The sequence below is a fragment of the Trichococcus ilyis genome (genome assembly GCF_900109135.1).
GTDB lineage: Bacteria > Bacillota > Bacilli > Lactobacillales > Aerococcaceae > Trichococcus > Trichococcus ilyis.
The window spans coordinates 1-57,671 of record NZ_FNYT01000006.1 but is presented as its reverse complement, the minus strand read 5'-3'; the positions used below and the strand labels follow the sequence as shown (position 1 = coordinate 57,671).

Genomic DNA, 57,671 nt, shown 5'->3' with positions numbered 1-57,671 from the left:
TAGGCGTCTGTTGCGTCAAATCAACCCCAGCCTCCCTGACTGCTTGGGTTTCTACCGGAGTATAGATAGCATCAGTTGTTTTGTTCAAATTCCGATAAACGGAATAGACATAGCCACCTGCTGTCAAAATCAATGCGGCAAGCACACCGAAGAATATTCTCAAACCCCATCTTTTTTTGCGTTTACGTTTTCTTTTTTCAGGCATTTCCATTCCCCTTCTCTATCCTAACAAGAAAACACAGCCTCAACTGAAACTGTGTTCTCTGGTTTTAGTGATCAATAACTTGAATCATATGTCTCTGTATAAGGATCCTCTGCGTAATTCGAAGCCGGTTCCTCATAATAGTAATCTTCTGTATAGGTTTCTTCAGTATAGTTTTCTTCGTAATACGGATCGGAATAGTTCGGCGTATAGACATCACTCTGGCCGTATGTCGAAGAGTCATAAGAAGAATCTGTAGCAGAAGAATCCGTTTCATACGGCTGCGTTCCCAAAACAGGTTCGTTGAGGGAAGTTGAGATATCCGCCAACGACACTTCCGGCAACTCCAGTTCCTTCCGCAGGATGTTGGACAGACGCAACCGCTCTTCCGGATTTACGTAATAATAATAAATTTCATCGATGTAGGTTTCTTGTCCTTCAACATAAAACTGTTGGAAGGTCTCCATGGATTTGCGGTATCCGCTGGCGATCGAAATGATTTCGTCCAGGGATATGTTCAACTGGACGTTGTCTTCCAAGGTGGCCAGGATATTTTTGTAATTCACGACTGTCCCCATCGTCAGGACCTTATCCAGGATTGCTTTGATGACCATCTGTTGTCTCTTCTGTCTTCCGAGGTCTCCATCCGGATCCTGTTTGCGCATGCGGGCAAACTGGAGAGCTTCGAATCCTGTCAGATTACGCGTTTCGCCTTCGATGAACTGTGGACCGTAGAAGTCAAAAGTCAAAGGACTTGTGATTTCGATTCCGCCGACTGCATCGACGATGTCAACCAAGCCATCAAAATTCACTTCCACGTAATAATCGATTGGGATATTCAGGAACTCTTGCACCGTATTGATCGACATTTCCGTGCCGCCGAAAGCGTAGGCATGGTTCATTTTGTCGTAATAATCCCCGTAATAATCATATAGATTGCTGTAGCCCATAATTTCCGAATAAGTATCACGCGGGATACTCAACAAAGTCGTCGTCTTGGTATTCGGATTCACCGTACAAACGATGATTGTGTCGCTCCGTCCCGTTTCCGTCCGCTCCTCTTCAGCGGTACCGGTGTCGACCCCCAATAACAAGAAGGAAATCGGCTGAGTGGCTGTTTCGACTTCAATCGACTCTTCCCGCATCTCGACAACGCTCACCTCGTTGTAGATCGATTCCGCGGTGCTGCCGATATCGGAATAGGCCTTGAACATATAGGCGATAACGCCGATCATCGCGACCATCAGGATGGATAAGACGGTTCTCAAAATCCGCTTTTTCCCCTGTCTGCTTTTTCTGGTTTCATTCATTTATGCCGTTCCTCTTTCTCCTGAAAGAAAATTAGTGCCCACAGCAAGCATCCAGCAGGAAAATCCCTGATCCATTCTGTACTTGCCGGCAATAGTCTTTCATTACGTGTTTTATTGAACATACATCCAAAATAATGTCTCTTCCTATATAAAAAGCAACCCAAGGCGCTTGTCATAGAATCTTAATAATATTATCAATAAACTGCAGAACATTCAAGACGCTTTCGACATTAGTAACACAACCGAAATAAACATGCCAAAAACCCGACCCCCTACTCCGCAACAAAAAAATCAGTCAAAGAACACGAAAAGCTGTTCCTCTGACTGATTTCATTCTGGTTGGGCAGAAACAACAAGAACATTAGTTTATGCGCCAAACAAACTTTCGGAAAATGAGAGCCAGATCATGCAGCTGCGCAGATGGATTTTCTGATGGCAGCCTGTTATCTGACTCTAAAAAAACCGAATTTCCCCCGCGAAAAAGAGCGCGATTTCGATTTCCGATCTACCTCAACGGGAGCTTCGGTGTGCATCGCATCACCATTCAGCAGATTTTTTGCGTTTTCCCGGAAATAGCGGACCTTGTCCGTGCCGAAGTCCTTTTCCAGTTGGGCAAAGGCTTTCTTATAATAAAAGCCTCTTCCCCGCGTATTATGCGCATCTGATGCGATAATATGCACGAGATTGGCTTCGATCAAACGATAGCTTAAACGCGCAATATCCTTGCCGAATACCCCCATGTAGCTGGCCGCTGTCACTTGCGCCAATGCTCCTCGCTCAATGAACGGCAATAATATATTTGGATCATCAATGATCGCCTGGTTCCGTTCCGGATGAACGATTACCGGCGTGATGCCTTTTTGTCTAAGTTGAAAAAACAATACTTCAGTATACTCTGGGATCGATAAAGTCGGAAATTCAATCAACAGATAGCGTCTTTCTTCATCGATGAATAATATGTCCTCATTCTCAATGTCTTTAATCAAATCGCCATTGATACGGACTTCTTGACTCGGGTATAAGGTAAGCTTGATTCCTTTGTGGTCCAATTCATTTTGAAGTGACTCCGTAGCCGCCACGACGGCAGCTTTCGGATTCAGATATTTCCCATTGTGATGATGAGGTGTCACTAGGATATGAGAGATCCCTTCTGCAACAGCATTTTCAGCCATTGCAAGGGAATCTTCCAGCGTGCGGGCACCATCATCGACACCGGGCAGGATATGGCAATGAAGATCGATCACTTCGCGCCCTCCTCGCTCGTGTAACCATATCCGTAATAGGCTTGGTCACTCCTTTTCTCAACACCGTTGAACACAACACCCAAGATGTTCGCATTCACCATTTCCAGCAGTTCTTTTGCGTTCGATACGGAGGCTTTTTGAGATACCCCATAACGGACCACAAACACTACGCCGTCCGCCTTTGAAGCCATGATTTGCGCATCGGTCACCGATGTCACCGGAGGCATATCATAGATGATGATGTCGTACATTTCCTCAAGTTGTTTCATCAAAGCGTTCATGCGGTTAGAGTTCAGCAGTTCCGACGGGTTGGGCGGAATCGGACCGCTCGTCAACGCATGCAGATCGGTTCCGACAATTTGCTGAATGATTTCAGTTGCAGCCTTATCGGGGCTGCTCAACAAAGTAGTCAACCCTTCCACATTGCTCAAGCCGAATGTCCGTTGCACAGTTGGCTTGCGCAAATCAGCATCCACCAGCAGAACACGTTTTCCTTGATCGGAAAAGACTGAAGCCAGATTCGCGGATGTTGTCGACTTCCCTTCCCAAGGGCCTGAAGAAGTCACTACGATCGATTTGACATCGCGGTCAACCATTGAAAATTGGATATTCGTGCGGATGGTTCGATATTGCTCAGCGATTACGGATTTAGGGCGCAACCTTGAAATAAGACTCAGGCCTTTTCGTTGTTGGCTATCCAATTTCTTTATCTTTTTTTTACTAGCTCCAAACATATATTATCGTCTCCTATACGCGGCGTTTCGCATTACGCGATTTTACTTCGGATGTAACTTGAACAAATCGTGTTGAGGACAATTCCTCTTCCGTCATTTGCAATATTGGCCCTAAGTTAGACCAGCCCAGTTGCTCAATGAATTTTTCGTCCTTGACTGTCTTATCCATGAATTCGGCTAAGAATGCCAGCCCGACACCGATCATCATTCCGACCAACAGTCCCAAAACAAGGTTCATTGGCGTATTCGGAGATACCGGATTCGGATCTGCGATGGCTTGTGATAGGATGGTCACACTGTTGACATCCAAAATCTCACCGATTTTTTGTTCAAAAGAGGATGCTGTCGCATTGGCCAGTTCCGCAGCAGTGTATGGGTTCTCATCGGAAACCGTGATTCCGAACACCAAGGAGCTGTCCTCGGTCTGGACTGTCAATTTGTTGCGCAGCTCCCCAAGCGTAAGGTCGGAGCCCGTGCTGGTGATGACATCCTCCAATATGATCGGTTCTTTGATGATTCCCTGATACGTATTGATCAAACTCAGGTTCGTTTGGATATCCGTGTTTGTGATCGCCTGTTCAGCATTCTGGGTCTGATTCACGACGATTTTGGATGTAGATTGGTAAGACGGTGTCACAAAAAAGAATGTATACAACGCAGCCAATAATAGACCCGCCAAGCTCCAAGTGATGATGGACCCGATCCGTTGTTTCAATATTGCGAAAATTTCACCTAACGATATTTCTTCTTCCATGATTTCCCTCCTGAAAAAAACTCTGAGTGGCTATAAATAGCACCGTAATTAAGAAAAATTGCCTGCTGAGGGCATATTTCTCTCACTTTAAAATAGTTTACTATACTATGATTGAAATAACTATAATTATTCTTATTGGAATTTTTTATAAAATTTCAGACAAAATCAATCTCGGACATACTCAATAATTAAGTAAGCTGATTTTCGAAAAAAACATTTTGTTGTAATCGTCAATATATTAGCATTCCGTTATTTTTGTTGCGTCAACACTTTCGGGCCATCTTTGGTGATGGCGATCGTGTGCTCGTACTGGCAGCTCAACCCGCCGTCTTTCGTCCTGGCGATCCAGCCGTTGTCGTCCATTTTCGACTTCCACGTTCCGGTGTTGACCATCGGTTCGATCGTGATCGTCATGCCTTCCTTCAGGCGCAGGCCTTTGCCGGCTTCACCGTAATGCGGAATCGCCGGGCTTTCGTGCATCGTCGGCCCGATACCGTGGCCGATGAATTCGCGGACGACCGAGAAGCCTTCGCCCTCAACGTAAGTCTGGATCGCATGCCCGATATCGCCGACGCGGTTGCCCACTTTTGCCTGCTCGATCCCCAAGTACAGAGCCTTTTCCGTCACTGCCATCAACCGTTTCACTTCCGGCGAACCTTCCCCGACCAGATAGCTCCAGCAAGAATCGGACATCGCACCCTTGTAGTTCACGACCGAATCGACTTTGATCAGATCGCCGTCCTTCAGCACATATTTGCCGGGGAAACCATGGCAAATTTCGTCATTGACGCTTGTGCAAGTCGCAAATTCGTAACCCTCGAAACCGATCTGTTCGCAGATGGCGCCTGCCGCTTCGATGCGCTCCTGCACAAAATTATTGATTTCCATCGTCGTCAAGCCCGGTTTGATGAAACCGCGCAACTCTTCATGGATGCCTGCCAAAATTGCACCGGATTCTTCCATAGCTTGAATTTCACGTTCAGATTTTAAAGTTATCATATATATTCTATCCTCTTCCTATAAAGTATTCTTTAGTATTATACAGGAAAAAGAGGATATGTTTAAATAAATTTCATCAGGTGATGAAATTCCTGCCGTTTGGCTGCTTGGCCGGAGCTGAGGTATGCTGAGGGGCCGGCAACTCCGGTCAGCGACGCCTTCCCCGGAGTTGCGGCACTGTTTCGGTGCTCTCCTCCGGGGAAGGTGGGCTCGCCGGAGCTGCGGCGCATATATGGCGGCGAACTCCGGCGAGCGACACTTCTCCCGGAGCTGACGCAGCCGGACGGAAAGTGCTGTCCGCGTACGCAAAAAAAGACGACCCCATCCGGGACCGCCCTGTTCAGTCTTTTCCGCATACATTTACAATATATACGAAAGTCATTCTTCATCATGATAGCCGTAATAGTAGCTGTGTTCCTTCTGACCGCTTGACGCGCGGTTGTAGACGACCCCCAACACATTTGCGTTGACGATTTTCAAGGAATCCGCCGCCTTCAGAACGTCCTCTTTCGTGCTCGCCCCGTAATGCACGACAAAGACGGTCCCGTCCGCCCGTCCGGCCAGTATCTGTGCATCAGTGAATCCAAGCAAGGGCGGAGTATCGTATATCACGAGATCGAACCGCTCAGACACATCCTTTTCAAGCTTCTTCATCCTGTTACTGGAAAGCAGTTCAGCTGGATTCGGTGGCACGGGTCCGCTGGTCAGGATTGACAGACCTTCGACCTCGCACGAGTTCAGATAGGCATCGAGCACATTTCCGTTCTGATTGGCCAACAGATTCGTCAGTCCTGATGTGTTCTGTAGTCCGAATTCGCGGTGCACGGATGGACGGCGCAAATCGCAGTCCATCAACAGGACTTGGTTCCCCTGCAGGGCGAAGGTCACAGCCAAGTTGGCGGCCACAGTCGATTTCCCGGCAGCTGGTGTTGCCGACAGGACAATCAGTGATTTCAATTTTTTATCGATCATCGAGAACTGGATGTTGGTCCGCAATGTCCTGAATTGCTCCGACACAGGGGATTGCGGAATGGCCAAGGTGATCAGCCCATATAAGCGGTTGGATTGTTTGTTTTTTTTGGCTTTTTTTTTCACTGCCTCCACCATCATCTTTTCCCCCTTTTGTTGCCCGAATCCTCTTCTTGAATGACATCGTTGTTCTGCAGGATTACGCCGATTTTTTCCCTCGACATGTCCGCAACGGTCACCAGCCGTTCCCGACTCATACCTGAATATGAGGACGAATGCTGTTTAGGGCGCTTCTTGGATTCCTTTTTTACTTCCTGATCGGAGTCACTTTCAATACTAGCCCTAGGACTAGGCCTTTTAGGCTGCTCTTTCGCAGCGGAAAGCATTTCTCCATCAAGAATCCGTTTTGGGATAGCCTCTTTTGCCGATTCCGCCACTTTTGCAGTTTTCGTGGCCGCAAGTTTTTGTTTCTGTAATGCGACGATGGCCAGCTGCTCTTCCTTATTCAATTCGGAAATGGTACCCAAATTTGGCCAGCCGATGGTTTGTGTAATGAACTGATAATCGTCGATCGTCTTCGCCATCGCATAACGTAACAAAGCTACTCCGAATCCGAACAGCAAGCCGATCCCCAGCCCTATCAGCAAGTTATTCACTACGACAGGAGAAACGGGTTTTGAATTGACAACCGCCGCAGAAATGATACTTACATTTTCGACATTCATGATGTCGAAAATGGCACTTTGAAATGTCGCTGCGATTCCATTGGCAATCTCGGCTGCCTCTTCTGGATTCGGTCCCAAAACAGTCAACGAGAAAACCTGTGAATCCTGATTAACGTCTATCACTACCATATCCGCCAATTCCGTGACGGTGTAGTCAAGGTCCAAATCCTCTTTGACTCCATCCAATATGACGGGGCCTTTTATGATGTCTTTGTAGGTGTTGATCATCTGTACATTTGAATTGATGTCATTGAGCTGAATGCTATTGGTCCCATCACCTGTACGGTTCACCAGTAATTGGGTGGTGGAATCGTACATCGGGGTCACAATCAGAAACGTGTAGACTGCTGATAGTATAAGTCCCATGGCGCCAAAGCTTAGGATGATGATCATTCTTTGCCTTATTATTGCCATCAGGTCCCTTAAAGAAACTTCTTCCTTCATCGCATTCCCTCCTAGTATTCGGCTTTTGACAATCAGAATGACAAGATCAAATAGGCATCCGGCGAAAGGGTTTTCAGCGGATCGCAATACCTCTTATGATTGTCTTAATTATACCATATTATCCTAGGTACTAGAAAGGAATCCCCTTATGAGTCAACGTAAGAACCCAGGCTGATTTCCGCGCGGCCTCAGCTCCAAAAAACCAACTGACCCGCGTCACGACCCTTTCCAGATCCTCATCCGTCATCTTGGTATCCGACGGCAGGCACAAGCCTCTGGCAAAGATATCCTCCGACACACTTGTGCCTTCCGGATTGTGGCTGAAGAAATCCACGCCTTTGAAAACAGGCTGCAGATGCATCGGTTTCCAGATTTGTCTTCCTTCAATGTTTTTCGATGCCAGATAGTCCAGCAGAGCTTTCGGGCGCACCTCAGCTTCCGGCCTGATTGTGATGCAACTTAGCCAATAATTCGGTTCACCGTACGCAGCAATCGGCATCATCTCCAACTCCTCGATATCCTGGAAGGCATCCGCATAATAATCGAAGATGTATTTTTTTTTGGCGATCCGTTCATCCAACACGCGCAGTTGGCCCCGGCCGATTCCGGCGACGACATTGCTCATCCGGTAATTATAGCCGATCTCCTTGTGCTGGTAGTAGGGGGCATTTTCCTTTGCCTGCGTTGCCCAAAATTCCACCTTCTCGATTATTTTCTTCTCACGGGCCACCAGCATGCCGCCGCCTGAGGTTGTGATGATTTTGTTTCCGTTGAAGGAGTATATTCCGATCTCCCCGATTGTGCCCGTCATCACACCCTTGTAGGTGGCGCCCAAGCTTTCGGCGGCATCCTCCACTATCGGCACCTGATGTTCATCCGCAATCGCCTTCAGTTCATCAAAATCGGCGGATTGTCCATAAAGATTCACGACGACAACCGCTTTGGGATGTGGATATTTCTCGAAGGCTTTCGCCAACGCTGCCGGCGACATATTCCATGATTCCCTTTCCGAATCAATAAATACCGGGGTAGCTCCCAAATAGATGATTGGATTGGCTGATGCGGAAAAAGTCAGGGAGGGGCAAAAAACGATATCTCCTTTACCCACCCCCAGATACATAAGCGCCATATGGATAGCTGCCGTACCTGAAGAAAGAGCTTCAGCATAGTTAGCTCCCGTATAAGCGCATACCTCCTGCTCGAATCCAGTGACATTTGGTCCTAGCGGAGCAATCCAGTTCGTATCGAACGCCTCTTGGATGTAGTCCATTTCGTATCCCGACATATGAGGCGAAGCAAGCAATATTTTCTTTTCTTTCTTTTCCGTCATTAAAACCGTCTCCCTTCATTTATTGATGCTCACACGCATAATCAATCAGGTTCTGACGGATTTCTCCGACAGGCAACTGCACGAGTTCGTCCGCAAAAGCGAGGGTGTCTTCCAATTTGTAGGTGGATGCTTTTCCGACGAATATCTTTTCATGCGCTTTGCTGTCAAGCATACTTTCATCGGCCAACAGCTCTTCGTAGAGTTTTTCTCCGGGGCGTATCCCTGTTTCGACGATCGGGATATCCCCTTCTGTGTATCCGGACAGCTTGATCATTTTCTTGGCCAGGTCGACGATTTTGACGGGTTCCCCCATATCAAGGATGAAAATCTCTCCACCGTTGGCCAGCACACCTGCTTGGATGACCAAACGGCTTGCTTCCGGTATGGTCATGAAATATCGGATCATCCGGAAATCGGTCACCGTCACCGGACCGCCTTTTTCTATTTGTTCCTTGAATACGGGAATGACGCTGCCGCGGCTGCCCAAGACATTTCCGAAACGCACAGCCGCGAATTTTGTTTTGCCGGGTTCGTTCAGCGCCGTCACGATCATTTCCGCAATCCGTTTCGTCGACCCCATCACATTGGTAGGGCGGACCGCCTTGTCGCTCGATATCATCACGAAGCTCTTCACTCCGGCGGCTTTGGCTGCTTCCGCCATGTTCTTGGTGCCGTAGATGTTGTTCTTGATCGCTTCCCGCGGATTCCACTCCATCATCGGAATGTGCTTGTGGGCTGCCGCATGGAAAACATATTCGGGTCGATAGTGCGCCATCACTTCAAAAATCAGCTTACGGTCCTGCACATCCGCAATCACGGGAACAATATCGATCGTTTTCCCATAAAGAAGACTCAATTCCCTATGGATCAGGTAAATCGAATTTTCCCCATGTCCCAATAAAATGATGCTCCTTGGTTCAAACTTAGCCACTTGCCGGCAAATTTCGGAGCCGATCGATCCTCCCGCACCGCTTATCAGAATATCTTTTCCCTTCAGATTTTCGGAAATCAATTCTTTGTTCAGTTCGACCTCTTCCCTGCTCAACAGATCGACTACGTCAATATCGCGCAGGCGACTGACGGACAACTTCCCGGTCATGACGTCCTCAATTTTTGGCATTTGGTTGACAGTTACACCCACTTGGTTGCAGTAATCCAAAATGCGTTCCATTTCCTTGGGTTTCAATGAAGGGATGGCAATCGTCACCTGATCGATCTCCAGCTCCGCCACCAGCCGAGGGATGTCTTCCTCCCTACCCAGCACCGGAATGCCCATCAACCGGTAGTTGCGCTTCTTATCATCCCTGTCGACGATGCCCACGATTTCGATTTCGTTCGGCCGGTGCATCAGGCTCGAGATGAAGAGGCGTCCGCCTTCCCCGGCACCGACCAACAGCGTCCTTACTTTCCCTCTGCCATCGGAAATGTTCTGGCGGGTAAGGTCCTCATTGCGTTCGCGAAACATGCGCCAAGCCACCCGAAGGCCCGGTATGAAGAACAGGCTGAACAAGTAGGTCAAGAGGATATAGCGGCGACTCACCAGGTCAAAAATACCGGTTGATACGACTGCCGACAGCAAAAAGGCAACCGACAAAATCTGTACATTAATGACGATATCATGGATGTCCGTATAATGCGGCATATTCGAAAACATATGCCGGAATGTGCCCAAAAAGAGGTAGATGACACAAGTGATGCCAACCATCACGTAATAGTAACCATCAGGCAGAGCAATGTAATTTTCCAGAAGCCAGTACGCGAGCAATGCTGCCAAAGTGATACAGAGGATGTCGGCAAAGATCAAAACAATCATTTTCCCCCATAGGGATAACGTCTTCATTTCCAGCACCACCTTACATTCTATTTAATAGCTGGTTTAACCAACTTTTTTTATTGCCTTTTTAAACACGATATTTTTTGCCAGTAGGAGGAAATACCGAAATTCTTGCGTACGGTAAAACATAACCAAGAAAATGAGATTAGGAACTGACAGACAGACGATGGATTTTCCGATAAACGCTGCTAAAGTGGCCCCCGGAATTAATCCGACGCTTGCACCTGTCGCCAATCCGGTAACTACCGTGATTGCGGTATACACGGCATATTTGTAATAATAAGATTTCAGGGGCGCGACAAAGCCCTTCTTGTATAAAAAATACGGTTCTATCCAAAAACAAGTGGTCAACACGCTTATCACAGTACCAATGATGACACCGGAAATTCCTAGCTTCGGTGCAAGTGCAACCGAAATCGCCAAATTGATCACTCCTTGAAACAGAGGTTTATAGCGATCATACCAGTACAGCCCCAATGCCTCCCGAAAGGTAAGTACTGCTCTTCTCATGCCCTGAATATAAAATAGGATAACCAACAGCAAAACTGTACCCATACTCAGCCAGTATTCATTGCCTACCCAGAGTGCGATAAAAGGGTTAATAAGGCAGAATAAGCAGATCGAACTGAAACCAAAAATCCAGAAAGTTGCAAACTGGATTTTTTGGAAAACGGCAAGCAGTTTCTCTTTGCTCTCCGTTGCGCCCAAATTCCCGACACTCGCGGTGATTGCAGTAAAGAACTGGCCCATTATCCCATTCAGGGCAGTGGTGATCAATATATAATTTGAATAAAGACCAACCCAAATCGTCCCTACCATTGCAGCAATCACGATATTATCGGTGGAATTCGTCACTATTTCCCCGATTTTCTGCGATACCATCGCACCGGTATTCTTCTTGATTTCCTGAATCGTGGCACTATCCAGTCGCTCCGTGGCTTTTTGCCGCAAAAATGGATAAAGCTTATCCGCACTCCTTGCCAGCAAAAGATTCTCCAACAACGTACAGACGATTCGCAAAACCAAAAATATGACGTAGTCTTTGGTGAGGTACAGGAATACAATCTGAAGAACATTAACGATCGAGAAAAATGCATAACGGTAGATAGTGACTACATAACGACGCTGATCGGCGATGATCAGATTTTGCTTATAGGCATAAAAATAGGAAATAGCCGAGTTGATGACGAACAGCAGGAAAATAAATCTAATATTCTTAACGTCTGGCACGTCCTTGATCAGGAACGATAAAAAAGGGGTCATGGCTATGCCCAAAACGGCTATCACTGTGCCGATTATGGTATAGGCCTTTTTGTACAGCTGCATGATAGCCTGTACTTTTTTTGTGTCATTTTCCGCTAACGGCTTGTATAGGCTGAATACGATCGCCAGACCAATCCCCAGTTCCACCAACGAAAGCATTGTCAGTATGCTTGTGAACAGCCCATTTACGCCCAGATACTCAGCCCCGAGCGTCCTGATGAAAACCATGCGTGCCACGAAACCGATTGGTACCGCCACCACTTCCCCAACCACCGCTACCGACAAATTAATCAAAGAATTTTTGGTCCGTGACATACTCTCCCCCCCAGCGCTCTTTTGCTTATTTTTTTCTCACTTGCTCCCAATTTGAAAATAGTGGGCATACACCTCGTTTGCCGCTCACGTCCGGACCCTGAATTTACGTTCATGATAGGTCCGCAACAGTTTGGCTGGAATCAAACCGACAATTAACGGCTTGTAGGCATGAAGCTGGTATTTCAGCGGCAGATCAAGCCTTTCCCGCCATTTTTTTTTCAACCTGTATTCACAAATCCTATACTTATATTTTCGTTTAGTGTATGAATCCCTTGCTTCGTAATAATCGACCAACCGATCGCCCAGATTGTAACCCCGGTATCCTTTTTCGTACAATTTGCACCATAAATCGAAATCTTCTGTCCTTTCGGTTTCCGGTCCAGTGGTATACCCGCCCACATCGAGCAGAGCTTCCCTTCTCATCAGGATGGATGGGTGAAGAAAGGTTATCCCATGATAAATATTGAGAGTTGTCCTTTCGCCTTCATGAATGAGACTTCCCCAAATACCATTGTTGTCATACATATTTCGGCTCGTGCCTACCAGGGCATACTCTGGATGTGAATCCAAAAAAGCAACTTGCTTCTCGAAGCGATCCGGATGCGAGATGTCGTCAGCATCCATTCTGGCTATATAGTCTCCGACAGCTACCTTAAGGCAGTTGTTAAGTGTAGGCGCTAAACTGAGGTTCCGGGGATTCCTAAGGAGTTTGATCCTGTCGTCCTTGGCCATCAATCCCTCCAGTATCGTAAAGCTATTATCGGCTGATCCATCATCGCAGATGATGAATTCAAAATCCGTAAATGTCTGATTTAGTATTGAATCGACCGCAGTCGTCAGTTTTTTTGAGTCATTATAGACACCCATTATGACCGATATTTTTGTCATGGTGTTTTCCTCCTGTTCATCGGATCATTTTTTATCGAGACGAAAGGTGTCGTTTTGCCGGGGCTGTCGAGCATTTCAGCAAGCTTACACAAGCAATTCTTTGTATATTCCATCCATATCCTTCAATACATTTTCGGTGGAATATTTTTGTATATCAGCTAAATTTGCATTTTTCATTTCCGCTCTCAATTCCCGATCCGAATAAATTCGGAGAATTTTTTCGGCATAGTGCTCCGGTATATCATCGCTTATGACAAATCCGTTAATTCCATCCTTGACCAGATCGCTGTTCCCCCTGCAGGCGCTGACCACTAAAGGCAGACCGGTTGCCATCGCCTCCATCACATTCACCGGCAACCCTTCTTGTCGAGAGGAAGAGACGGCTATATCGGCTATCATCATCAGTTTGTCGACATCCCCTCTGAATCCCATCAACTCGATATGATCGTTTAGCTGGAGTTTATTTATCAGACTTTGGTACTGTTCCTGATTGGGGCCTTTGCCGATTAAGAGCAGCTTGCTGTTGGGGATATCCCTTACTAGTTTATCCATCGCGGCTATCAACAAATCTTGATGCTTCCTGTTGGTCAGTTCAGCTGCGTATACTAGGATGAACGCTTCTGGATCGATCCCGTACTCCTGGCGCAGCCTATTTTTTTCGATTTCCGTCGGAACGGCAAATTTGCTCAGATCAACCCCTACGCCGTTCACTAAACGTATCTTTTTGGATCTGAACTTTTTTTGAGCGCGTTCGTAATCTTCCTTATTCATGGTGACAAGTACATCTGTATACCTGCTTAACCAATTCTCGATCGGGTAGTAGGTCAGCCAATTTTTCAATGGTGCCCCTTCAAAAAAATGGAAGCCATGTGCTGTGTAAATGACCTTGACACCCTCCCTTCCCCTACCGTTGGCAAGTCTTGCCAAGGTGGATGCAATCGGCGTGTGCGTATGCACCAAGTCATACCCCCCGCCCTCAATCAATTTTTTTAGATTGCGATAAGCCACGAAATTATTTTTCTTTAAAGGGGACCGTTGAAAGCTCATGGGGAATGCCCTGCACCCCCGTTCCAGTAATGTCGGATTGATCGGCTTACTTACATTACAAGCCATATCTACCTGGTGACCCGAATCCAACAGCATTTCTATGTGCGGGACCAAAAATGAATTGATTGTTGCTGATGTAGTTGAAACATACAGAATTTTCATTTATTTGTCCTCCTTGCGTTACGTTTTTTGGAAATAATCCGCTGGACTGATCGTTGTACGTGTCAACTCCTTATCCCATGATGATTCACTTTCAGCCATCTTCTTATTAGCGAGAATATTCAGAATGACGAATATCATCCAAAAAAGCGGTTGCCGCTGATTCAATAAGGTAAGACTTTCGATGAACAGCGACACGATCACCGCCACATTGCTCACAGTTAAGCTGCGTATATTTTTGAAACACCATATCAAAAACAACAGTGTCGGCACGATGCCGTAATAAAATAAAATACTTAATGCCGTCGAATGTACTTCGAGATCCGTATAAGCTTTATCAAATCTGGCATAATACCCTTCTCCAGCACCAAAAATGGTTTTCTCAGGATAGAGTATCAGCTTGTCTATTCCCCTTTCCTGGATATTAGTCGAACCCAGATTGTTATCGCTCAGTTTGTCCACCTTTTGTTCCACTCGCACTATGATAGATGATTCCGAAAAGGTTGCGAGGTAATCATCTATCTTTGCGCTGAAAAGCAAGCCCATGATCAATGAGGCAATGATAAACAACAGAACTTTCACATTGTATTCATGATTAACGATTTTTACGACCTTCGTTAAGGCCTGAACGGTGTAGAATACCGCAACCCCCAAAAACATCCCAGTGGAAGAGGTTAGGAAAATCAAACCGACCGCCATGATATGATAAATTAGATGCAGCTTAGCATTTCTTATTTCGCTGATTGTAAAAGCAGTGATCAAAGACATAAATACGAAGAACGCCATTTGATTCGGATCATTGAAACTCCCCATGTATCGGTTTTCTGAATAAAATCTGCCAAATTTCAATACATATATAAATACTTGGATAATGATGTTCAGTTTGCAGACCTTTTCTATATTCATTAAAAATCCTTCATCGTCTGCATAAATCCTGAAAAACACTATGATCAGAAAATTGTACATATAGTAAATGGATGAAATCATAAATCCAGATTTCCCGTACATCAGAGCATAAATCAGATTTATGCCGAAAACAAAAGTGACAAAATACAGCAACCATTTATCCACTTTGTCGACCGTTATTTTATCCCCTTTCTTCGCGATAAGCAGGTACAGGAGGAAAGAAGCAATAAAAAATAGATCCGATATTTGAAATCCTCCTGAAGGGAAAAAATAAAATGGTTTCAACAGCAAAAATGTTAGAAAAAAATAATGATGTATTTGCAAAAGAAACACCTCACTTAACTTAACCTAACGTTATCATCCGCTAATTTCTGCCTTTCATTACCCTGTACACCTGTCTTACAGAATTGTACAGCCCCAATTGCTTCAATGCCTTGAAGGCAGCTGCCCTTAGGCGATAATTGATGATCCTGTACTCTCGGTTGAGTGCCACTCGGGATTTTGACCATCCCGCAGTACTGTCCATGTCCGGATTGGTAAGGCCGGCGATCAGTTTCAAGTCCACAATGTCTTTGTCGCGGTTTCTCGCCACCTTGTATTTCTGCAGAACATCCAGCGTGATGAACTTGATATCGTTATAGACCAAATAATTGTCCGGGTTATAGATCAGATCATCCAGCCGTTTCTCATAGAACCCGGCATAGGCCTGGTTGTTTTCGCAACCTTCATTTTCCAGAACTTCGTAATCAGGTTTCAGAGTGAAAAAATCGATATCGCCGATGTCCCTCAATCCATATACACCCAATACGCCGCTGGAGGCAACTATAAAGTCATCCGGCTCATAATGGTTTTCCAGCAAAGCTGCCTTGAATTCGGACACTTTCTTGTTGAAATCCGTGAAAATCAATGGCTTCCCCCGGAACAGATAGTCCAATGAATTCCGATTCAGAGTCAGGTTGGCCAATCTGATCGTTTCCGCCTGATTGTCCGTGATATGGATGGAGTGTGTGCCGATTTTGAAGATCTCCCGTATTTCCTGTTTCATGTTGAAGATGGCCTCAAAAGTAGCCGATTCGAGGATGTAGATGGTCGTTTCATTACCCCACAAGTAACAATTTTTGGTCTTGCCTTTGGACCCTTCATACTGGCTTTCCGAGGTTCCGGCCCAATCCTCCTTCATGTAGACTTGTGCTATGAAATTATTCAAAGCCTCAAAGTCCATATTTATTTTCTTTGAATAAATGATTTTGCAGCTGCTCTCCATCAATGCCAACATCTGATCCAATTGCTGTTTTTTGTCGCCGGCGGCAGGCCAGACGCTTGCGAAATAGGTGTTCGGGTTCAATTTGCAGTACTCCAGGACAAGGTAATCGATGTATTTTTCATCCAATCGTCGCTTGCGGAAATATTCGGCATCAAACCGGAGGTACAGTTCGGGAAAACGTACGATCGGGAGTTTCAATCCGAAGTAGATGGCGATTGCTGTCCGATGGGCGCCATCCATGATGACGTTGTCTTTTCCTACCGGAACGACAGACTTCGCTGCATCGAATCCCGTAAGTTTGATCGTGTCGATCAAGTGATTGAATGTTTCAAAATACTTGTCTATCGAATTTTTTTCCTGATTGCCGCTTTCCGCATAGATTCCGAATGTGAATGCTTCGATGTGGCTTTTGTACAGTTCCTTGATAAAATCAGTGTTCTGGCCTTTTTCTCTGCACTCGATGTATTTGATTTTGGCAACCAAATCCAACCGTTCGCCGGTAAGCAGCGTCTTGGCATCTACCTCTTCGACTGCGTAGTCCCTCGTTTTGTCTATCTTGTACGTATCGCAAAAGTACTCCGTTAATTCATTTTGGATTTTCATGAATGTCCGCCTCCCGACTAGCCTCTCTCAGTGCAAATTCGTTCTAAAACTGCTTTCCATCTGCTTTTTTTGTCCCCTCGAAAGCTTCCATCGTGACCGATTTTTCAGAACTGATGCCTTCTTTCGCTGCAACTTTCTTTATCGTCCTCAAAATGATTTTCAGGTCCCCCAACAAACTGAGGTTCTCAATATACGTCACATCCAGATCAAACTTGTCTTCCCAACTGATTGCGTTCCTGCCGCTGACTTGCGCCAATCCCGTCAGCCCTGGCCTGACTTCATGGCGCCTTCTTTGTCGGCTGTTATAGAGCGGCAAGTATTTGACCAGCAAAGGCCTTGGCCCTACGATTGCCATATTCCCTTTCAGGATATTGAACAATTCAGGCAACTCGTCCAGACTTGTCGCTCTCAGAAGCCTGCCGAACTTTGTCAGCCTCTGTTTATCCGGCAATAAATGTCCGTTTTTGTCTTTTTCATCTGTCATCGTTTTGAACTTATACAGCGTAAAGATGCTCTCATTCAACCCGGGGCGTTGCTGCCGATAAATGATTGGACTTCCAATCTCCGCTCTCACCAGCACAGCCACAATCAGTAAAATTGGACTTAAGAACACGAGTGCAATAAGTGCCGCCACAAAATCCAACAGTCGCTTGCCATAATGCCTATAGAACATCCTCCTCACCTCTCTATACAAATTGATTCATTGCGAATACGGTATTCCATTTGACTGGCACATAATCAGCATATATACGGTTATATGACAATTGTCTAGCAGCCAAAGAGGATGCGGAACTTGCCGTTGGGCAGCGATCAAAAACAACTGACACGGAAAAAGACAAGCATTACCCTGACTTTCTCCGTAATCGATTTTCCCGGCAAACCGTCAATCATTGGAGCCGGCAACGCCATATTTGCCGAAGCCCGGATCCAGATTGAGCCTTTGCCGCAGTTCCCGGGAGGTCATGACCTCCTTCTCGTTTGCCGAAATGATCTTGTGGACTCTGTTCAGCAGATCCATGTTCGTCGCCAATTTGGTCCGGTTCTCGTCATACCAGAAGTTGTCCTCCAGGCCGACGCGTACGCCCCAGCCCATCGTGATCCCCAAGGAATTCATTTTGAATTGGTCTGTGCCGACAGCTCCCAGCGAAAAAATGCTGTCTTCGGGAATGTCTTTCAGCATGCAGCCGATATGCAGCAAATCCCCTTGGGCGCAGGCGATGTTGCCCAAGATCAGGTTGACGTAATAAGGCGCAACCACCGCCCCTTTTTTGATCAGGTAGTTGCAATAATTGACCATCCCCAAATCGAAGGCCTCCAACTCAGGCCGGATGCCGTTCGTTTTCATCAGTTCAGCCAAGGAAACGATCATGGATGGTTCATTTACGCTGGTGGTCCGGTTGAAGTTCAGCGAGCTGAGCGTCAGGCTGCCCATATCCGGCTTCAAGTCCCCTTGGAGCGACAAAACGTCCGATCTGGCTTCCAAAGTATTGAAGTTCCTTCCGGATGTCGAGGCGCAGATGACGAGTTCCGGGGCGAATTGACGGATGCCCGCGATGATTTCCGCATAGACTTCCTTACGGTAGGTCGGTTTTTCATCGTCGCTGTTTCTGGCATGCACATGCACCATGGAAATCCCCAATTCGCAAGCCTGCTTGACTTCGCGGATGATTTCTTCCGGCGAAATGGGCACGTGAGGGGTCTCTTTTTTGGTCGGAATCATGCCGGTCGGGGTGAAATTCACGATTATTTTGTCCATGTTATAGGTTCACCTTTAACCCTTCCTTATGGTAGCTCAACACTCTGCTTGGATTTCCCACATTCCTTGAAAAAGGTTCCGTATTTCTGATCACGACGCTTCCCGCACCGACGAGACTCTCTTCGGAAACGGTGATTTTGTTCAGGATTGTCGCATTCAGACCGATGTAGCAATTATTCTCGATACGGCACTCGCCGCCGATTGTGCAGCCTGACGTGATGACGTTGTTGTTGCCGACCGTAAATTCATGGCCGACGTACACTTGCTGCCGAATGATATTGCTGGAGCCCATCCGCCCCCTATGCCCCAGGAATGCTTGTTCAAAAATGATGTTATTGTCTCCCATTTCTGTACCGGTCGAAACGATGCTGGACGGGCTGATATAATTCCGCAGCGTATACCCCAAGGATTTCGCTTTTGTATACATTCCCTCCCGATCGCGCATGTCATGAAAAGAAGTTGTCAGAACGATCATATCGTATGAAGTTGGCGGGTAACGTTCGGTGATCGTTTCCATCGCCACCATCGGCAAGCCCAAATAAAAGCCTGTTTCATCCACATACCCTTCATCTGCTGCAAATGCCTCAATTTTAAAATCCGGATGTTTCAAGGAATCATAATACAACATCTCTGCCAAAAATTTGCTGCCATAGACGATTACCGGACTGCTCATTTTCGAATTCGCCTCCCCATGATTCTTGCCATTCAGGCAATTTTTTATTTCCGCCCCATCAACTCCAATCAAGCAAACACTCAACATTTGAAACATCAAACGTCGGCATGGCCAAGTGCTCCTTTACCCTTTTCCGTTCTGCATAGGCATGGTCAATAAAAATGCTCGGCTTGCTGTTATCCATGAATGCAAATTTTCCGGAAGTTTCAGGCACTTCTATGATGCCTGCAAACAAAGCCTCGCTCAGATGCAACTTCTTAATGGTATCCCGGATATCAGGAGCATGTTTCGTGATTAGAAAGATTTCTTTGTTCTCATTCAGGCATTGATACAAAAACTGCATCATTTGCGTATTGTATTTTTCCTGGTTAAAGATGATGGTATCGTCAAACCCCACATAAACACGCTCATACTGAAGCTTCAGTTTGTAGCGATCGATATAATTCTTATCCGCTGTGATCTCATATTTATTTGGCGTAATATCCACATCCATGCCGTCAAAGTCACACAATGCCAGCAACGGCAAATTGACATCCAAGTTTTTGCTGACCCCGTATGTGCCCGCAAAACGCGTTGAAATTTCCAATAATTTGTAATGACCGTCCTTGTCCTTTTTGCATTGGAAAAACCAATAACCCCTGAATTCAATTTCGGATGAAAGAGCCTCGGCTATTTGTTTTAATTCTTCCGTCAACGCAATCGTTGTCGATCGGGCACTGATGCCGTTGAAGATGCGGCTTCGCGTGCGCGGTTGCGCGAACAACAACTCCCGCTTGCTGTTCGTAAAACAATCTACAGTGATTTCATCGCCCGGCAAATATTCGCACAAGACATAGCTTATTTCAGGATCCAATAATGTTTCCAGTTGTTCGGCCGAAGCGATCACAAAGGCATCTCTCGATCCCGAGCCGACATCATTCTTGGCGAACAAAGGGAACTCCAAATCATCCTGTGCTTTATCATAGGTTTTGGGGATAAAGGGGAAGCCAGCCAGCTTGGCATAGGTCTTGCTTTTGTAGCGGCACAGCTCAGCTGTTTTGAACGGGGAGCACACAACCGGCACCATGATTTCAGCTTGTTTTTCCATCAGGCTGAAGGCAGCCGTGTCATGGGCTGGGATGATGAAAGCAATGTTTTCCTTTTGGATGACCCGGTTCAACGCTTCGATGAAATGCTCCTCGTAAATGAACGGCAAATCCGTGATGGCATCTTTGCTGATGAATTCGCTGTGATCGCTTCGGCTCGATCCCAAGATGGGCCGATACTGCAAGCTGTTGTGGAGTGAAAAATAGATCTGCGAGGCGGAATATTCTCCTCCCGGAAAGATCAAAACATTTTTTCTCATGATTCTCCTCACTTCCCCCTTTTCGTTCGCTGATCCCGTACCCTTTCAGGGAGCGGAAATTGTTTTCGCCGGATTGCCGAAAACCGTTGTGTTCGCCTTGACGTTTTTGAGGACGATGCTCCCCGCACCGACTCTGGCGTTCGCGGCGACCCGCACACTCGGCAGCAACCGCGCGCCACCCCCCAAAAATACGCCCTCTTCCAAAGCGGAAAAACCCATCAGATCGCTGAAACCGCTGATGACGCAGCCTTTCCCCACGGAAACATCGTGGCCGACGCTGACGTAGGAATTCACGACCGAAAAATCCGCAATTTTTGCATCCGTCGAAATGATGGCATAAGGCCCCACAATGACGCCCTTACCGATATCGCAAGTGTCCGCCAGCAAAGCAGTCGGATGGACCACCGTGGTAAAAACCGCGCCTTTATCCACAAGCACAGGGCAGAGGCCGGCGATGATTTCCGCATCGCCGATGGCACAGATGACCTCTTCACCGGCTTTGGGTTCATAATCCTTTACGGTTCCGACGATTTCAGCGGAAAGCTTGTAGTTGTCCAACGCGTGGAGATTGTCATCCAAAAAGCCGATGGCATCCCAGCGCTTCTCTGCCTTTTCCTGATCCACAGCCCATTGGTACGTTTCGCGGCCAAGACCGCCTGCTCCGACTATCAACAACTTTTTCAATTGGTCGCCCTCCCTTATTCGGCTTTTCTTCTTGCTTGGATCAAATCCGCGATATCCCCGACAGTCGTCAGGCCTTTCAGGTCATCGTTGCCGATCTTTACGCCGTAGCTTTCCTCCGCCATGATCTGGGTGGACAGCAGTCCGAGTGAATCCCAGCCTTCGTAATCATCCAACGCGTCTTCCCTGTTCACTTCAGCCACTTCCAAAATTTCCGCGAACTCCTCATAGAAGTTTTCCATGATGCCTCTCCTCCTCGTTACTGATAATCAATCATCCGGCAAAAATCCAAATTCCCGATTTCCATCAGCATTGCGCTGCAGGAAAGGCCGACCCCGAAACCGGAAAGGCATACTTGATAGGAATCCGTCAGCAGTTTTTTGCCCAGATTGAAGGCCATATTCACAGGAATCGTCACACTGCTGGAGTTCCCGAAGTTTTCGACCACATTGTTCGGCAGCTTTTCACGCGCCACGCCCATCTTATCGGCCAGTTTTTCGAGCATGAACCGGTTCGGTTGGTGGAACATGAAATAATCGATGTCCTCTTTCGCTGTTCCAGCGACCGCGAGCAGATCCTCCACCAATGGCGGAATCTCTGTCTGCACGAAGTTGAAGACGACATCGCCATTCATTTTGAGATGGTCCAGGCTCCGGTAATTCCCGGCCTCATCCATTTCCATCACTCCGGTTTCGCTGGTGGAAGGCAGCCGCATGCCGCCTGCCGGGATGATCAAATCCTTGTAGCCGGATCCGTCCATCTTCAGATTCGCATGGATCCGGTTATTGTCGTTGCTTCTTTCCACAATCGTCACGGATGCCGCATCGCCGATCAGCGGGTAGCTGCCCCGGTCGCGTTTGGATGTCCTGCGGCTGAGCACGTCCGCATTCAAAAGGGCCACTTTTTTGATTGAAGCCTGATCCAGCAGGTTGAACGCTTGGATCAGCCCCACCAGATAACCGGCGCAACCCTGGTTGATGTCCAGGCAAAGCATATCCTGCTTCAGCCCCAATTCCCCCTGGATGACGTTGCTCGTCGGAGGCATATGATAATCCGGAGTCTGCGTGACAAGTATCATGGCATCGATGTCATCGCCGCTGATCAGGCCTTCGTCCAGGAGCTGCCTCATCCCGAAAATGCAGAGGTCCGACACGCTGGTATCGCCTTCGACGATCCGATGCTTCTCATAGCCCATTATTTTCTTCAGCTTCATGGACTGCTTGACGGAAAAATTATAATTTTCCGCCTCATCCTCGAATGCCACTTCGTTTTGCGGCAGCACAGTCAGAATGCCGCTGATGCGTTTGTTTGCATAGTTGAAATTCATACGATCCCACCACTCTTTCTTACCAGATCCGCAATCGATTCCAGACTGCTGAAGTTTTCCGCCAAAATGTCGCTCCCGTCCACAGAAACCGGGTAGGCGCTCTCCAGCTCCGACACCAACACGATGATGTCAAAAGAATCGAGCATGCCGTTTGCGATGAAATCACCTGCATGTTCCCAATCGCATTCCGGACGAATATCCCTCAGTATCTCCACAATTTTCCCCATGGGGCTCTCCTCCTCTCCATACCTTTTTCCGTCACTGACTGTGCAGCCACTCCGCAGCCAATGTCTTTCTGTCGATTTTTCCGTTTTTGTTCAACGGCAATTGGTCCAGCATGATGATTTTGGTCGGGATCATGTATTTCGGCAACAACGGGGTCAGTTCCTTCCTGATCGTTGCTTTGCCGAGATCGGCCGCCCCTTCATAAAACATCGTGATTTCTTTTCGGTCCGAGTTGTAGATGACGCAGGAATTGTGGATGCCGCTCAAACTCAGCAAAGCCGTTTCGATTTCGCCCAGTTCGATCCGGTAGCCCATGTACTTGATCTGGGTGTCCTTCCTGCCGACATAGATGATTTCGTTGAATTCGTTGATGTAGACAAGATCGCCGGTGCGATAGATGCGGTCGAAATAATGGTTGTTGAGCGGGTTTTGGGTAAAGACCTGATCGCTCTTGGCCGCGTCATTCCAATAGCCCAAAGCGATGGAGCTGCCCCGCACACACAGTTCGCCCATTTCGCTCCCGGTCACTTCCTGATTCTCCTCATTCAGGATGAGGACATCGGCATTCCGGCACGGAAACCCGATCGGCAGCCGTTCGCTGTCCTCAAAATCCCGTTCAACCTTGTAATAAGTGCAGTCCACGGTGATTTCGGTAGGCCCGTAAAGGTTGGCGAACAGGGAACCCGGAAGCTTGCTGCGCCAATAATTGAGGTGTTTGTTCGGCATCGCTTCTCCGGCGAACAGAACCTTATCCAGACCGCTGACTTCGGTATGATCCAATGCCTTCGTATTGGCCACATTAATCAGCACTGAAGGCACCCAGAAGACAAAGTTGATGTCCTTTGAGGCGACGTATTCCATCAGCTTGACCGGGAAGGCAAAATGGTGTTCCGGAATGATGACAAGTGTAGCTGCTGTGGCTAAGCAGAGATAGATGTCCAGGGTTGAATTATCGAAGTAAAAGGGGGATTGGCTGCCGATGATTTCCTTCGAACTGATGTCGAAGCAAGCCACAGCCCAATCGATGTAGTTGATGACGCCTTTGTGGGAGATGACGACACCCTTTGGAGTGCCGGTCGATCCCGAGGTGTGGATGATGTAGATGGGATCCGTATCGATGAGTCCGTCCAGTCGCCCGAGCACCTCCTCATTGTCAAAGAAGACGGATGCGTCGTACGCCTCTTCGATGCCGATCAGTTTTTCGGCGGCTACGCCCATCGCAAGCAGGGATTCCGCATAGGCTTGCGAAGTCACAACCAGCGGATCTTCCAAGTGGTCGAGGATGTTGGTGATCCTTGCGCCAGGCGAATGGACATCAAGCGGGGCATAGATGTTGCCGCTGTATAAGATGCCCATAAAAGCGACCAAGCTGTCGGCGCTTTTCGGCAAAAATACAGCAATAGGCATTTTCATGTCATCCGATCTGCGCCGGATGGACAGGCTCAGCCTTTTGGCGCATTGCTCCCAGTCACCGAAAGTCAATTCCCTGTCCTCATCCTTGATGGCCGTTTTGTACCTATACTGCAAAAGTGTGTCTTCAAAATATTCCAATACATTTTTTTTCATTCAAATCAGCCTCCATTTTTAAGTGTGGCGATAGACTCAAACAAACCAAACGCACGATCAAATGATTTTATATTTTGATTGCTTCAATATTTCCGGAAACGCTCCTGCCTTTGCGCAACAATCTCGGCGGGACTCAGCCGTCTCCATTTCCGCAGCGAGCTGAGCAGCTCCGTTTTCAGTTCCGGCAACAGCTCTTCCGGGTTTCTTTCCGGTATGATCCTGTCGATGATCTCCAATTTGAGCAAATCCTCTGGAGCCAGCTTCATGACCCGCGCAGCCTCCTCCGAGCGGGAGCTTTCCTTCCATAAAATTGAAGCGAATCCTTCCGGTGACAGGACGGAGTAAATGCTGTTCTCCAGCATCCACACCTCATTGCCCATCGCCAATGCCAAGGCGCCGCCGCTCCCTCCTTCACCGAGGAAAATGGCGATCAAAGGCACTTTCACTCGGCTCATGACCAGCAACGATTCGGAGATGGCATCCCCGATTCCGCGTTCTTCCGAGGCGACATCGCAGAAGGCCCCTGCCGTGTTGATGAAAGTGACGATCGGGCGGTTGAACTTGTCCGCCTGGCGCATCAGCCGGATCGCTTTGCGGTAGCCTTCCGGATGCGGAGAGCCGAAGTTGCGGTAGACATTCTCCTGCACATCATGGCCCTTCTGCGTCCCGATCACGGTGACCGGCATGCCCGCAAGGCTAGCGATGCCGCCCACGATCGCAGGATCATCGCCATAACGCCTGTCCCCATGGAATTCAATGAAACCGTCAAAAATGCCGTCGATCACTTCCAGAGCCGTCACGCGGGAAATGCTCCTTGCCGCCTGTATGATTTTCTGCACATCAGTCACCGTTATCACCCACTTCTTCCGGTTCATGCAATGCCAATATATGCTGCAACGTCTTTCTCAGGTCTTTTCTCATGACAATTTTATCGATGAAGCCATTTTCCAGGGCTTTTTCCGCCGTCTGGAAACCTTCCGGCACTTTTACTTTGATGGTCTGTTCGATGACCCTTTTGCCGGCAAAGCCCACCGTCGATCTTGATTCAGCCAGAATGATATCCCCTTGCGTCGCGAAGCTCGCAGTCACCCCTCCGGTCGTCGGATCGGTCAGTACGGTGACGTAGAGGAGCCCTGCGTCGCTATGGTTGGATACCGCTATGCTCACTTTGGCCATCTGCATCAGCGACATGATGCCTTCCTGCATCCGGGCCCCGCCGGAAGCTGTGAAGACGATGATCGGCAAGCGTTCTTCGGTCGCACGTTCGAATACTTGGGTAATTTTCTCGCCGACGACTTTCCCGACGCTCGCCATGATGAAATTGGAATCCATCACGCACAAAGCGACTTTTTTGTTGTCGATGGCAGCCGTCCCGGTGACGACAGCCTCATCCAAACCGGTCCGCCATTTGGCATCCTGCAATTTCTCATCATATTCCGGAAAATCTAACGGATTTTGGGTGGGCATGACCGTGTTCCATTCATTAAAAGTGCCTTCATCAATGATCAGGCTCAGACGCTCGCCGGCCGTAATCCGGTAATGATAGTTGCAGTGCGGGCATACTTTCGCCTTTCCCAAGGACTTGCTGTAAATGATCGTTTGGCATTGGGGGCATTTTTCCCATAATCCGACCGGTACGATAGGATTCCGCGCATCGTTCTCATCGGCAGCGCGCTTCATGGGGAAGAGAGGGCGGTTGCGAAATGATTCCATGTTATCACCTCTTTTTTGACGATTGAATCACCTGATTAAACGAGGATGCTGTTGTCGCTGAAATGCATGAAAGGGAACAAATAAAAAGCGGTAGTTTGAGGTTGCTGCAGTTGATGGAGTTTTTGATGTTTTTATTTGATGGAGTCGTCGCGCAGTGCTCCGCGCTATTTAAGGTGGTGTGATCTGACTTCGCATGGAAGACAGGTTGTGGGTGAAAATTACGAGGTGAGGATTAGGAGGTGATGTCTATAGCCGAGTTCGTTGCGGTTGCAAACAATCTATTAAGAGGGAGTGGTTAAGATGGTTAGGATACTGAATCTATTATTGCAGCGACTTCAAAAGAGCGGATTTATATAGCTATATGTCTAATTGAATTCTACCATATTTTCTTTCAATCTTAAACTCCCATTGCCTTGCAACATCAAAAAGATTTCTGCTGTATGAAGGCCGCTGATCTGGTCCAGCACAAAAAGACGTACCACCGCATTGTTATGACTTGATAAGGAATGCGGTGGCACGCCTCCAAAAACTCAGTAGAGGTCCCTTTGCTCCCAAGTGACATTATTTTGAGCATCAATGGTAATCTTGGTGTAGCTTCCGACCGTGTAGACATTCGGCTTCAGGATCAACCCCGGAAAATCAGGCCCGAAAAACACATCTATGTAAGTATTCGATGGATGTTCATGTCCGAAAATGCCCTGCACCTTCTCCAGGTTTGGATTGGAACTCAACGCATTCAGCACGATTTGGTTGAACGCGTACGCTGTAGGTCCATCGTAGTTGTTTCTGAGATAATTGTGGGGAGCCGTATGCGCCACAACGAGAGCCAATGGACTGGTTGTGCTGTTCAGTTGCCCCGCAGCCCAATCCAATTTCGTCTGGAATCCACTGCTGTCCACACGGTTCGTATCCACATCCAGGAGCAGGAAGCTGATGTCTCCGAGCGAAATCTCCTGCGCGTAACTGAATTTGTTGTTGCCGATGGTTGTCCTTGTGTCATACCCGAACATGGAGGCAACTGACGCGTAAGTCGTATTGTCAAAATCGTGGTTCCCCGGCACAAACAGTTTCGGCAAATAAATGCTGTTCCAGGCTGCCAGGAACGAATTCCAATCGGATGGTCCGGCAGTCCCGTCGCCCAAATGCAACACGAAATCCGGCTGATCCGCATTCGCAATCGCCGCAAAGGATATCATCCTTTGCGTACGTTCCGAGACGGTCGGCGCTGTCACAAAGGTGCCTTCCGCTGTCATCCAGACGCCTTGCTCCTCAGCGGCGACGATGCTGCTTCTGGAGAGGGTTGCCTCTTCAAGGGAAGCTATGCTTGTGTCCAAAGAAAGGTGCGTGTCGGCGATGGCATAGATCACGTACGTATCGTCTGAATAAGTCCCCACCAGAACGATTTCTTCAATCGGTGCTGTGGTTACTCGGGATACCTCCACTCTGTCCGTTTCCTCGCCGTTCGTGTAGGTCACGTCATACGTCACCGTATCGTAGCCGTCAACACCCGCCTGTTGAATCACCCTTTCGCCCATCGGCAAGCTGGCGTCTTCCTGCTCCACCGTTTGGTAGGCCACTATGTTCTCCACTAAGGTTGTCTGTTCTGTCACGACCAGATTGGGCCCTACCCGGACAATCTCTTCGACTGGCGCGGTAGTTACCCGCGACACTTCCACTCGGCCCGTTTCCTCGCCGTTCGTGTAGGTCACGTCATACGTCACCGTATCGTAGCCGTCGACGCCAGCCTGCTGGATCACCCTTTCGCCCGCCGCCAGGCTGGCGTCTTCCTGTTCCAACGTTGTGTAAGCCACGGCATTCTCTGTAACGGTTATCCGTTCCGTCACAACCTCAATCTGCTGGGTCCCCACCCGTACGATTTCATCGACCGGCGCCGTCGTCACCCGCGACACCTCCACTCGGCCCGTTTCTGCTCCGTCCGTGTAGGTCACTTCGTACGTCACCGTATCGTAGCCGTCGACGCCAGCCTGGATGATTTGGGTTTCACCGGCCGGGAATGTATTGTCCAACTGCTCAATCCGGGAGAAGCTGACGGTATTTTCGGTCAAAGTTTCTGTTCTGACTTCCGTTATCTGAAGCTCATGGCCGTATATCTCGATTTCGACATAGTGGTTCCACCCGGTCACAGTGCTCCCGTTGGAGTAGAATCTTGCATAACGGGCATTCACGGGATTGAAGGAAAGCAGCTTCCCGGAGCTCGATTCTTTGTATTCGCTGTCCGTCCCCACACCCAAGCCGGCGCTGCCGTCCGTGTCGTTATTGAAGACGGTCGTCACACCGCTGGAAAAGCTTGGATCATCCGAAAGTTGGATGACCACATCCTTGTAGATTCTGCCATCACTAAAATAATGCCATAACTTGATGGCATAGAGTTCATGGATTGCGCCCAGGTCCAACTGGACCCAATGCAGGCCGGGACCCGCCTTCGCCGATTTGTTGGAATTGCTCGTCAGGCCATCGGTTATGTACGGAATGTCCGAAAAAGTGGTGGAGGTGCTGATCGTGCTTGGCGGTGCCAGGTTTACCGTTGGCACAACCTGTGTTCCAACGCCATACACCTCGATTTCGACATAGTGGTTCCACCCGGTCGCAGTGCTCCCGTTGGAGTAGAATCTGGCATAACGCGCGTTCACAGAATTGAACGAAAGTATCTTCCCAAGGCTCGTTTCGATGTATTCGCTGTCCGTCCCCGCACCCAAACCGGCGCTGCCGTCCGTATCGTTATTAAAGACGGTCACCACACCGCTGGAAAAGCTCGGATCATTTGAAATCTGCACGATCACATCCCGGTAGCTTCTGCCGTCACCAAAATAGTGCCATAATTTGATGGTGTTGAGCTCGTGGACTGCGCCCAGGTCCAACTGGACCCATTGCAGGCCCGGTCCCGCTTTCGCAGCGTTGGTGGAGCTGGTCGACTGGCTATCGTTTACGTACGAAATGCCCGAAAAAGTGGTGGAACTGCTGATTATGCTGGAGGGTGCCAAGTTTATCGTCGGTTCCGCCAACAAAGAGACCCGAACGATCTCTTCGATAGGCGCGGTAGTTACCCGCGACACTTCCACTCGGCCCGTTTCCTCGCCGTTCGTGTAGGTCACGTCATACGTCACCGTATCGTAGCCGTCAATGCCCGCCTGCTGGATCACCCTTTCGCCCGCCGCCAGGCTGGCATCTTCCTGTTCCAACGTTGTGTAAGCCACGGCATTCTCTGTAACGGTTATCCGTTCCGTCACAATCTCAACCTGTTGGGTCCCTACCCGGACGATCTCATCGACCGGCGCCGTCGTCACCCGCGACACCTCCACTCGGCCCGTTTCCTCGCCGTCCGTATAGGTCACGTCGTACGTCACCGTATCGTAGCCGTCAACGCCAGCCTGGATGATTTGGGTTTCACCAGCCGGGAATGTATTGTCCAACTGCTCAATCCGGGAGAAGCTGACGGTATTTTCGGTCAAAGTTTCTTTTTTCATTTCCGTTAGCTGAAGTTCATAGCCATATATCTCGATTTCGACATAGTGGTTCCAGCCAGTCACATTACTCCCGTTGGAGTAGAATCTTGCATAACGGGCATCCACGGCATCAAAGGAAAGTAGCTTCCCGGAGCTCGATTCTTTGTATTCGCTGTCCGTCCCCACGCCCAAGCCGGCGCTGCCGTCCGTGTCGTTATTAAAGACGGTCGTCACACCGTCGGAAAAGCTTGGATCATCCGAAAGTTGGACGACCACATCCCTGTAGATTCTGCCATCACTAAAATAATGCCATAATTTGATGGCGTAGAGTTCATGGATTGCGCTCAGGTCCAACTGGACCCAATGCAGGCCAGGACCCGCCTTCGCCGATTTATTGGAATTGCTCGTCAAGCCATCGGTTATGTACGGAATGTCCGAAAAAGTGGTGGAGGTGCTGATTGTGCTTGGCGGTGCCAGGTTTACCGTTGGCACAACCTGTGTTCCAACGCCATACACTTCGATTTCGACATAGTGGTTCCACCCGGTTACATTGCTCCCGTTGGAATAAAATCTTGCATAGCGGGCGTTCACGAAATCGAAGGAAATCATTTTCCCAAGGCTCGTTTCGATGTATTCACTGTCCGTCCCCACACCCAAGCCGGCGCTGCCGTCCGTATCGTTATTGAAGACGGTCACCACACCGCTGGAAAAGTTTGGATCATTTGAAAGCTGCACGATTACATCCCGGTAGCTTCTGGCATCGCCAAAATAATGCCATAATTTGATGGCGTTGAGCTCATGGACTGCGCCCAGGTCCAACTGGACCCAGTGCAGGCCCGGTCCCGCTTTCGCAGTGTTGTTGGTGCTGGCCGTCTGACCATCGTTTAGGTACGAGATGCCCGAAAAGGTGGTGGAGCTGCTGATGATGCTGACGGGTGCCAGGTTTACCGTCGGCTCCGCCAACAAAGAGACTTCACCGATTCCATTGATCGGATTCATTATTGTGGCATCGTTCGCGCTACCATCCGTAGCCGCGAGTACCTGAATTGTCCCTAAACCGATCGCAAATATTGAGAATAGAAGAAATAAAATTAGCCAGTTTATGCGTTTCAAAACATTCATTTTTATCATCCCCTTCAAATGTCCAACACCAAAAGAAATCACCTTCCACACGGTACGTTCATTGCCGATTGAACAGAGTAGTGTTTGCGGGAAAATATGCGATTCAAAACCGGTTGCGCGCAGTATTGATTGTGCATAATACTAGATATTTTGGCTTCTATACTAACTTGGAGAGGCGATGATAGGGCGAAAGCGCTTGGCTCAAATGCAATCTGGAGGTTTATCCTTCTTGGAGATGCTTGCGAAAGTAGGTTGTGGCGGAATTTTATTCCGTATTTCGAATGAAGATGAAGTATGGGAGATAGTGAGGGGTCGTAGATGATGATGGAGCTGATTTTTTTTCTTGCTGGTCTTGCGCCATTTTGGCAGTGAGACAAAATAGCAGCTCGGCCTGGAGTATACCTTATAAATGCATTGTACTACACACGTTCTCTGCAATCCAATATTAGACTTTTTCTATCGCAGGCCGGGAAATAAATAATGTGGAAATAGCTTGGAAACACTATTCTGCGAGTGTTTCCAAGCTACTTATTTCTCCAGCGCATCCATGCTCCTCTTGCTCCAACATAAAGCAAGATACCAAGCGCTGCGCCTGATCCGTCGATGAAAACATCCTTCACCAATGGACCGCGGCCAGGCACGAAAAGTTGATGGAACTCATCACTGATGGCGTAGAGGATGCAGCTCGCCAGGCTGATGCCCCGTCGTTTCCAGGCGGACGCGGCGGAGGCTTCGTTCTTCAGCGCATGCGAAACCAGAAAACCGAGAATCAGATACGCGAAGAAGTGCGCGGACTTCCGCATCAAACGGCCAGCATAAGCGAAACTGGTGTTGTGGACGAAATCGACGAACAGGAACAAACCAATCGCCAGCACAAAAAAAATGGCGGTGCCCACGATGATCCAGCGCTTTTTGATGCCGAACAGCCGCGGCTCATCCGCTTGCGTTTCCAACAGATGGATCAGCACCAGGATGCCCGCCATAAAGACGACTGTCCCCTGCGCGCGCGTAAAATATTCGATGAAGGCGGCAACCTGATTGAGCGCATCCGCGAAGAAGCGCGTCACATTTCCGCTCAAAACGATGGACTGGTCCCCCGGTTGGGCCGACAGCATGAAGATGACGATCATCCAGGCAATCACCGGCAGCCAGTCATAATAGCGTCGCTCCCTATTCATCGGCAGCGCCTCCTTTCATTTACTACTGAATGTTCCTTCCAGTATATCAGAAAGCTGGCTGGCGGTGTAGTGCGCCAGCCGAACATTTTTGCGCTCTTGGGCTCTTGGATTTTTGGTTTTTTGGTTTTTTGGGTTTTTGGGCTCGCTCCTCCGGCGAGCGGCGGGTTCGACGGAGTTGGCGCAGTCTTCTGGGGCTGTCCTCCGGGGAAGCCTTCCTCGCCGGAGGTGGTGCATCACCTCCCAGCATTACCTCCGGGGACGCACGGCTTCGCCGGAGGTGAGGTCACCGGCGCAAGACTGTCCTCCGATGAGCGCCGCCACATCGGAGCTGGCATCTTCCTCCGGGCAGACGCTTTCCCGCCGGAGGAGAACCTCCCAAAAAACGATCACTTCCGACCACCGCGGCTTCGCCGGAGTTCGGCCGCCGCGCAATGCAGCCTCCTCCGGCCAGCATTCGCTCACCGGAGTTGATTTCACCGACGCGGCCACTCCTCCGATGAGCGCACGCCTCATCGGAACTGGCATTTTCCTCCGGGCAGACGCTTTCCCGCCGGAGGAAAGCCTCCCAAAAGATCATCACCTTCGACCACTGCGGCTTCGCCGGAGTTCGGCCCCCGCGCCATGCAGCCTCCTCCGGCCAGCATTCGCTCACCGGAGTTGAGCTCGCGGGCGCGAGACTGTCCTCCCATTAGTACATTTCTCATCGGAGCTGATGCACCCAACACAAAAACCCCCGGATGTCGAGGGTTTGATTTCTTTTGACACTCATTCATTTTTTCATTCTAGCCGCACCGTTTCGATCTGCGCTTGCCCAATCCCGACGGCAGCACCCATATACGGCGCCAGCTCGGAATAGATCTGATTGATTTCGAGCGGGGTGAAGATGTCGGGCAGCTCGGCCATGTCCTTGATGATTTCGCGCACGAGGCGGTCGCGGTTCATGACCTTGACGTGGCTCGACTCGACGTACATCTTTTTCAAAACGCAGCGGTCGCTGAAGACGACATAGGATTTGAAGGCATCGGCCTCGATTCCCAGCAGACGTTTCAACATCGAGATATGGCTCTCGTTCCGCCAAATCGGGTTGTAGAATTCAACCTTCTGACCCCTTTTCATCGACTGGGTCCAATAACGACTGTCTTCGTCCCCGCAAACACAGCCACTGTAATTCTTCGCCTCAAACACATAGATGCCGGTCCGCGCAATCATCACGAGGCCGATTTCGGTCATGGTCCCATCGCTCTTCGGCAAATGCAGATTGGGCAACAGCTTATTCGGCTCGCCCATTTTTTCCAGTTGATTGTAAATGAGAAACTCGCCGTTCGTCCCCTTGTCCAGGAGAGTCTCGGCAAAACCGAGCCTGCCGGCCGAACTCCCGTCGGACTTGCTGAAGCGGGTGTGGTGCGGCAGCGTCGCGATCAGGTAAGCGAGAATGAGGAAGAAAATCATAGTTTCCAAATCGGTGCACTCCTTCAGGAATGGTTTGGTCTTCCGCGCGAACGGCACTGGACTCTGCGGCAAGCGGCATCCCTTCCCGGAATGTTACCGCTATCATTTCTCAGTTGGCCAAATGAGTCAAAAGTGTAACCTGAATCGCGCTACCCCGATTTTACTATATTATCGGAAGTTAGACTATAACTTTATTCATGAAATTTCGGGTGCCTCAATGATTGGGCGCCAGGGAGGTTGTTATGGAGGGCATTTCCTCCGATGAGAAGGTTCTCTGCCGGAGGAAAAGATTCCGTAAAAATGTCACCTCCGGTTGCGGCGGCTTCGCCGGAGTTCGCATTCCCCACCACGCATCCTCCTCCGGCCAGCATTCGCTCACCGGAGTTGAGCTAACCGTCGCGAGACTGTCTTCCGATGAGCGTTCCCCTCATCGGAGCTAACGATTTCCTCCGGGCAGCAGCCCTCCCGCCGGAGGAGAACATCCCAAAAGATCATCACCTCCGACCACCGCGGCTTCCCCGGAGTTCGGCCGACCGCCACACAACTCTCCTCCGGCCAGCATTCGCTCACAGGAGTTGACGTACCCGGCACGAGAGTGTCCTCCGATGAGCGCCCTTCTCATCGGAGCTGGCGCTCACCTTCGGGCAGCAGCCCTCCAGCCGGAGGACAACACACCAAAAGATCATCACCTCCGACCACCGCGGCTTCGCCGGAGTTCGGCCACGCACCAAGCCGCCTCCTCCGGCCAACATTCGCTCTCCGGAGTTGAACTCCCGACGCGGCGCTGTCTTCCGATGAACGCCTTCTCATCGGAGCTGACGCCCAGTTCCGGGCAGCAGCCCTCCCGCCGGAGGAAAACCTCCCAAAAAGATCATCACCTCCAACCACGGCGGCTCCGCCGGAGTTCGGCCTTCCCACCACGAATCCTCCTCCGGCCAGCATTCGCTCACAGGAGTTGGGCTACCCGTCGCAAAACCGTCTTCCGATGAGCGCGATTTTTGTCGGAGGACGGCCTCCGCCCTTTTCCAAGAAGAATCCCGATTTTTGAGCATGCTGAAAAGACCGATGGAATCGTCCCATCGGTCTTCAAAATAGTGTATTTGAATGTCTACCTGACTGATTTCTCCGTTGCTGTTTGCTGTGCCTCAACAAATCTGATTTCGACGCGCTTGCCCAAAGCTTGCGCGATGTCTTCAAGCATCGAGAATGACGGTTCCATTCTGGCGCTTTCGATCCGAGCGATGGTCGAACGCGATTTATTGACTTTTTTAGCGAACGCTGTCTGATTCAACCCTGTCTGAGCTCGTAATTCGAACAACAGATCCGCAAAGTCGAGCTTTGCCTGTTCTTCTGCAAATGCCTGTTTGAATTCCGCACTTTCGGAACTGCGTCTCTTGATGGCTTCGCTGTTCTTGCTCATTCTTCATTCCTCCTTTTGATGCCAGCGGACCTGAATGCATTTTGGACGGACTTTGCTCTGCTGAGTTTTGATTTTTCACTGTTTCTATCATACAACAAATTGTAGCAAGTATGCTACAAAAATGCACTCAATTGATTTTAAACAATCAAAACTCCCTTTCACAAATTTCTCCACTTCATCGCATCGATATGCGCTTGTTTCGTTGCGTCATCCACCCGCGCATACCGCGACAGCTCGTTGTGGATCTGCTCGATTTCCAAAGACGTAAAAATTTCCGGCCGCCGCGCCATGTCCTCCATGATTTCGTCCATCAGCTCATTCCGGTTCATCACCTTCACATCCGCCGAACGCACAAGCATTTTCTTGAGGACGCAATCCTCGCCGAAAACAATATAGGAAAGGAACACCTCGTCGCCCAGCCCCAGATGCTGCTTCAGGACGCCGATGTGCTTCTTGTTTTGCCAAATCGGATTGTAAAATTGATAATGCCTGCCGCCCCTGAATGTTTGTTTCCAGTACCGATTGTTCTCATCACCGAAAATCCAGCCGCTGTAATCCTTCGATTCAAAAACGTAAATGCCCGTCGCCGAAACCATAATCAGGTCGATTTCGGTGGTCGTTCCATCCGCTTTGGGCAAATAAACGTTAACCAGCATTTTGTGCTGCTCGCCCAAATTCTCCAAGCACGAATAGGTCAAAAACTCGCCAAAATTTCCTGGGTCGAACAGGGTAGCCAAAACACTGTTGCCGCTCGCATCGTTGTACGCAGTTCTTCGGTATCTATTGTGACCTGGATATTTTTTCGGTTTCGGTGAAAGTTCACTCAAAAATATCCGCAAGACGATTCCCAGAAGCAAAATCACAGGCAGTATTTCCAATTTCAGCAACTCCTTTTCAGGGAACATGAGCGGCTTCGACGCATCCAACAATAATATACGCGACTCCTAAAAGATAGCTTCTCAGTGTTTCGATCTTAATTGATTTCATAAAGGATTCTCTTGCGCTCACCGAATACATCCAACAAAAAAAGCTCCACCATCTGTAAACCTATCTAGAGGATTTCAGAGGTGGAGCCTTATTAATTGCCCAGTATATGGGCATAAAAAGTTATCAATTGTTCAGATGGATATGTTATCCCCCTACATGCCTCTTCACTGGCTATTCAAATGCAACAGACACGGTCATACTTATCTGTTTGTCTCTGACTTCATCAGCTTTTTCGCGGAGATATTTATCCACTCCGGCTGGAATTTCTTTAAAAAAATGAAAATCTATTTGGTATCCGTTGATATGATAATTGGGCATCAGCGATTGGATATCCCCATTCACAATCCTTTCAATATAATAATCCAACTTGAACTGCAGAATCTCAAAGATATCACTAGAGGCCCCCTGAAACTCTTCAAATCGCATCTGCAGCAGAACCTTCGATTCTGACTCTAACTTATAAATTCCATCAATATTAAAAGTATCATGCATATCCATTATTCTTTCCTCCTGTATGCTTATTGGTCACACTTTTTGCTAAAATATTCACGCCCTGCCCAAACACTCATACAATTCCTCTGCCAACTTCGCGCTTTCCAGCCGGATGAAGCTGGCATCGGTGGCGGGGTTTCCGAGGACGTCGATGCTGCCGTACCAAACGATTTCGCGATCGATAAGGACGCATTTTGGCCCCGTCGTGTCCTGTTGCAGTACTTTGATTCCCTTTTCCGTCAATGAAGCAATCAGTTGCAACCGGTTGGAGCGATGCTGCGGGTTTGTAATGACGTCAGCGCTCTTCGTTATTACACTAACCGCTACGGTCTTCGGAATGCGTGTTTTAACAGTATTCAAAAACGTCGCCACCGTTTTGCCGGCCAGCGCAGGACTGACCACAACGATTTCGTTCTTGGCAGACAGCAGATCCCGCTTCAGGTCGTCGGCGTAATCTTTCCCTGTATACATCAAACTGCGGCCGCCCGCCTCTTGGTCAGCCAGCTCCACCGTATAGCCGATGCCAGTATACCCTGTCAGCCGTTTGCGGTACATCCGCTCCAATACCGGAACATGGATATCGACATAATCGTAGATGCGGACCTCCGATTTGCCTTCGTACAGGCGATGCAAACGTCCGGCGTATTGGTGCAGCCGGCCTTTCCAGGAAATCGGCATCGCCAAAAAGAGCGTATCCAGGCGCGGTTCGTCGAAGCCTTCGCCAATGTAGGAGCCGGTCGAGATGATCGTCAGCGGTCGATCCGTTGGTATTTCGCGGATTTCCCGCAGTTTTTCGCGTTCCGTCTTCCGGCCCATTCCGCCCGTCACAGCGACCACTTCCGGGATTTCCGTGCGCAGCAGCTCTTCCAGTCGTTTCACATGCGCCACCCGTTCCGTCAGGATGATGGCGTTCCTTCCCTCGCGGTAGTTTTTGACGATATCCGCAACCATTTTGCCGTTGCGCTCTTCATTTTCGGAAATCTGCTGATAGACCTGCTGCAGGGACATCTCTTGCCGGATTGTCGGATCGAACGCTGTGAATTGCATCCTTACTTTGTGGTCGAACGGCCTCTCCTTCGCTTGTTTCTTCGCATTATCCTTATAACGGATCGGCCCGCACTGCATATAGACGATTGGCTGCAGCCCATCCTTCCGGGTCGGTGTAGCGGTCAAGCCATAAACGTACTTGGCCGCAGCGGCCTGCAGAACCTGCTCGAAGCTGAAGGCAGACAGATGGTGGCACTCATCCACGATGATCATCCCGTAATCCTGGAGGCATTCATGGACCTCGCCTTTGTGGTAAAGGGATTGCAGCAAAGCAATGTCGATCTTTTGGGTCAGCTTTTTCTTTCCGCCTCCCAACTGCCCGACCAGTTTTTTGGCCTCCTTTTCGTTCTTGGCATTCGGGAAATCGAGGAATGCCTGGATTTTCTCCTGCCACATACTGACCAAATTCGTTTTATTCACGACAATCAAGGTGTTCACTTTCTTCTCGGCAATGATGTTCAATGCGCATACCGTTTTGCCGAACGCGGTCGTGCCGCACAGGATCCCGTTATCGTGCACAAGCATATTGGCCACCGCTTTTTCCTGTTCCGGCCACAACTTTCCTTTGAAAGCCACATGTAATTCATCACCACTGACGGTATCATCCGTCACCGCTACCGGGATATCCAAGGCTTTAAACAAGGCCATCACTTTTTCTCTATAACCGCGCGGCAGACCAATATACTGCGCATCCTCCGCACCGCATGAAATCAAGCGGGCAATATTATGTGTGGACATCCGGCTGGCCTGCGCTTGGTAGAACGCAGGATTATGAAAGACCGCCATCCTTTTCAAATGACTCAACGCGTGCTCCGTCAATCCGGCTTTTTCGATATAGACGCGGTTGGCAAGCGTGATCTGCACTAGACCCGGAAAATCCGCCTTTGTCAAAACAATCTGCTTCTTCCGCCACGGTTTCATCGTTTCGCTTGCCTCGGAATTTTCGGAAAAATCTTCGGTCCCGTTTTGCGTATGCAGTTTCTTCACGAGTGATGAGACAGCTTCAGCCGGAATTCTCTTGATGCCGGCGAGATAGGCCCACTGGTCCTCGTAAGACCGGAACGACTCATCAACAAATTCACTGTTCCCATGCAGCCGTGCCTTTTTCTGCAGCGGCAAGGCGATCAGATTGCCGAACCCGCCTTTCGGAAGGCTATCCTGATTCGGAAAGAGCCGGTCAAAAGATGAAAACGTAAGGTCATGTCGGCGATTCATGGCCGCAGTGAGCAGCGCAGTTCCCAGCTCCCTGGCAGTCTTTGCGAGCACAGGATCCTCAAAGAAGAACCACACATGCGCGCCGTTACCGGATTGTGAACGTTCAACGCTCACCGGGATTTCAAAGTCCTTGCACACTTCCCGCAGCACTTCGGCATCCCGTTGCCATTCCCCCTTGTCCAAGTCAATAGCCAAAAAGTGACAGCTGTCATCCAGTGCCTGCCGCACTCGCGCCACCTATTTTCCGAATCAAAAAAGCCGAGGATTATGATTCCTCGACTGCATCCATGCGTTTATTCAATTGCATCCTGTAATTTTCGTTCTTAATTTCGCCCTAGTTAGAACGGCAAATCGCTTTCTACATATCCATTATAGCAATCAGCATATGCCAAATTATCATCAAGGTATACTTCTATTCGATATTCCATTAAGGGCGTCCCTATTTTACCTCTAAAAATCCCATCACAATTATGATCAGGTAAAATTACTTCTTTAGTTTCCCCGGACTGCAAATCGGTCATTTTGATTTTCAGATTGAAAATTTTATCCCCCAACCCATTGTTGAATGACAGCATTACTTTATCACTTGATAGCTCTGCTTTGCTGACGTACGTCCAAAGCGAGAAAAACATAATCTGCTTATTATCAACTCTAATTTTGTCTGCATACATTTCTTTTTCTGTGGGTCCCAAAAAACTCAAAAGTGTGTTCTTTTCTGACTGGCTCCTGACAATAATAAATTTTAATGCCTCATCCAGCTTCAGTTCGTCCGAAACTACGATTTCCGCATGTCTGCAAGCGACTATCTCATCTCTTTCATGACTCTCAAATGGACCCTCATGATATATCTTAGAAAATGGCAGCTCACTGAATTGCTGAGGTGTCTGAAGCAATTCATGGTTTCCGCTTTTAGCGAGACTATTTTTTGTAAAATAACAATTTGGTTTCTGAAGGGTTTCCGCTAAATCAAACAGGAAGAATACCGGAAATGGGCAATGGGCCTGCAACGATCCTAAATTCGCTTTACTCCTGAATCCCTCATTGTTGTATTGGGTAGGCGTTCTCGGCCTAAAGTAGAGGCGAACATATTTTTTCCATTCGTCGTCCGTCTGATTAATGACATCTGTGCTGGCATTTTCATTTTCCATTATGCCTGATTCCAATGCTTTGTTCCGGGACACCAACATCCCGCTCTGTAAAATCGAGACCGCATTGTTCAGATTGGTAAAGTGGAAACAAAATGAGGTCCATACGTTTTTCTTATCGCGGTTCAACCAATCAGCGATTTAGCATTTCGTAACTCACTAATGACCTCGCCAAAGGATGTAACAGAATCACTCATAATGTTATTCCCTCTCGATCTGCGGAATCTATTTCGGGCAGTTCGCTGTTTTTAACAGTCAACCCAAAGATGGCTTTCCCGTTTGGATCGATGACCTTAGCCATCTCAATATAATCCAATTTTCCCAACAGATTGAATACGAGGCGCAACTCCTCGTTGCGATTGAAATGTGACGGGAAATCCGTATCCCTTATGAATTTGGTCTCTCGCAATTTGATCCACAACTCGAATAGATCTGCTTGATAGAAAATGTGCTTCTTCCCATCACTAGTCATGAGAAGATACGGTTCTGAGTCTGGATCATAACTGAAATCTGCTTTGCCAGCTGAATTTTTTGAAGTGATTTCCCAATGCACATCATTGATGACCAGTTGTTTGTCTGTTTCAACAGCATCCACCAAGTCATCCCATACTTGTTCCACACTTAAACTACTTGGGCTGCTTTGTAGCCATTTTTTTGTTTCTTGAACATTCATGTGTTCTGCGCCAGCTGTATTTTCACTGTAAATATGTATGAATATATCAATTGGAAGATCTTTTAAGTATTTTTCCATCAAAGGTCTGACTTCATCTTCCCATTTCAGCCCGCCATTTCCACAGCCTAATTGCGGAAACGAGACGGAAGTTATACCTTTTTCTTCATATGTTTCCACGAATTTCTTAAGCCCTTGTTCGATGTAATCGATTTCGGATGGGTTTCGCCAATGCTTTTTTGTTGGAAAATTTAGGATCCACTTTGTATCTGATTTATAGATCCAAAGCTTGCCGATATCCAACAAATGTTGCTCACAAAATTTTTGATATTGCTTATACATATCCGGATAGATTTCTTTGTATCGTTTCGCAATACCTTTTCCCATCACTCCGACCGTGTTCACGGTATTGACAATCACTTGCGCGGGACTTTTGAAAATATCCTGTTGGACATACATTAACATTTGATATCCCCCATTTTATCTTTACTTTGTCTTTACTTTCAGTAAAGTATAACATACGATTCCCACATACAATCCATCTATTCAGAAAAAGAACAACTCAAAATTGGAGTTTCCAGCCATCTCCGGTATACAATAATCTCGACGGAAAACGGAATCCAAAAAGGCGATTACCTCCGGCCACCGCGGCTTCGCCGGAGTTCGGCCGACCGCAAATTACTCTCCTCCGGCCAGCATTCCCTCCCCGGAGTTGGTCGATCGGCGCAGTGCTCTCTTCCGGCCAAAACATTCTCACCGGATAAGAACAGCTCTCGGGCACACTACTCTTCTCCGGCAGCGTCACCACCTCAATACCCCAACGCAATGTCCCTGTCATAGATGGCATCGGCGGTGCGGAGGCCGTCGTCCCACCAGTTGCGTAGGATGTTGTCGAGGTAGGCGTAGGATTTTGCGCCGTAGCGGCCGGCCCGCATGAACGCATACGATAGGATTTCTTCATCGCCGAAATAGCGGGCCCATTGCTGCAGGCCTTCGTGGATATGGGCAGTGTATGGCGTTTGGGTGCCAAAGTGGGCGATCCATTTTTCGCGCCAGTAGTTGAAGTCATTTTTCTGATTTTTCGCTGTTATATTTAATTCAATATCATCTTCATCCTCTTCAAAAGAATTATTTTTTTGATTGTTGTTTGTAACACTGTTCTTATTAGCGGTATGTTTCGCCATATCAGACGGATCCGCCGGCTGGTCTCCCATAGCTTCAAAATCAGGCAACGGCTTTGCGAGCTCCGTTGCCTTTTTTGTCGGTTTAGTTTGGTCTCTAGTCAATTTTTTATTGAGTACATACAAATTGTTGGTGAATTTCCCTTCAGGCGTCGCATGTTTTTCAATAACGATATAGCCTTTTTCGATCAAGCATTTTCTGTGCTTATGGAAGCGTTCCTTACCGATATTAAGATCGTGGCACATCAGCTCGACAGACGGATAAGCCGTGTCGCCCGCCCCCGCATAGGATGCGATATAGCTATAGATCGCCTTCGCTTCAATCGTCAACTCCGTGTCCCTCATCACAAATTTTGCAATCGTTCCGTAGCCCATACAATAAATATCAATCTCGTTCGTCACATCTGTCATCCTGATCCCTGCTTCCGTTTATGATATCGGCCGAAGCGGCAGCGGCATGCCCGCATTCGATTCCTGCCCTCACCATAAAAGACGGCGGAGGGATAATGATGTGTAACCCCTCCAGCGATATTTCTGGTGCGCAGAATAATTCGCTCCGTTTTTCGATAACTTTTTGTGAATGGTCGCTTTGCCGGAGAGCAGAATCCATAAAGACGATTACCTCCGACCACGGCGGCTTCGCCGGAGTTCGGCCTCCCCACCACGCACTCTCCTCCGGCCAGCATTCGCTCACGGGAGTTGAGCTATTCGGCGCGAGGCCGTTCTCCGACGAACGCCCTCTCGTCGGAGCTGACTTCCTCCTCCGGGCAGCAGCCTTCTCGCCGGAGGATAACACCCAAAATGATCATCACCTCCGACCACCGCGGCTTCGCCGGAGTTCGGCCTCCCCACAAAGCAGCCTCCTCCGACCAGCATTTGCTCACCGGAGCTGACGCCCAGCTCCGGCAGACAGAAAAGACCAGCGCGGCCGTGCCTCGCTGGTCTTTCGCGGTTCAATTCTTCCGGTATTTGTCTTCAATGATTGTATAGTTGTCGTGGTTGATCTGGTTCCACTCGGTCTTCTTGTAGTTCAGGAGTTTCAGGAAATTGTTGATCCAGTCGGGGTCGTACTCCCTGAATTCCTGCGAGTCAGCCCATTCTTTCGTTTCCTCATATTCGGGGTGTGATGGATCACGGTAGATTTTCAGGAACTCCTCGAAGCCGCCCATTCCGCCGACATCTTCTGGCGGGGCAGTTTCGGCTCCGTCGAGCAAAGTCGGGTAGCCGAAGTGATAATCGTGTACGATTTGTTCGAGGGTAATCCGGAACTCCCAGCCGTCGCCATAATCGTACGAATAGCGGATTTCTTTGTATTTTTCCAGATAGTTGTCGATTTTCATCCGGGATGGTTGGCGCACAACGGTTTTCATCAAGCTCTCCAGATGGGACCGCTCAAATGATCCAGGTGGCGCAAGTCTTAGTCGTTCTTCATACTGCTTCTTATTTTTCTTATAATATTGATATTCCTCAAAGCTTTCTTCGTCATTCGTGACTGAAATGTTTTCCGCCGATAGGTTGAAGTCGTAGAGATGGTAGTCGCCGTCAGGGCCGCCGCTCAGGAAATTGGTCACGGTTTGGATGACGTCGTGCAGGCGCCGGAACGTCGCGTCAGCTGGCATGATCACCCTGCGCCAGATCAATGGATTGGAGTCTTCAAGTTCGATTTTGATGATGTATGCTTTCATATTAAGGTCCTCGCTTTCTCAAGTATAGTCACTAGTTGCGCCACTTCATCGCATCGATATGCGCTTGTTTCGTTGCGGCATCAGCTAGGGCGTACCGCGACAATTCGTTGTGGATTTGGTTGATTTCCAAGATACTCAGCCGAATCGCCAAAGAATTCAGGTCATGCTCGATTTCCCTACTCAGCATATTCCGATTCATGACCTTCACTTCCGGTGAGCGGACGAACATTTTCTTCAATTCGCAACGTTCGCTAAAAATGATATAGGAGCGGAATACTTCGCTTCCCAAGCCAAGATGGTTCTGCAAAATACTGATGTGCTTTTTGTTCTGCCAAATCGGATTGTAGAAACGAAACTTTTTCCCGCTCTGGAATGATTGCGTCCAAAACTTAGTGTTTTCATCCCCAAATATCCAGCCGCTGTAATTCTTCGACTCGAATACATAAATACCCGTTTCGCTGATCATGATCAGATCGATTTCGGCGGTGGTGCCGTCTCCTTTCGGCAAATAAACGTTGGTCAACAATTTGTGCTGCCCGTCCAGACGTTCCAAAGAAGTGTATATTAGATACTCTCCCTTTTTTCCGGGATCATTTGCTGTATCGAAGAAACTATGCCCACTTGCGTCTTTGTAGCCGGAAGAATCATAACGTTTTTTCTGATACAAATGTACACCATATATGAGCATAAATACAAAGAGTAACGATTCCAAAACAGTTAGCTCCTTTCACATAGAAATTGGGCGTTCATTTATCCATAGTCGCTTTTTCATTTAGATCAATATACGATTGTCCCATGCAATCTTTGGTCTCAAACACTTCTGGATTCTCTATGATTCCCCACAATCCCCAATATTGCCTCCCCATACTTCTCGCACTTAACATCCCCAAACCCAGAAATCTTCTTGAGCTCATCCAAATTCGCAGGCATCGCCGCAATCACCGCTTCAAGCTGGAGATTATTGTATACATAAAACGCCTTGATGCCTTCCGCTTTGCTGGTTTCGTAGCGATACTGCTTGAGCGCTTTGTATAACGGCGTTTCTGTGATGTCAATTTCGGCCTGATCCGGCAGTACTTCGACCCCTTCATCACTCACCTCACCACTATCCCCAAGTATATATTTCGCCGCATAATCAACCGGATTCTCCTTATGCAGCCCCACAAAGAACTCCGCCATCTCATACATCTCTTTTTCCGAAGATGCCCAATCTTTATTTTCATGCAACAATTTCTTGATGTGCGCAATCAGCTGGTCGCCTCGGATAATCTGGTCTTTGATCTCTTTCGGTGCCCGCTTCAGGTTGATGACGGTCTTCGGATTCGCAAGCACGATCACGGATTTATGAAGTTCGCCGAAGGACTTCTCAAGTGCGGCACGCATCACCGGATTCTTTTTGTTCGCCAACCGCAACACTTTGATCATCTCCATATGCCGCACATTCTGGGTAACCGGGCTGTAAATGCCCTCCTTTTTGCGTTTCCCATTGAAGTCCAGCTCGCGGATGAACTCGCCCCGGCTGTTGACTTCGAGGTTGCCGAAGAGATTTTTGCACTCGACGATCAGGCAAAACTTGGTCGTTATGATCAAATAATCGATCTGTGCCGATAACCCCTCGTGCTCGAGGCGCAGATCGTGCAGCACGATGATCGGCAGGTAGCTGTTCTGCAGCTCGAACGCGATGGCCTCCTCCCCCGCGATGCCGTACGCGAGCAGCTTGATGTCGCGCTCGATCTGCGCCTTCACCTCGTCCGGCGCGCCCGCCTGCAGCTCCCGCAACCGCTCCAGCTGCTTCCGCGCATCGCTGTCCGCCTTGTAGAAATCCGGCCTCTTCAGATGCACCGGCTTCTGCGTGACCACTTCCTTGATTGCATCAAAAATCCCCATCCCATCCTCCGATCCCGTTCACTATTTATTTTCCCGTAGATGTAAAATGATAAATGTGTGCCCGGAAAAATAACCCGATACTGACGTCCCGAAATACTTATCGCATCAATAGCTGGCGAAACATTTTTCAATTTACCCTAAACAATTAGTTCTCTATCAATTTTACTACATTCAGCCGGATTAAACTATGATTAAAAAAATTATTCATTCCCTGCCGGTTATGCTCCGACGAAGGCGGCTCTGCCGGAGGAAATCCTCCCAAAAGCTCATCACCTCCTACCACCGCGGCTTCGCCGGAGTTCGGCCTCCCCACCAAGCAACCTCCTCCGGTCAGCATTAGCTCACCGGAGTTGAGTTACTCGGCGAAGGAAATCCGCAATGAAAAATGCACTAAACTACCCGCACTCACCGTATCAGTGTGGGTAGTTTAGTGCATCCGCTTATTTGTTTCATTCATAGTGCCTCTTATTTGAATCCCAGTTCTTCACAAATTGATTTTCTTTGATTATCGCTTGAAAAGGCGGATCCAAAAAGGATATTATCAATCGAACGACCTCATCCAGGTCCATTTCATATTTCAGAACCTTCTTGCAAAAGACATTCCATCTCGTAATAATGTCATCATTCGAAATCAGTCGCTCAATAACTTGTATGGAGTCCTTCTCGAAAGGAGTCGCTCTTTTTGAAAATGTTTCATAGATTGCTTCTTGAATTTTTCTGCCTTCGAAGTCAAAGGATGTCGCGAGATAGTATATATCATAGAAATCTTTCATCCGCCCCGTCGCCTCCATGAACCGAATGATTGCATCAAGTTTTTCTGAAATCGTTGATTCCAGAGAATAGGTGAGAATCGTAGGTTTTTCGAAGCCATCCAGCAAAACAGGTAGCGTTCTTTTTAATGCTGATGGAACGATTGTATCTCCTACACCGAAATCAATGCTGAAGGGCGTTTTTGTTTTGCCCAAGTAGCCTATCATATTTACACGAATGCCGTGATATTCTTTCATTTCACTGATAGGTTCAATGCTGCGGAGCTCAATCTCCATAAAATCATTTGTGCTCTTTTGCTCTATGATCGAACGAACTAATTTCTCAACGGAATCCATCTCATTTGAATGATTTTTTAACAAGTAATCAGCATCAACTGTCGGTCGCGTTGTGAAGCCGCTGATTGAGTACAAGAGAAAGCCCCCTTTCAGAATAAGCTGATCCCTGTGATTACTCTTGGCCAATCTCCTGATAAATTCTTCTTGAAAAAATAAGTTCAGCAGTTGCTGAAAGGCAATACCTTCTTCTTTTGCTCTATTTTTTAACCTTGCCAATATGGATGCACTTGAAGGACCCATCAAAGCCACTTTCCTATCTGCGATTGCATTTTTTTTGTGATATTTAAAGCTTCTGCGTATTCGACAAGATGCCTTACATTCTTTTTCGGATCCTTGATGTACCGCATGATCGCATTCGAAAACACTTCTCTCTCAAGTTTTTTTTCATAACGCAAAAGATCGCAGATGGTACGGTCCCTATCAAAAATCTTGACTTCCACTCCTTGGATTTCATACGTTGCAACGCCTATGCTAAGAAACTTGGGTTCCTGATAGAAAGGCTGCAGCAGCGGATATGTGATATCGTACTGACTTTTTTCACTGTTTCGGTCGACCGCTATCTGCCAGGCGGTCGGAATTCTGTCCGTATAGCCATAATGCAGAAGTGCGCTCTCGAGAAATAGGATTGCATTCGGGAATAGTCTCGCAATGATGATCTCTTCCGGATTCACTTCACCCGCGAGTTCATAGTACCCTTGCTTAATTTTTGATATTTCGCCTTCATCAACAAGTTTTTTTATTTGACGACTGGAAAGACCCAGTGATTTCAACTCTGCTGTTTTCAGGACTCCGCCGTGTTTTTTAAATTCCTCTATTAGCTTGTTTTTATCGACCATCTTCGCACCTCATTATCCGCATCTAAATCCCAATGCGGGTATCTAAGTGCAACTTTATCACTATTCGAACCATTTATCAATATATTCACTGCCGTGTTAGAGAGCTTGAAGCTTAGTTAGATCAGTTTGTAAGATCTCCAGAGCTGTAATCCAGACCGAACTATCATCGCCTACACTGATAGTATACGCATTCACCCATTTGAACTTTTTTTGATTTTTTTTTGCAGATACTCTCGCGTAACGATAATTAATTTTGCTCCTACTGAAGGTTGTTTCGCCGGAGTTCGACATCCCATCACGCATTCTCCTCCGGCCAGCATTCTCTCCCCGTAGGACAACATAAACAAACCCCTGCAACTCCGACGAGAGCTTCCTCGTCGGAGTTGCAGGGGCTATATGATCAAATAATTTTCCCTTTATTCCACCTTATTCATACAACAATTCTTATACTTCTTCCCGCTGCCGCATGGGCACGGATCGTTGCGGCCGATCTTCACTTTTTTCTCAAAAGGGACGACATTCGAAGCGACCGCGCGGTACGGTTTTTTCGGCAATGGACGCAGGTGCGGCTTTTCGAATTCCTCAAAAATCTCCTGGGGCGTATTGCCGTTATGTTCCCAACGGCGAATATGATTCGACATGTCCATCATCAGGCGCATCATTTCATTGACCTGCTGTTCATTATCGAACACGACATTTGCACGCTCCAACGTCTCAGACACAAATGACATACCAAAATCCAACTCGAAAGCATCACGGATTTCCTCGCAAAGCTCCTGGGCCTTGACCCCATCACCACCAAGCAAGTTTTTTCTCACGTAATCATAAAAAGCCTTATATTGCTTCGTCTTCTCAAAATAAAAATCGTCCGTATAGCGCAAAAGTTCCTCTTTCGCCGGAACATAGTAAGGTTTATTCCCCTTTTTCTCAAGCATCGATTCAAATTCATCAAACTCCAGAATCGTTTCGTGAACGAAATAATCCTTGTGGGGATAAGTATGCCCCCTTTTCAGTTCCGCCGGCGGATTCTCGAGATACGCCTCCACTTCCCCCAAGCTGATTGGCTCCTCGTTTTGGGTATTGTAAATCTCCACCAAAATATCCTTCTGGATCATTCCGTACAAGTTGCTCAAAGCAATGATATAGTCCGTCAATTGATTCATGCTGTCACTCCGCTCAGGTTTAATTTTGCATTCCTTCTCCTATCCATTTTACTATAGAGAACCATGAGGAATACAGAATAACCTGAAAAATAATGGAGCTTTTTATACTCCTCCGGTTAGAAGCACCTCTGCCGGAGGAAATCGCCCAAAATATCATCACCTCCAACCACTGCGGCTTCGCCGGAGAACAGCCTCCCCACCACACAGCCTCCTCCAGCCAACATTCGCTCCCCGGAGTTGAACTCCCGGTGCGATCCTCTCCTCCGATGAGCGTCCTTCTCATCGGAGCTGACGCCCAGCTCCGGGCACAGCCCTCCCGCCGGAGGAAAACATCCAAAAAGATTATCACCTCCGACCGCGGCGGCTTCGCCGGAGTTCAGCCTCCCCACCACGCAGTTTCCTCCGGCCAGCATTCGCTCCCCGGAGTTGAGCTACCCGGCGCAACTCCGTCTTCCGATGAGAACCTTCCTCATCGGAGCTGACGCCCAACTCCGGGCACAGCCCTCCCGCCGGAGGAAAACATCCCAAAAGACGATCACCTCCGACCGCGGCGGCTTCGCCGGAGTTCAGCCTCGCCACCATGCAGCCTCCTCCGGCCAGCATTCGATCACCGGAGTTGACGTACCGGCGCAACACCGTCTTCCGATGAACGCCCTTCTCATCGGAGCTGGCACCCAACTCCGGGCACAGCCCTCTAGCCGGAGGAAAACATCCCAAAAGACGATCACCTCCGACCACCGCGGCTTCGCCGGAGTTCAGCCTCCCCACCACGCAGTTTCCTCCGGCCAGCATTCGCTCCCCGGAGTTACCCGGCGCGATCTGTCTTCCGACGAGCGCCCGCCTCATCGGAGCTGGCGCCTAGCTCCGGGCAGGGGTCCTGTCGCCGGAGGAAAACATCCCTAAAAATCATCACCACCGACCGCAGCGGCTTCGCCGGAGTTCGACCACCCGCCGCGCATCCTCCTCCGGTGGACATTCCCTCACCGGAGTTGAGGTGCCGTCATCTACTAATTGATTCATCAAAGAATCCATATTTGAGAAATTTTCTCAAATATTTGCTCGGCGCATATATTTAGGTTATGATGTGGGTGAGGTGATGACAATGCTACACCAATTTACGTTTAAAAATTTTAAATCGTTCAAAGAAGAAACCACACTGGATATGCTGGCTTCTTCCATAAAAGAGCATCCTCAAGATGTTGTGACGGATGTGATGGAAGAAAAAGTATTGAAAGTTGCAGCGATTTATGGTGCAAATGCTTCCGGTAAAAGCAACGTTATTGAAGCGTTTGCCACTATGAAAAATCTGGTTCTTTATTCCTTTAGACAAAATATTTTTTCGACAAAGAATGATATTGAGCCGCATTGGTTTGAAGAGAAGAATGTTCCTACTGAGTTCAATGTTATTTTTTCTACGGGAGGCGATATCTATCAATATGGATTTTCAGTATTGGAGGGTGTGATTCTTGAGGAATATCTTTATCAGAGGGATCCGAAAGTAAAAAAAGAAACCTTCATTGAACTATTCAGTAAAAACGGTGAGACTTTATCGGGGGAACTGCTCAGCAGTATAGGGACCCAGAATATCCTCGAGCTCATTGAAGAAGACACTTTGCTGATTTCTGTGATATCCAAATTAAAGATTCCATTTGCTCAAAATGTTTTTGATTGGTTCAAAGAGGTGAGAATCATTGATTATGGAAATCCTAGAAAAGAACTGGGACTTTCGCACTTTACACGAGGAAATGTAATCGGAAATCCATTGCTCAAACTATTGGAGAATGAAGCAGAGAAAAAGAAACTGGAAAAATTTATCCAAGCCATTGATGTGGGCATTGATAAACTGGGGATCGTCCAAGATGTATTAAATGAGGATTCTCTATCTGAGCGAAGCACCAGAGAATTGAAACGCATCGTGACCTACCATAAAAATCCCAAAACGAAGGAATTACTTATGACCCCGCTTGAAAGTGAATCCAGTGGGACATTAAAAATGCTGATGCTGTACGTGGATCTGAAGACTGTTCTTGATAGCGGCGGCATTATTTTTGTTGATGAATTGGATGCGAAACTGCATCCGTTGCTGATCCGTTATATCATCATCATGTTTCACGATGAAAAGATGAATCTAAACCACGCACAATTGATCTTTTCAACGCAGGAAATATTTACCCTTGATAAGGATAATTTCCGAAGGGACGAAATTTGGTTCGCTGACAAAAATGACGAAGGAGTTTCTGAACTCTACTCATTGGTTGACTATGTGGATGAAGAAGATAAAAAAGTCCGCAATGATGCCAGTTACGGCAAAGATTACATATTGGGCAGATACAAATCCATCCCAACACTGCGACGAATCGAGGATATCGATGGCTAAGAAAATTGGAAAGAAGCAACGGAAAGCAAAACGAATTCTGGAACCCGCCAGTTATTTCATTGGATCTGAAGGAACGAAAACAGAAGTTCTTTATTTTAAATGGATTGTCGATAGATTGGAAAAACAATATTCAGGATTCCAAGGCAGAATCGAAGTCCCCTCTTTTCACATCAAAGGAATCGGATCCAGCAATCTGCGCCTGTTGGATGATATAGAAGAATACCTGAAAAACGATCCCATGCTTTACGAAAATGTCTGGGCAGTGTTCGACAAAGATGACGTTCCGCTCGCCTATTTTGATAACGCTCTGACAGTTGCCGCCAGTAAAGGATGGCATACTGCTTGGTCCAATGACTCTTTCGAACTTTGGTACCTCTTGCATTTCGAATTTTTACAATCTGGAATAACGAGAGAACAGTACAAGCAAAAGCTGACTTCTCATTTTCAAAGAAGAGGTATCGCCAAATACGAAAAAAATAACCCATTACTAATCGAGGCTCTTTACCCATTAAGCAAAACAGCAATCAGAAATGCTTCTCGGTTAGAACAAAATTATGACGATTGGGTTCCCGCTTCACAGCGAATCCCATGCACTACTGTTCATCATTTGGTCCAAGAATTGATAGATTTGGAAAAGAACATTGAAAAATTAAAGCAACAGAGCTAACGAAAAATAACCCACTGCTATCTGAGTGACATAGCAGTGGGTTATTTTCTATTTGCAACGTGGTGTTTTCCGCTGCCGGAGAACAGAACTCGAAAAAATCACCACCTCCAACCACCGCGGCTTCGCCGGAGTTCAACCTTCGAAAAAAAGCTCAACTCCGGCCAGCGTTTGCTAGTCGGAGTTGAGCTTTTTATGCGGATTCTTTCCTCCGGTCAGGGCAGGCTTCACCGGAGCAAGCATGCCCTCCAGTTTCATCATCAATCGCAGCCATCAACGGATCTCGATGTGCACATCTTTTCCCAAGCCCTTGGCGATTTTGATAAGGAAATCCAGCGAAGGGTTGTAGGAACCACTTTCGAGCCTGGAGATGTTGGACTTTCTGGTTCCGGCTCTTTTTGCCAGCTCTTCTTGGGTCATCTTCATACTTTTCCTTGCTTCGATGATTTGGGAAATCAATTCGTATCTGGGCTGCAGTTTGTTGTATTCATCCTCAAATGCTGCATCATCCATAAGTTGCGCTTTGATGTCGTCGAACTTTACTCCTGCAGCTTTTGTTTTAGCATCCAAATTACTCATCACTGCACCTTCTTTCATAATCCTCTTTATACTTCCTTCGCCCAAAGGTTATCATATACGATAACTATATTCAATAATCACTATCGACTTTCTGAGACAAATGGATGAGCTATGAGAAAAAGGCTGTCATTTTTGGTGATGGCATAACCGTGGTATTTTAGATAATTAGGGTCACCATCGACTGGCCAACTCTTCCAATCGATAATTTCGGCCCCAATATCCCCATCACTAATAATATTTGCACTTACCCATCTGAGCTTTTTGTTGATTCATATTTTTGTGCAAACAAGTCCTCGTAGCGGTATCTCATTCTCCTCCGACTAAGGCTTGTTTCGCCGGAGGAAAACTTCCCAAAAGACGATCTCCTCCGACCGCCACGGCTTCGCCGAAGTTCGCCACCCCACCGCGCATCCTCCTCCGGCCAACATTCGCTCCCCGGAGATTAGCTCGCTGGCGCAACCTCTCCTCCGATGAGCGCCAGCCTAATCGGAGCTGACGACTTCCTCCGGTGAACGAAGGCTTCGCCGGAGTTCGGGCATTTCGTTGGAATCTCAACTCCGAGGAGGATGGGCTCCCCGGAGTTGAGTTGCTGGGGAGCACCACTATCTTCGGCGGCCAGCCGCCGGCCGGATGTGAGAAATGGCAGGCGCACTGTCTTCCGGCGAGCGTCAGTCTCGCCGGAGGACGGGACGACAAATAAGCTCCCCGGCGTATTTCACCGGGGAGCTTTATATATCTTAGAACGCAACCGACTTATCGATAAACCTCCGACTGACAACTGTTGAAACCGCCAGCACCACGCTGGTCAGCGCGAGGATCAATCCGGTTATTTGCAGCGAATTGAAGGCTTCTACGCTGGCTATAAATCTGGACGCCATCAGTTCTCCGAGCACACCGGTCTTCTGAACCGCTATCCCGCCAAGCGCGAACACGCCCATGATCAGGAACAGCAGCATGCGGGCTTTCTCGGTTCCGTAGCGCAGGTACAACGGCGTGATGACGGCCCCGTAGAGGCAACCGAGAAAGAATCCGACCAACGCGGTATAAAGCAAAGCTTGCCCACCCACCTGCAGCTCCGGATCAAATCGCATCATCACAAAGATCAAAAAGATCGACACCACGGCGGCAGTCAGGGAAGCCGCCAGAACGAGCAGCTCTTTTTGGATCACATAATCCTTCTTGCGCGTCGGCAAGGCGAACAAGTAAAGAAACCCGTGATTCTCCTGATCGAAGAAAATCGTCGAGGCCGCGGTCGTGACGAAGAAGAAAGTCATGAAGATGAAAATGACCGGAACTGATTTGATCGTGTAGGCGTTGAACGCGGCGATCACCATGAACAGCAGGAACGTCTTCAGCTGTTTCTGCAACAGCAGCAAATCTTTCACCCAAAGGCCTTTCATAAACGCTCACCCTCCATTATCAGCAGCAGAATTTGGTCGATCGTCGGTTTTTCGACGATCACTTTCGGGAAGTTCTCCATGTAGAACAGCCGTTGGTCCGTCAGCAAGTCGTAGCCGTAGTTGGTGCGCTTGCGGTACAGCAAGTGCTCCCGATCGAGCCGCCCCAGTGCCTCATCATCCACCTTCAGGACGCCGTAAGCATCCAGCAGCCGGTCGGTCTCCTCGTGCAGCAGGATTTTGCCGGCCTTCAGGTAATAGATGTCGTCGCAGAGCTTCTCCAGATCACTCGAGATGTGCGAACTGATCAGGATGCTGCAGCGCGGATGGTCGCCGAGGTAGTCCTGCAGCAGGTCGAGGATTTCATAGCGCGCACTAACATCAAGTCCGCTCGTCGGTTCATCCAAAATGAGCAGCTGCGCGCCGTGGGACAAGGCCGTCAGCGTCTTCAACTTCGCTTTCATCCCGGTGGAGAACTGCTTGAGCGGCTGTTTGTCCGGCAGGCCGAAAGCGGCGCACTGAGCCAAAAAGTAGCTTTCGTCGAATTTCCGGTAAAAGCTTTTCAACAGCCGGTTGAGGTCCCTTATCGTGTAGATGTCGTTGAAAAAGGATTCCGCCAGCACGGTGCCGATGTCTTCGCGGTCCGTCAGCGACAGCGCTGCGATGTCCTGCCCGTTGATCTTGGCGCTGCCGGCTGCGATCGGAACCAGGCCCAGCAGCGCTTTGAAAAGCGTCGTTTTGCCGGCGCCGTTCTCCCCGACGATCCCGGTGATTGTGCCCTCCTGCACCTCCAATGAACAGTCCAACTTGAAATCCGGATACGTCACGACGGCGTTTTCCATTACTATCATGTTCATTCCTCCTCCAGAATCACCGCGACCAGATCCGCCAGCTCCGTTATGGAGATGCCGGCCTGCCGCGCTTTCTTGATCACTTGCTCCAACTCCGCCTGCGTGCTGTACAGCAGGTTTTCCCTTTTAGCGTGCCTGTTCACCGCCAGCACAAAGCTGCCTTTGCCGTGGACCGTCGCGATGAAGCCCTCTTGCTCCAACAGATCGTAGGCCTTTTTGACGGTGAGCGCGCTGGCCTTGATCTCCTTCGCCAGCACCCGCACTGAGGGCAGGGACGCATTCTCCTGCAAACTTCCTTCCAATATCAACGATTTGATCTGATTCACCAACTGCTCGTAGATCGGTACCATCGAATTGTGCTGAATCATGACTTTCATCCGAGACGACCTCCCTCCCTTTCGATAAACAGTATACAACAGTGGTTAACAGATGTAAACAGGCAAACGAAAAAAGCCCGCCTCGATTAGAGACGGACACAGTGACTTGGTTAGGTGCTGCACGAACGCCGTGCCAACTCCGGCGATGTTGTCTGCCGGAGTTGGTGCATTTTCCGAAGATCGTTTTCCTCAAGCAAACTAATAATTTGCTACTCCAACTGGACACTCAAATATAATAATTAGCATTGATAATTTGGATATTATGCTTGTTTGCGGAGGCTTACAATATCATTCAACATATTTAGAATCGGTTTAAAATTATCAAAGTCTATTTCTCGGTAATTACTAGATATGTATTTAGCGAAGACCTCTTTGCCATAAAATTTATTATTGTCTGATGTTTTGTTTCTAGAAAAAAATTTCCCGTTAATCTCATGGGAAAGTGTCTCCCGATCAAACAAATCTTCAATTTCACATTCAGTTTTATTACTTACTAGTGGATTTGTCATTAAGTACAAATTATCTGTTAGTTTTGTATTTAATTTCTCTTTTATACACTGACTTAGGCCATTTAATCCAGCATAGTTTACAAATTTGTAAAGAGGTTTCTCCTTGTTAGTAAGTTCGTTATCGAAAATTAAAATTACCGGTTTTGTCGGTATATTTCCACTTAACTCCTTAAAATACTTGCAAAAGTTGGGGAATTTATTATTTTCTTTATCTGAATAAAACTTGTATATATTCTTCATTGTATCTGCACCGTCTAAATGTATATTTAAAAAATATCTCAATCTTTTCGACTTCCTTAAGAACGACACTTTAAAATTAAAAGTTCCATCACTGTTTTTTGTAACTAAATCAGGATATTCAATATACAAATTTTTTAAAGCTGCTTTTATGTAATCGATGTCCGTTTTCCCTTCGGTAATAACCAGCGGCTTATTATTATTAAAAAAATACTTGTAAAATAAAAATTTTTGATACTGCTTTTCCCTTGAGTTCAAACTCCAGAAGTTATGCTCCAAACCATCTCGTTTATTGTTGTACCAATCTAGTTGATTAATAAAGGCAAATCTTCCTTCGAGTTGATTGACTGATCCTTCCTCGTTGTCTATCTCAAAAGAACCGCTTTTGTAAAGTTGATATGACATAGCTCTGGATTTTTTGTAATACTTCCTGTTCACGCTTATTTTTTCATTTACAATCAATCCAGTAACTTCTTGTCTGGAATCACGGAATAATATTCGAGTTTTCTTGTTATTAACTTTGAAGCCACTTCGTTCTATTTCTTTAGTAACCTCACTTAGAAACTCTGATTGCTTATCCAGAAAAGGTTTATTATTAGTCGAAAAAGTTAAATCATCAGCATACCTAGTGTAATTTACCTTGTACTTCGTAGCAATCTTCAAGAGCCTTATATCAATCATATTACAAATTAGGTTGGTAATAATTGGCGAACTTGGCGCTCCTTGTGGTAAAACTCCTCGATAACAAGCTAACTGCGCAATAATAGTTGCCACCTCTGACGATAATTTAAAGTCTCGATTTTTTTCAAAAAAACCTTTTACTCTCCCAAAATGGATGCTACCGAAAAAATCTTCTAAATCAATATTCAAGACTATTCGTCTGTTTCTGTGAATTATTGCATTAGTGATAATACTTTTTTCTTTTTCAAAAGCATGAGACATGTTGGAATCTATCCCATTATTCATTCGAATTTCTTTTTGACATTCCCACAATAATTCAGATAATTTTTTTTGAAGGTTTTTTAGGTCTTCTATTGGAGCATTGATATTTCTAAAATCCCCATTTTTCTTTGGTATTTGAAATGACGTATACATTTCATCTACATGCTTCACATATAAAATATAGGATAATTTTTGTCTGGGAATTTCCAAAACATCCGCAAACTCATTTCTAGTCTTAATTTCCATCAACTTTTTCATTATGATTCTCCTAAAATAAAAAAAAAGCGTGTGGCAACTCATTATGCAAAAGCATATTGTGCAATAGTATACGGATAATCAAGGATGCTCATAGGATAAGCAAATCTTACCACCATTTGAGTCAAGGCTTGCGAAGCACAAGCCAAAAATCTAACCACACGCGTGTTGATAATAATTTTACCAAAAAATTTGATTATATCAAGAATATTATATTAATAATTCAAAAAAAAATTAGTATGACAACAATTTTTTGAAGTACAAAGCACTTTTATAAGTGCTTAATTATTTAATTTTTTAATTACACTTGCAACTGAATTCTCATACTTATCCAGATTTTCTTTAACGATATCCGCTGCAATCATATCCGTAATTATTTGCATATCAATCCGCTCCAATTCGGTTTCCTTGATCGAAACAGCGACGCCGCGGCTTTTCAGCTCGTTGATGTTTTCGGAATCTTCGAGCACGCCTTCCCTTTCGATCAGCACCAGGTTTCGTTTGGAAAGAAGCGACTCAGCGATAGTACCCCAGCCGGCTTTGGCGATGACGGTGTCGCTGGCGGCGAGGTAGTTGTGGGTGTCGAAGGTTTCGATTGGAAGCTGGACGATGGTGGCGTTGCCGGTAGCGGTGATATTGATGCCGCTGGTAGCGAAAATGGTGCCGGTGTAGTTGTCGACTTGGATGGTGTCAAGGTCGGCGGATTTGCCACAGGTGATAAAGATGCTGGGGCCGTATTGGGCTTTGATGGCTGCGATGCGGTCGGAATTGAATTTGCGGGCGACGAAGCCGATCTGTTTTCTTGGGACGTCCAAGCCATTCGTCGGCAGCATCAGGTCGTATTCAATCAGGAGGTCGAGTTTTGCGTAGACTTCCCGGAAGCGGGCGATGATGGTTTTGGAAAGGTCGAGGTGCTCGTACTGCTCGCACCAGGTGAAGTTGGCGATGCCGATGTTGTGCACACCCAGTTGTTCTCCCACGAGGATGCCGATGTCGCTGATGACGCAGGCGACAGGCAGATCGCGCAAAATGGCGAGCTCGGCGGCGACGGTGGTGTCCCAGCTGGCGATGAAATCGGTGAGCTCGTGCTCGAGGCGCGGGATGTCGACCTGCAGGCTGTTCGGCTGGTTGACGAGGCCGACTTCGGTGCGGATGTCGTT

Annotated in this window: 50 protein-coding genes (1 of these 50 running past the window's edge); 2 read left to right on the top strand and 48 right to left on the bottom strand. The window is 47.8% G+C overall.

Going from position 1 to position 57,671, the window contains the following annotated elements; genetic code table 11:
* From BMX58_RS04510 to BMX58_RS14905, 42 genes are all read right to left on the bottom strand, one after another.
* A protein-coding gene (locus BMX58_RS04510; protein ID WP_068622589.1) for an LCP family glycopolymer transferase crosses the window boundary here: on the bottom strand, positions 1-205 show its beginning. It extends 737 nt beyond the left edge of the window; 205 of the gene's 942 nt are visible here — the first part of the coding sequence; it begins with the start codon at positions 203-205; its stop codon lies off the left edge, out of view.
* A gap of 71 nt (positions 206-276) precedes the next feature.
* On the bottom strand, positions 277-1,512 hold the full coding sequence (locus BMX58_RS04505; protein WP_068622587.1) for an LCP family glycopolymer transferase: 1,236 nt from the start codon (positions 1,510-1,512) through the stop codon (positions 277-279).
* A gap of 443 nt (positions 1,513-1,955) precedes the next feature.
* Complete coding sequence (locus BMX58_RS04500; protein WP_068622585.1) at positions 1,956-2,756, bottom strand: tyrosine-protein phosphatase; 801 nt, start codon at positions 2,754-2,756, stop codon at positions 1,956-1,958.
* Positions 2,753-3,490 (bottom strand): CpsD/CapB family tyrosine-protein kinase, encoded by a 738-nt coding sequence (locus tag BMX58_RS04495; RefSeq protein ID WP_068622583.1) that lies wholly within the window; start codon positions 3,488-3,490, stop codon positions 2,753-2,755. The genes BMX58_RS04500 and BMX58_RS04495 overlap by 4 nt, the downstream gene beginning before the upstream one ends.
* A 13-nt stretch (positions 3,491-3,503) precedes the next feature.
* The gene (locus tag BMX58_RS04490; protein ID WP_068622581.1) at positions 3,504-4,244 is read right to left on the bottom strand and encodes a YveK family protein; all 741 of its coding nucleotides are present in this window, start codon (positions 4,242-4,244) and stop codon (positions 3,504-3,506) included.
* A gap of 249 nt (positions 4,245-4,493) precedes the next feature.
* The gene (gene map / locus BMX58_RS04485; protein WP_068622579.1) at positions 4,494-5,243 is read right to left on the bottom strand and encodes a type I methionyl aminopeptidase; all 750 of its coding nucleotides are present in this window, start codon (positions 5,241-5,243) and stop codon (positions 4,494-4,496) included.
* 378 nt (positions 5,244-5,621) lie between these two features.
* The gene (locus tag BMX58_RS04480) at positions 5,622-6,353 is read right to left on the bottom strand and encodes a CpsD/CapB family tyrosine-protein kinase (RefSeq protein ID WP_338061249.1); all 732 of its coding nucleotides are present in this window, start codon (positions 6,351-6,353) and stop codon (positions 5,622-5,624) included.
* Positions 6,350-7,381, bottom strand: coding sequence for a YveK family protein (locus BMX58_RS04475; protein ID WP_068622577.1), 1,032 nt, complete (start codon positions 7,379-7,381; stop codon positions 6,350-6,352). Before BMX58_RS04475 ends, BMX58_RS04480 begins: the two co-directional genes overlap by 4 nt.
* Positions 7,382-7,511: 130 nt before the next feature.
* Positions 7,512-8,711 carry a DegT/DnrJ/EryC1/StrS family aminotransferase gene (locus tag BMX58_RS04470; RefSeq protein WP_068622573.1) on the bottom strand — a complete coding sequence of 400 codons (1,200 nt, stop codon included), beginning with the start codon at positions 8,709-8,711 and terminating at the stop codon, positions 7,512-7,514.
* Positions 8,712-8,730: 19 nt separating this feature from the next.
* Positions 8,731-10,551: a polysaccharide biosynthesis protein gene (locus BMX58_RS04465; protein WP_068622572.1), complete on the bottom strand. Its 1,821-nt coding sequence runs from the start codon at positions 10,549-10,551 to the stop codon at positions 8,731-8,733.
* Between the two features lie 36 nt (positions 10,552-10,587).
* Entirely contained in the window at positions 10,588-12,123 is a 1,536-nt protein-coding gene (locus BMX58_RS04460; RefSeq protein WP_068622570.1) for a lipopolysaccharide biosynthesis protein, read from the bottom strand.
* Positions 12,124-12,207: 84 nt separating this feature from the next.
* Positions 12,208-13,011 carry a glycosyltransferase family 2 protein gene (locus BMX58_RS04455; protein ID WP_068622568.1) on the bottom strand — a complete coding sequence of 268 codons (804 nt, stop codon included), beginning with the start codon at positions 13,009-13,011 and terminating at the stop codon, positions 12,208-12,210.
* 84 nt (positions 13,012-13,095) lie between these two features.
* Positions 13,096-14,220, bottom strand: a complete 1,125-nt coding sequence (locus BMX58_RS04450; protein ID WP_068622566.1) for a glycosyltransferase family 4 protein — start codon at positions 14,218-14,220, stop codon at positions 13,096-13,098.
* 18 nt (positions 14,221-14,238) lie between these two features.
* Positions 14,239-15,123 carry a hypothetical protein gene (locus BMX58_RS04445; protein ID WP_131814045.1) on the bottom strand — a complete coding sequence of 295 codons (885 nt, stop codon included), beginning with the start codon at positions 15,121-15,123 and terminating at the stop codon, positions 14,239-14,241.
* Positions 15,124-15,487: 364 nt separating this feature from the next.
* Positions 15,488-16,990 carry a hypothetical protein gene (locus BMX58_RS04440; RefSeq protein WP_068622563.1) on the bottom strand — a complete coding sequence of 501 codons (1,503 nt, stop codon included), beginning with the start codon at positions 16,988-16,990 and terminating at the stop codon, positions 15,488-15,490.
* 43 nt (positions 16,991-17,033) lie between these two features.
* Positions 17,034-17,663, bottom strand: coding sequence for a sugar transferase (locus BMX58_RS04435; RefSeq protein WP_068622562.1), 630 nt, complete (start codon positions 17,661-17,663; stop codon positions 17,034-17,036).
* Positions 17,664-17,873: 210 nt separating this feature from the next.
* Positions 17,874-18,746, bottom strand: coding sequence for a beta-keto acid cleavage family enzyme (locus BMX58_RS04430; RefSeq protein ID WP_068622561.1), 873 nt, complete (start codon positions 18,744-18,746; stop codon positions 17,874-17,876).
* A 1-nt stretch (position 18,747) separates the two neighbouring features.
* Positions 18,748-19,419, bottom strand: a complete 672-nt coding sequence (locus BMX58_RS04425) for an LbetaH domain-containing protein (protein ID WP_068622560.1) — start codon at positions 19,417-19,419, stop codon at positions 18,748-18,750.
* A 58-nt stretch (positions 19,420-19,477) separates the two neighbouring features.
* Positions 19,478-20,764 carry an ATP-grasp domain-containing protein gene (locus BMX58_RS04420; RefSeq protein ID WP_068622559.1) on the bottom strand — a complete coding sequence of 429 codons (1,287 nt, stop codon included), beginning with the start codon at positions 20,762-20,764 and terminating at the stop codon, positions 19,478-19,480.
* A 45-nt stretch (positions 20,765-20,809) separates the two neighbouring features.
* A complete protein-coding gene (locus BMX58_RS04415; protein ID WP_068622557.1) occupies positions 20,810-21,448 on the bottom strand; it encodes a NeuD/PglB/VioB family sugar acetyltransferase in 639 nt (212 codons plus the stop codon).
* A 14-nt stretch (positions 21,449-21,462) separates the two neighbouring features.
* Positions 21,463-21,687 carry an acyl carrier protein gene (locus tag BMX58_RS04410; RefSeq protein WP_068622555.1) on the bottom strand — a complete coding sequence of 75 codons (225 nt, stop codon included), beginning with the start codon at positions 21,685-21,687 and terminating at the stop codon, positions 21,463-21,465.
* 17 nt (positions 21,688-21,704) lie between these two features.
* Positions 21,705-22,772: a 3-oxoacyl-ACP synthase III family protein gene (locus tag BMX58_RS04405; RefSeq protein WP_068622553.1), complete on the bottom strand. Its 1,068-nt coding sequence runs from the start codon at positions 22,770-22,772 to the stop codon at positions 21,705-21,707.
* Positions 22,769-22,999 carry a phosphopantetheine-binding protein gene (locus BMX58_RS04400; RefSeq protein WP_068622551.1) on the bottom strand — a complete coding sequence of 77 codons (231 nt, stop codon included), beginning with the start codon at positions 22,997-22,999 and terminating at the stop codon, positions 22,769-22,771. The genes BMX58_RS04405 and BMX58_RS04400 overlap by 4 nt, the downstream gene beginning before the upstream one ends.
* A gap of 31 nt (positions 23,000-23,030) precedes the next feature.
* Positions 23,031-24,563 (bottom strand): amino acid adenylation domain-containing protein, encoded by a 1,533-nt coding sequence (locus BMX58_RS04395; protein ID WP_068622549.1) that lies wholly within the window; start codon positions 24,561-24,563, stop codon positions 23,031-23,033.
* An 83-nt stretch (positions 24,564-24,646) separates the two neighbouring features.
* Positions 24,647-25,411, bottom strand: a complete 765-nt coding sequence (gene accA / locus BMX58_RS04390) for a carboxyltransferase subunit alpha (protein WP_068622547.1) — start codon at positions 25,409-25,411, stop codon at positions 24,647-24,649.
* Positions 25,404-26,276, bottom strand: coding sequence for an acetyl-CoA carboxylase, carboxyltransferase subunit beta (gene accD / locus BMX58_RS04385; RefSeq protein WP_068622545.1), 873 nt, complete (start codon positions 26,274-26,276; stop codon positions 25,404-25,406). The genes accA and accD overlap by 8 nt, the downstream gene beginning before the upstream one ends.
* 530 nt (positions 26,277-26,806) lie before the next feature.
* Positions 26,807-30,739 carry a G5 domain-containing protein gene (locus BMX58_RS04380; protein WP_068622539.1) on the bottom strand — a complete coding sequence of 1,311 codons (3,933 nt, stop codon included), beginning with the start codon at positions 30,737-30,739 and terminating at the stop codon, positions 26,807-26,809.
* 647 nt (positions 30,740-31,386) lie between these two features.
* Positions 31,387-32,040 carry a VanZ family protein gene (locus BMX58_RS04375; RefSeq protein WP_068622537.1) on the bottom strand — a complete coding sequence of 218 codons (654 nt, stop codon included), beginning with the start codon at positions 32,038-32,040 and terminating at the stop codon, positions 31,387-31,389.
* Between the two features lie 777 nt (positions 32,041-32,817).
* Entirely contained in the window at positions 32,818-33,489 is a 672-nt protein-coding gene (locus tag BMX58_RS04365) for a nuclease-related domain-containing protein (protein ID WP_239420539.1), read from the bottom strand.
* 1,108 nt (positions 33,490-34,597) lie between these two features.
* Positions 34,598-34,909: a helix-turn-helix transcriptional regulator gene (locus BMX58_RS04355; RefSeq protein WP_068622529.1), complete on the bottom strand. Its 312-nt coding sequence runs from the start codon at positions 34,907-34,909 to the stop codon at positions 34,598-34,600.
* 158 nt (positions 34,910-35,067) lie between these two features.
* The gene (locus tag BMX58_RS04350; protein WP_162268609.1) at positions 35,068-35,787 is read right to left on the bottom strand and encodes a nuclease-related domain-containing protein; all 720 of its coding nucleotides are present in this window, start codon (positions 35,785-35,787) and stop codon (positions 35,068-35,070) included.
* A 280-nt stretch (positions 35,788-36,067) separates the two neighbouring features.
* The gene (locus BMX58_RS04345; protein ID WP_068622528.1) at positions 36,068-36,394 is read right to left on the bottom strand and encodes a hypothetical protein; all 327 of its coding nucleotides are present in this window, start codon (positions 36,392-36,394) and stop codon (positions 36,068-36,070) included.
* 48 nt (positions 36,395-36,442) lie between these two features.
* A complete protein-coding gene (locus tag BMX58_RS04340) occupies positions 36,443-38,878 on the bottom strand; it encodes a TOTE conflict system archaeo-eukaryotic primase domain-containing protein (RefSeq protein WP_068622527.1) in 2,436 nt (811 codons plus the stop codon).
* Between the two features lie 110 nt (positions 38,879-38,988).
* Complete coding sequence (locus tag BMX58_RS04335; protein WP_162268608.1) at positions 38,989-39,924, bottom strand: DarT ssDNA thymidine ADP-ribosyltransferase family protein; 936 nt, start codon at positions 39,922-39,924, stop codon at positions 38,989-38,991.
* Between the two features lie 64 nt (positions 39,925-39,988).
* Complete coding sequence (locus tag BMX58_RS04330; protein ID WP_068622521.1) at positions 39,989-40,930, bottom strand: macro domain-containing protein; 942 nt, start codon at positions 40,928-40,930, stop codon at positions 39,989-39,991.
* A gap of 344 nt (positions 40,931-41,274) precedes the next feature.
* Positions 41,275-42,057, bottom strand: coding sequence for a helix-turn-helix domain-containing protein (locus tag BMX58_RS04325; protein WP_084253854.1), 783 nt, complete (start codon positions 42,055-42,057; stop codon positions 41,275-41,277).
* A gap of 542 nt (positions 42,058-42,599) precedes the next feature.
* Positions 42,600-43,331 (bottom strand): plasmid pRiA4b ORF-3 family protein, encoded by a 732-nt coding sequence (locus tag BMX58_RS04315; protein WP_068622516.1) that lies wholly within the window; start codon positions 43,329-43,331, stop codon positions 42,600-42,602.
* Positions 43,332-43,362: 31 nt separating this feature from the next.
* On the bottom strand, positions 43,363-43,998 hold the full coding sequence (locus tag BMX58_RS04310) for a nuclease-related domain-containing protein (protein ID WP_162268607.1): 636 nt from the start codon (positions 43,996-43,998) through the stop codon (positions 43,363-43,365).
* Between the two features lie 143 nt (positions 43,999-44,141).
* Positions 44,142-45,218 (bottom strand): HRDC domain-containing protein, encoded by a 1,077-nt coding sequence (locus BMX58_RS04305; protein WP_068622514.1) that lies wholly within the window; start codon positions 45,216-45,218, stop codon positions 44,142-44,144.
* Between the two features lie 449 nt (positions 45,219-45,667).
* Complete coding sequence (locus BMX58_RS04300) at positions 45,668-46,564, bottom strand: nucleotidyl transferase AbiEii/AbiGii toxin family protein (protein ID WP_068622512.1); 897 nt, start codon at positions 46,562-46,564, stop codon at positions 45,668-45,670.
* Positions 46,564-47,160, bottom strand: coding sequence for a type IV toxin-antitoxin system AbiEi family antitoxin domain-containing protein (locus tag BMX58_RS04295; protein WP_068622510.1), 597 nt, complete (start codon positions 47,158-47,160; stop codon positions 46,564-46,566). Before BMX58_RS04295 ends, BMX58_RS04300 begins: the two co-directional genes overlap by 1 nt.
* Positions 47,161-47,576: 416 nt before the next feature.
* Complete coding sequence (locus BMX58_RS14905; protein ID WP_162268606.1) at positions 47,577-48,323, bottom strand: YecA family protein; 747 nt, start codon at positions 48,321-48,323, stop codon at positions 47,577-47,579.
* A gap of 1,096 nt (positions 48,324-49,419) precedes the next feature.
* On the opposite strand from BMX58_RS14905, the gene BMX58_RS04270 reads away from it, so the two are divergent.
* Both BMX58_RS04270 and BMX58_RS04265 read left to right on the top strand, forming a co-directional pair.
* Complete coding sequence (locus BMX58_RS04270) at positions 49,420-50,700, top strand: AAA family ATPase (RefSeq protein WP_239420536.1); 1,281 nt, start codon at positions 49,420-49,422, stop codon at positions 50,698-50,700.
* The gene (locus BMX58_RS04265) at positions 50,693-51,367 is read left to right on the top strand and encodes an RloB family protein (RefSeq protein ID WP_068622501.1); all 675 of its coding nucleotides are present in this window, start codon (positions 50,693-50,695) and stop codon (positions 51,365-51,367) included. The genes BMX58_RS04270 and BMX58_RS04265 overlap by 8 nt, the downstream gene beginning before the upstream one ends.
* A 270-nt stretch (positions 51,368-51,637) precedes the next feature.
* Here the strand turns inward: BMX58_RS04265 and BMX58_RS04260 are convergent, their stop codons facing one another.
* The 6 genes from BMX58_RS04260 to BMX58_RS04235 all read right to left on the bottom strand — a co-directional run.
* Complete coding sequence (locus BMX58_RS04260; RefSeq protein ID WP_068622670.1) at positions 51,638-51,943, bottom strand: helix-turn-helix transcriptional regulator; 306 nt, start codon at positions 51,941-51,943, stop codon at positions 51,638-51,640.
* Positions 51,944-52,680: 737 nt separating this feature from the next.
* Positions 52,681-53,343: an ABC-2 transporter permease gene (locus tag BMX58_RS04255; protein ID WP_068622499.1), complete on the bottom strand. Its 663-nt coding sequence runs from the start codon at positions 53,341-53,343 to the stop codon at positions 52,681-52,683.
* A complete protein-coding gene (locus BMX58_RS04250; RefSeq protein WP_068622497.1) occupies positions 53,340-54,191 on the bottom strand; it encodes an ATP-binding cassette domain-containing protein in 852 nt (283 codons plus the stop codon). The genes BMX58_RS04255 and BMX58_RS04250 overlap by 4 nt, the downstream gene beginning before the upstream one ends.
* Before the next feature lie 2 nt (positions 54,192-54,193).
* The gene (locus BMX58_RS04245; protein WP_068622495.1) at positions 54,194-54,568 is read right to left on the bottom strand and encodes a GntR family transcriptional regulator; all 375 of its coding nucleotides are present in this window, start codon (positions 54,566-54,568) and stop codon (positions 54,194-54,196) included.
* Positions 54,569-54,828: 260 nt separating this feature from the next.
* Complete coding sequence (locus tag BMX58_RS04240; protein ID WP_068622493.1) at positions 54,829-56,514, bottom strand: retron Ec67 family RNA-directed DNA polymerase/endonuclease; 1,686 nt, start codon at positions 56,512-56,514, stop codon at positions 54,829-54,831.
* Between the two features lie 278 nt (positions 56,515-56,792).
* Positions 56,793-57,671 (bottom strand): glycosyltransferase (locus tag BMX58_RS04235; protein WP_093088789.1); only part of this gene is annotated, 879 nt, incomplete at its 5' end.

Bases quoted from the DNA above. Each gene is read 5' to 3' on its own strand.
- BMX58_RS14905 (WP_162268606.1), bottom strand. From the start codon at position 48,323: ATGAATCAATTGACGGACTATATCATTGCTTTGAGCAACTTGTACGGA.
- BMX58_RS04375 (WP_068622537.1), bottom strand. From the start codon at position 32,040: ATGAATAGGGAGCGACGCTATTATGACTGGCTGCCGGTGATTGCCTGG.
- BMX58_RS04455 (WP_068622568.1), bottom strand. From the start codon at position 13,011: ATGACAAAAATATCGGTCATAATGGGTGTCTATAATGACTCAAAAAAA.
- BMX58_RS04405 (WP_068622553.1), bottom strand. From the start codon at position 22,772: ATGAATTTCAACTATGCAAACAAACGCATCAGCGGCATTCTGACTGTG.
- BMX58_RS04470 (WP_068622573.1), bottom strand. From the start codon at position 8,711: ATGACGGAAAAGAAAGAAAAGAAAATATTGCTTGCTTCGCCTCATATG.
- BMX58_RS04305 (WP_068622514.1), bottom strand. From the start codon at position 45,218: ATGGGGATTTTTGATGCAATCAAGGAAGTGGTCACGCAGAAGCCGGTG.
- BMX58_RS04465 (WP_068622572.1), bottom strand. From the start codon at position 10,551: ATGAAGACGTTATCCCTATGGGGGAAAATGATTGTTTTGATCTTTGCC.
- accD (WP_068622545.1), bottom strand. From the start codon at position 26,276: ATGGAATCATTTCGCAACCGCCCTCTCTTCCCCATGAAGCGCGCTGCC.
- BMX58_RS04380 (WP_068622539.1), bottom strand. From the start codon at position 30,739: ATGAATCCGATCAATGGAATCGGTGAAGTCTCTTTGTTGGCGGAGCCG.
- BMX58_RS04410 (WP_068622555.1), bottom strand. From the start codon at position 21,687: ATGGAAAACTTCTATGAGGAGTTCGCGGAAATTTTGGAAGTGGCTGAA.
- BMX58_RS04270 (WP_239420536.1), top strand. From the start codon at position 49,420: ATGACAATGCTACACCAATTTACGTTTAAAAATTTTAAATCGTTCAAA.
- BMX58_RS04440 (WP_068622563.1), bottom strand. From the start codon at position 16,990: ATGAAAATCCAAAATGAATTAACGGAGTACTTTTGCGATACGTACAAG.
- BMX58_RS04505 (WP_068622587.1), bottom strand. From the start codon at position 1,512: ATGAATGAAACCAGAAAAAGCAGACAGGGGAAAAAGCGGATTTTGAGA.
- BMX58_RS04365 (WP_239420539.1), bottom strand. From the start codon at position 33,489: ATGATTTTCTTCCTCATTCTCGCTTACCTGATCGCGACGCTGCCGCAC.
- BMX58_RS04400 (WP_068622551.1), bottom strand. From the start codon at position 22,999: ATGGGGAAAATTGTGGAGATACTGAGGGATATTCGTCCGGAATGCGAT.
- BMX58_RS04330 (WP_068622521.1), bottom strand. From the start codon at position 40,930: ATGTTAATGTATGTCCAACAGGATATTTTCAAAAGTCCCGCGCAAGTG.
- BMX58_RS04345 (WP_068622528.1), bottom strand. From the start codon at position 36,394: ATGGATATGCATGATACTTTTAATATTGATGGAATTTATAAGTTAGAG.
- BMX58_RS04480 (WP_338061249.1), bottom strand. From the start codon at position 6,353: ATGATGGTGGAGGCAGTGAAAAAAAAAGCCAAAAAAAACAAACAATCC.
- BMX58_RS04495 (WP_068622583.1), bottom strand. From the start codon at position 3,490: ATGTTTGGAGCTAGTAAAAAAAAGATAAAGAAATTGGATAGCCAACAA.
- BMX58_RS04250 (WP_068622497.1), bottom strand. From the start codon at position 54,191: ATGATAGTAATGGAAAACGCCGTCGTGACGTATCCGGATTTCAAGTTG.
- BMX58_RS04265 (WP_068622501.1), top strand. From the start codon at position 50,693: ATGGCTAAGAAAATTGGAAAGAAGCAACGGAAAGCAAAACGAATTCTG.
- BMX58_RS04260 (WP_068622670.1), bottom strand. From the start codon at position 51,943: ATGAGTAATTTGGATGCTAAAACAAAAGCTGCAGGAGTAAAGTTCGAC.
- BMX58_RS04430 (WP_068622561.1), bottom strand. From the start codon at position 18,746: ATGGACAAAATAATCGTGAATTTCACCCCGACCGGCATGATTCCGACC.
- BMX58_RS04325 (WP_084253854.1), bottom strand. From the start codon at position 42,057: ATGACAGATGTGACGAACGAGATTGATATTTATTGTATGGGCTACGGA.
- BMX58_RS04490 (WP_068622581.1), bottom strand. From the start codon at position 4,244: ATGGAAGAAGAAATATCGTTAGGTGAAATTTTCGCAATATTGAAACAA.
- BMX58_RS04240 (WP_068622493.1), bottom strand. From the start codon at position 56,514: ATGAAAAAGTTGATGGAAATTAAGACTAGAAATGAGTTTGCGGATGTT.
- BMX58_RS04445 (WP_131814045.1), bottom strand. From the start codon at position 15,123: ATGAATATAGAAAAGGTCTGCAAACTGAACATCATTATCCAAGTATTT.
- BMX58_RS04355 (WP_068622529.1), bottom strand. From the start codon at position 34,909: ATGAGCAAGAACAGCGAAGCCATCAAGAGACGCAGTTCCGAAAGTGCG.
- BMX58_RS04245 (WP_068622495.1), bottom strand. From the start codon at position 54,568: ATGAAAGTCATGATTCAGCACAATTCGATGGTACCGATCTACGAGCAG.
- BMX58_RS04315 (WP_068622516.1), bottom strand. From the start codon at position 43,331: ATGAAAGCATACATCATCAAAATCGAACTTGAAGACTCCAATCCATTG.
- BMX58_RS04435 (WP_068622562.1), bottom strand. From the start codon at position 17,663: ATGTTCTATAGGCATTATGGCAAGCGACTGTTGGATTTTGTGGCGGCA.
- BMX58_RS04450 (WP_068622566.1), bottom strand. From the start codon at position 14,220: ATGAAAATTCTGTATGTTTCAACTACATCAGCAACAATCAATTCATTT.
- BMX58_RS04395 (WP_068622549.1), bottom strand. From the start codon at position 24,563: ATGAAAAAAAATGTATTGGAATATTTTGAAGACACACTTTTGCAGTAT.
- BMX58_RS04425 (WP_068622560.1), bottom strand. From the start codon at position 19,419: ATGAGCAGTCCGGTAATCGTCTATGGCAGCAAATTTTTGGCAGAGATG.
- BMX58_RS04295 (WP_068622510.1), bottom strand. From the start codon at position 47,160: ATGGTCGATAAAAACAAGCTAATAGAGGAATTTAAAAAACACGGCGGA.
- BMX58_RS04420 (WP_068622559.1), bottom strand. From the start codon at position 20,764: ATGAGAAAAAATGTTTTGATCTTTCCGGGAGGAGAATATTCCGCCTCG.
- map (WP_068622579.1), bottom strand. From the start codon at position 5,243: ATGATAACTTTAAAATCTGAACGTGAAATTCAAGCTATGGAAGAATCC.
- BMX58_RS04475 (WP_068622577.1), bottom strand. From the start codon at position 7,381: ATGAAGGAAGAAGTTTCTTTAAGGGACCTGATGGCAATAATAAGGCAA.
- BMX58_RS04255 (WP_068622499.1), bottom strand. From the start codon at position 53,343: ATGAAAGGCCTTTGGGTGAAAGATTTGCTGCTGTTGCAGAAACAGCTG.
- BMX58_RS04460 (WP_068622570.1), bottom strand. From the start codon at position 12,123: ATGTCACGGACCAAAAATTCTTTGATTAATTTGTCGGTAGCGGTGGTT.
- BMX58_RS04300 (WP_068622512.1), bottom strand. From the start codon at position 46,564: ATGGGTCCTTCAAGTGCATCCATATTGGCAAGGTTAAAAAATAGAGCA.